Consider the following 41,188-nt stretch of genomic DNA (forward strand, 5'->3'; position numbering starts at 1 on the left):
GGATATTAATAATTGGGATGTGAGTACCATAACTACTATGAGAAGAATGTTCTCTAACACCAGTTCTTTTAACAAAGATCTCGATCAATGGGATGTTAGTAATGTAACAGACATGAGAGGAATGTTTTCTAATGCCACTTTATTTGATGGCAATATAAGTACATGGAATGTTGGTAAGGTAGAGAAAATGAGCTCTATGTTCTTTAAAGCTACTTCTTTTAATGGAAACATAAGTGCATGGAATGTGGGTAAGGTAACTAATATGAGTAGTATGTTTAATGGTGCTACTGCTTTTAATGGTGATATAAACCAGTGGAACGTTGGTAGTGTAACCGATATGGGATCAATGTTTAGCGAAGCTACTTCTTTTAATAAAGATCTTAGTAATTGGAACGTAGCTAATGTAACAAGTATGAGATACATGTTTGCTATAGCTTCATCTTTTAATCAAGATCTTAGTAAATGGGATGTGAGCAATGTAACCACTATGGAACAGATGTTTTCTGGAGCCGTTGCTTTTAATGGAGAAATAAATATTTGGGATGTGAGTAATGTAACATTAATGGCTGGGATGTTTTCTAATGCTACCTCTTTTAATGGAGATATTGGTAAATGGAATGTGAGTAAGGTTACTAATATGATGTTTATGTTTTCTAATGCTACCTCTTTTAATGCATATCTCGGTAATTGGAATGTGAGCAATGTAGCCTTTATGAGAGGGTTGTTTTATAAAGCGACTTCCTATAATCAAGATCTTAGAAAGTGGGATGTAAGCAAGGTAACGGTTATGGATAGAATGCTAGACGATACTAATCTTTCTAATGATAATTATGATAATTTATTAATCGAATGGTCCAAATTACCAAACATACAATCTAATGTAACTTTAGGAGCAAAAGGTCTAGAGTATTGTAATGGTAATGTAGAAAGGAACACTTTAATAGTCGTAAAAGGTTGGACTATTATAGGGGATGTGGCTAAGGTTTGTCTAGAGGAATAATATATGTAATTTCATTAAAAGAGGTTGTTAGAAGTAACAGCCTCTTTTTGTGTTATAAATTGATAAAAGTGTTTTTCTTCAGTTTATAAAAAAATATCATGTTACCACTAATCTCGTATTTTGTACTTTTAAGCTTTAAAATTAAAACGATCAAAAAACAATAATGGGAGTAGTTGTTAATCAAACCATACGAAATATTGTTATTACTTGTATGGGGTTTGGTATTGGAGCCATAAATACATTGTTCTTATTTACCAATTTTATGGACGAAGAACATTATGGATTGATCTCTTACCTGATTACAGCTTCAAATCTAATATGGCCTCTAATGGCATTTGGTGTACATAACACCCTGGTAAAATTTTTTTCATCATACTCTGATCGAGAACAACAAGATAGCTTCCTAACCATGATGTTGATCTTGCCATTATTGATAGCTCTAATTCTTGGAGTAATAGGTTTGTTTTTCTATACTACAATTCTGGACTTATTTAGTAATAAAAATACGATAGTACAACCTTATGTGTGGACTATTTTTATTCTGGCATTTGCAATGTCTTATTTTGAAGTGTTTTTTGCATGGTCTAAAGTAAAGCTGAAGAGTGTGTTCGGAAACATCATGAAAGAGTTATTTTTAAGACTATGTATAAGTATTCTTTTGTTTTTGGTATATTTTGAAGTTCTAACGGTTGAGCAATTCGTATATGCACTCATGAGTGTATATGTATTACGTACTGGGATTATGCAAGCATATGCAATGAAGCTTCACCGTTTTAAACCACAGTTCTCATTACCCGATAATTATATTTCTGTACTTAAATACTCTGGATTGATATTGATTGCCGGCTCTGTGGCTACCTTATTAATTGATTTGGATAAGACGATGATAGAACGCTATCTTCTTATAGAAAATGTAGCTAAATATGGTATATGTGCTTATATCGCTAGTGTGATTATTATTCCTTCTAGAGCCATGCATCAGATTACGTACCCATTAACCGCTAAATTAATTAACGAAAAGGCAAAAGATCAATTGCGAGATTTGTATAAAAAAAGCTCTTTAAACCTTTTGGTGACCAGCGGGTTACTTTTTGTATTGATTACTTGTAATGTACATCAGCTTTTCGAAATTATTCCTGATGAGTATGAACTGTTTATCTGGGTTGTGATTTTGATCGGAAGTGCTAAGCTATTCGACAATCTTTTAGGAAATAATAATGCGATCCTATATAGTTCTGATTATTACAGAATGGTATTATATATAGGAGTAGGGATGGCAATTCTTACAGTGATACTCAATATGCTTTGGATTCCTGCTTTTGGAGTTACGGGTGCAGCTATTGCTACAGGCATTGCAGTGTTTTGTTATAACTTTGCTAAGTTATGGATTGTCTATGCTAAATTTGGGATGCATCCATTTTCGAAAAAAACAGCTTTGGCATTAATGCTAATTATAGCTTTTGTTTTTGGATTTTATTTTTGGGAATTACCGTTTCATCCGATTCTTAATATCATTTTTAAAAGCATTATAATTGGCCTGGCATATGCTATTGTTTTTTATTTCCTGAAAGTATCTGTAGATATTAACAATTTAATACAGAAAATCCCTCGAGATGCTTAAAGCATACTACTCTGAGGGATTTTCCAACTAACCAACCAAAAAATTTAATGTCTTATATGTCTTCTTAGCTTCTACTTCTGCTGCTACGAGAACGAGAATTGTTTGATCTCGATGCTCTGCTAGATGTATTGCTTCTTTGTCTATTTGTTGTTGTTCTAGATCTATTTGTTCTCTTACTACTATATTGACTGTTATTAGAACGTTTTGTTACATTACCAGAATAATTTCTACCAGAACTTCTTTGTCTTTGAACCTGATTTGTCTTTGCAACAGCACTACGGGATCTACTACTTCTGTCGTACTTAGGTCTGTTGGTTACAGCACTTCGGGTTCTTTGCTGAGTTGACTGAACTCTTTGTCTAGAAGGTGTACTTCTATTGTTTGATTGTACTCTCTGTCTGGTCTGTGTATTTCTACTCGTTGTACGTGTTCTTGTATTTGGCGTTACAGAACGTGTTCTGTTTATGTTTCCAACCTTATTGTTATTCGATCTACTTCTGGTAGTAGTTCTGGTACCATAATTATTTGATCTACTTCTAGCACTACTTCTGGTACTATAATTGTTTGATCTGCTACGAGTCACATTACTTTTATTGTAATTAGATCTGCTGCGAGCTACTCTACTATAGTTACGATCATTTCTTTTATACATTGCTGTTCTATGATCTCTTGTTCTATAATTGGTGCTTCTGGCACGAGAACCTCTATACCCTCTATTATAACTTGATACTCTACTATTAGGTCTGTAATAATTACGACTTCTATAGGGTCTGCTGTAATATCCATTATAATAATTAGTTCTGTAAACGGTATATGAACATCTATATGGAGTATAATATCTTCTGTATGGTCTCTGATATACAATACATCTACTTACTACCGGTACTGTAAAATAAGCGTGAAACGGTCTGTATTCGTAAATTCTATTATAGCGGTTAATATAGCCTGTACAGTTTAAGAAATTTCCGTAGCTGTTATAATGAACATATAATCCACCAACTCTAGAAATACGACCATAATTGTTATAATTAATGTAAATATCTCCCGCTTGTACAATTCTACCATAATAATCATAAAAGATAGGTACATCTTCTATTTGCACTACAGCTCCATAATCATCATATTGTACGTAAGCGTCATAATCATACCCAGAATTAAAACTTATATTTACTCCCGGCGCATTAACTCCAATACTTACACCACTTCTTTGACCATTGATATAAAAATCAAATTGGCCATCTGCATATACCGAAAAATCAATTCCTCCTTCTGAGAAAATAAATGATTTTCCATAATTATAATATCTGGCAGATGATTCTGTATTCGTTTCTGAAGCGCTAGCAGTAAATGAAGCTAACAATAAGCCTGTAAAAAGTAAAACAAAATTTTTCATAATCTGTGGTTTTAAAATGAGAATAGAAATTAATTTTTCATTCTCAATTTTATAGTATCAAGCAGTGTGCCAAAAAGTTAAATACCTAGAAAACAGCGGTTTGTGTTTTTTAGAATATTTAAAGTTGTTATCGAAATTGTAGACTATCCAGGAAAAAAATATAAAATATATTGATAATAGGGGTAACAATATTCTTTCTGTATTGATATGAAGACGTAAACTTTAAAAATTAAGATGATGAATACGTTAAAGAATATATTCGGAATGATAATGGTATTATTAACTGCTTTTTTGATAAGTAGTTGTTCAAAAAATGATGATGAACTGATACCACAACAAGAAATTCTTGGTTATCAAGATATCCTGGGGTTTTATGAGGCACATGGTGTACAAAAACAAGATTTTACGGTTGATGCAACTACAGGAGGTACTATTACCGGAGAGGATGGGACTAAAGTGATTTTTCCTCCAAATTCATTGGTTGATAGTGATGGAAATTTAATTAATGGTACAGTAGATGTTTCTATTAGAGAGATATTTACGGCTAGTCAAATGATTTTATCAAATAAACCTACTAATGCAGTTAATTTTTCTGATGAAAATACCTTTCTTCTTTCTGAAGGAGAGACCGAGGTTGTGGTTACTCAAAACGGAAATTCTCTGGATATGGCACCAGGTACATTTTACCAGGTTCAGGTTCCATCTACGGGAGGTGTTGATAATGATATGCTTCCTTTTGCTGGTACTGTAACAAATGATGGTGGTATTGTTTGGAATGCTACAGGAGATGTTGGAATTGGTAATGGTACAAGTGGTATTGCATATAATGCAGCTCCGTCTTCTTATATCTATGATGTATTTGATATTGGATGGTCAAATTGCGATAAGTTTTATGCATATCCAGGGGCAAAAACCACAAATTATATCAATTTAACTAATAGCCCCAATGCTGCAGAAACTGCTGTGTATTTGGTCTTTAAAGAAAATAACTTGCCTGCTGTTGTTAAAATCTTTAATGCTGGGACTCCAATCATACAAAGCTATACAGATTCTTTACCAGTCGGGTTAGCAGTTACTTATGTAGTAATTACTATCGAGAATAATCAACAATATTTGGGGATTAAAAATGTAATTATTTCTGAAGAAGAAGAGCTTTCATTTACCTTTGAGCCTAAAACAACACAAGAAATTTTGGATGTCCTGGCATTATTAGATTAGTAGTATAATTGGTTTATGGTTTAGATTGATATACCAAATATTGTATATACGATATTTGGTATATCAATTGTTTCATAATATGGAAATCTAACAAATAGCTTATTTCTTATTTTGGAAACAAACTCTTATCAATATTTGGTATAACCTTTAATGCATTTTTATAATACAGCTTTTTTAATACTTCATCATCAAGATCTAATCCATACATTTTCCAGAACGCATGATATCTTTTGTAGTAAGGAAAATACTCATCGTCTGATTCTAAAACCCTGAAGTAGGTATAATACTCTTCGGGATTCCAAGAGTCTTTTCCAAACATTACTCTATCCTGGTATTTGGTAAGAAAAGCTTTTGCGTTACGAGGCTGCCTACCTAATTCTGCTATAACTGCTCCAATTTCGCTATACATATTAGGTATTTCATCCATAAGTTTTGCAAGTTTTGCCAAGTTGTTTCCGTACCAACCTAAATGTGCATTGATAAATTTGGTGTTTTTATGTTTTTTAAAAATATTGTGTTGTTCTTGTATAATGGTTTCCCAGGAACCGGTTACTTTGGAATCTCTTTTTCTTCTTGATCGCAGTTTAAGTTCTAGCCAACGCTCATTTTTATTATCATGTGCATCCCAAAATGATTTTGGATCTGCAGAATGTATCAAAACCGGGATACCTAGCTCACCACATTTTTCCCATACAGCTCCTATTCTAGGGTCGTCTATCTTAATGCGATTACCTTTACTATCCTTATTATCCATCCCCTGACTTTTATAGATTTTTAATCCGTTGACTCCCATGGCTACATCTTTTTCTATTTGAGCAACTGTTTTTTCTGTCCAACCAGGTTCATCTATTCCTTTAAGGTCAATATTTGTAAATACGATAAATCTATTTGGGAAATTAGTTTTAACATTTTCTAGTGATTTGATAAGATGTTCATCAGACCCTCGACCTCTTCCTGATAGATTTACCATAACCCTCATGTTTAGTTTATCCATTTCGGTAACAACATCCTGCAGATTTTGGGTTGGCATTCTAAATTGATGGTTATGAACATCGATAAAAGGGAATTTTGCTTTTTTAATTTCTGTCTCGGGAACGACTAGAGTAGAGGGCGGGTCGTAGTCTTCGAATTGCATTTTTTGAGCATTTATTGATGCACTAATCATTATAAAAAAGAATAGAAAAGTTTTATAGAAATTCATGTTTTTTGATTTGATATTTTAGTAAAGTGATTACTCTAGATGAGTATATGGTATAAATATATAATATTCGTGCTGTCTTGAAAAAAGGTTAACAACACTTTAAACCCGGATTCTACATTAGAAAATTTATTACACCTTGAAATTACTGCAAAATATACCGTTGTACTACATTTTTCAGTGTAACCATAGCCCTTCGATAAACTCAGGGTAAACTGCTATGCTAAAACTAAGAAAATGTCATGTTTTATGATACTTTTAAGCCTTATAACGAAGTTCTAATGTAGAATACGGGTTAAATTTAAGTCAGAAATAAGATTAATCAATTGTATGTGTTTTGCGTTAGGGATAGTAGTGTAAATCCCACAGTGCGCAATAGCGTGCGAGGAATTGCAACGGATAGCCCGCCCGAACGCCATAAATAAAAAACCCCGCTACCAAATACTCCTGGCAACGGGGTTTAAACAACTAACCAATCTTTATACGTTCTATTTTCTAATCATCATCGTTATCACTATATCTTTTTTTTCTTTTTCTATTTTTATAATAATGGTCATCATCATCATCATTATGTTTATAATGTTTAGATTTCCAATTTCGGTTATAGTATGGGGAATGCGTGATCGAACATCCGTCTATTCCACAATACCCACAACCATCATAATGAACATTACCTTCTACATACTTTATTCGTCCATATTTTTTATAGTAGATATGTAGTCCTCCTATTTGATATACTAATCCTCTTCTGTTATATCGTATAGATACCGAACCTATTCTACGTACTCTATTGTATCGGTCATACGTAATATAATTACGTCCTACCTTTTTTAGTCTACCGTAATAATCATATCTAATGAAGTTATTATAGTTTCTGCGATGTGCATATGAACCTGGTGTATTATATACATTACGATTCCAGTTTCTATGATGGGATCTACCTCTTCTTTTAATGATTCTGTAATCGATGTCTCCTTCTGGATAGACAAAAAACTTTACTCCGCCCTCTACAAATACAATGGGTTGTGCATGGTGATAGCGTTTTGTAACCCTATCCTGGTGATCCGAGTGTTTTTGGTCGGTCGCTTGTGCAGTTGTTCCTACTAGTAATAATACTGCAATAAAAAGTATCATTTTTTTCATAACTTACATGTTTTGGGTTCATGCCTACTCATTAGCTTTTCGGCTTCCGCTATTTGATAAGTAGTGTTTCAAATGGCGTGCCAAAAATTGGAAAGAAATTGAGGATTGATTGTAATTAATTGGTTTTTAGAATGTTATTTTTTGAAAAAGTATTTTCGCTCTCTATGATCTTGAGTAAAGAAATGGTAGTTGATAATTCTATCTTGATTGGTTGTAGAGATTGGAGTTATAAAAAATTATATAAATTCTGGTTGGATTTTTAAGTGAACACTATTTTATAAAATAGTATTCAAAATACTTTGAATTTGCATGTTCTAGTAGGTTGTATTGATTTCGGATTAGTGAAATGTGTAACAAATTGCCCTATTGTATACTACATAATTACGAACTAAGAAGTATTAGAACGTACAACGGGTTAGAGTGGCATTACTTTTGATAAGAAAATATCGCTAAAATTATAACTTCTCCTTCAAATATTCTCCTGTATACGATCCTTTGATTTTTACAATTTCTTCGGGCGTGCCTTCTGCAACGATATTGCCTCCATTTTTACCACCTTCTAGTCCAAGATCAATTATATAATCGGCACATTTTACAAGGTCTAGATTGTGCTCTATTACTAAGATAGAATGTCCTTTTGCAATCAATTCATTAAAAGATTTGAGTAATTTTTTGATATCATGAAAATGAAGTCCTGTAGTAGGTTCATCAAAGATAAATAATGCTTTGTCTTTGGTATTTCCTTTTACCAAAAAGGAAGCAAGTTTAATTCGTTGAGCTTCACCACCAGAAAGAGTAGAAGAACTCTGTCCTAATTGTACATATCCCAGGCCTACATCTTGTAGAGGTTGGAGTTTCCTCTGTATTTTGGTTTGATTATGATCAGAAAAGAAATCAATAGCATTATCTATGGTCATCGAGAGTACATCATGAATGTTTTTATCATGAAATGTTACTTCGAGAACATCTTTTTTAAAGCGTTTTCCGGCACAGGTTTCACATTCAAGGTGTACATCGGCCATAAACTGCATCTCTATGGTAACTTCTCCTTCTCCTTTACAGGTTTCGCATCGACCACCATCTACATTAAAAGAAAAGTGTTTTGCTTTATAGTTACGAATGCCGGATAATTTTTGGGAAGCAAATAAATTACGGATATCATCATAGGCTTTAATGTAAGTAACAGGATTAGAGCGCGAGGATCTACCAATTGGGTTTTGATCTACAAACTCTACATGTTTTATATTACTATAATTGCCTTTAAGTTCTGTAAACTGTCCGGCTTTTTCTCCGTATCCACCTAATTGTTTGAGCAAAGAAGGGTAAATGATTTTTTTGACAAGTGTACTCTTACCACTACCAGATACTCCTGTAATAGCTGTAAAGACTCCAAGAGGAACTTTTACGTTTATATTTTTTAGGTTATTCTCACGTGCACCTATGATTTCGACATAGTATTTTGAAGCTCTTCGGGTTTTAGGAACTTCGATTTCTAGAGCTCCATTAAGGTATTTTGCGGTAAGAGAATCTGCTTTCAGGATTTGGTCAAAAGCACCTGTTGCAACTACATGACCACCATAAGTACCTGCTTCGGGGCCTATATCGATGATTTCATCGGCAGCTTTCATAATATCCTCATCGTGCTCTACGACAATTACAGTATTTCCTAAATCACGAAGGGATTGTAGTACTTTAATAAGCTTTTCGGTATCTTTTGGATGTAGTCCTATACTAGGTTCATCAAGGATATACATAGAACCAACGAGACTACTTCCTAGTGAGGTTGCCAGGTTAATACGTTGTGACTCTCCTCCGGATAGTGTATTCGATTTACGATTAAGCGTTAAGTATTCTAGTCCTACATTTTGTAAAAATTCTAATCGACTATTAATTTCTTTAAGAAGACGCTTAGCAATTTTGGCATCATATTCATTAAGAGTGATGTTTTTAAAGAAATCTGCTAATTCGTTTAAAGGTTTCTCTACCAAATCTGTTACTGTAGCTCCATCAATTTTCACATAGTTTGCTTCTGTACGCAAGCGCTTTCCTTTGCAGGTGTTACATTTCGTTTTTCCGCGATAGCGAGAAAGCATTACCCGATTCTGAATTTTATAAGCTTTGGCTTCTAGTTCTTTAAAGAAACTGGTGATACCTTCAAAATATTCATTTCCTTTCCATAGTAGTTCTCTATCCTGATCTGATAATTCGAAATACGGTTTATGAATAGGGAAATCAAATTTATAGGCACTATTTACCAATTGCTCTTTATACCACCCCATGCTATCACCTTTCCAGGGAAAAACTGCTCCTTCAAATACACTTAATGCAGTATTTGGGATAACAAGATCTTCATCGATACCAATTACATCACCATAACCTTCGCATTCTGGACAGGCACCATACGGATTATTAAAACTAAATAAATGTATATTTGGTTCTAAGAAAGAGAGTCCGTCTAACTCAAATTTATTACTAAATTGTCTTAGGTTACCTTCCTTTAATGTTTCGATAAAACAAGTGCCTTTACCTTCAAAAAATGCAGAACCAATAGCATCTGCCAAGCGATTATAAAAATCTTCTTCATCTCTTTTTACAATACGATCGACAACCAGATAAAAATCATCTTTTTCTTGTATAGATGCATCTTCTATCCTGGTTACAGTACCATTGTTTTTTATACGTGCATATCCTTGTTGTTGTAATACTTTTAATTTTCCTTCTAGTGTACGACCTTCTTCGATATGAATAGGAGAGAGGAGTAATAGTTTTTCGCCGTCTTCAAAAGATTTTACGTATTCGATAACATCGGTTACTCTATCTTTTTTTACCTGGTTACCCGAGATAGGGGAATAGGTTTTACCTATTCTGGCAAAAAGTAATTTTAAATAATCATATATTTCTGTAGTAGTACCAACAGTAGATCTTGGATTGGTAGAGTTTACTTTTTGCTCTATTGCAATTGCTGGAGCTATACCTTTTATATAATCTACTTTTGGCTTATTAAGACGACCTAAAAACTGTCTGGCATAGGACGAAAGGCTTTCTACATATCTGCGTTGTCCTTCGGCATACAAAGTATCAAAAGCTAAACTAGATTTACCAGAACCGGATAATCCTGTAATGACTACTAATTTGTTTCTAGGAATAACGGCGTCTAAATCTTTCAGGTTGTGAAGTTTAGCTCCTTTAATAATTATATTCTCTTTTGGATCTAAGGTTGTAATGTCTTGAATCATAGTAAATATGCGGTAAGAGCGCAAAGATAAGGATTACTAAACAAGTATTATAACCAATATAGATTGAAAGTTTAGTTAAAAAAATTAACAAGAAATTGTTTGAAATTCAATGAATGTTATTATATTAGCCCCTAATTAAGGAACCAAAATTTAAACGAAACTGCCTATAGCATACCTTTACTTTAAAAGTTTAACATAGCACGAGCCCCACGCTTGTTTGTACTAAATAATAGTCAAGGTATGAAAAATTACACCCTAACAGACGCAGTTCTGGTTAATAACTACATCAAAGGAGACGAATGTGCTCTTTCTGTCCTTATCGAACGTCATAAGCAACGTATTTACAGTTTTATTTATTCAAAAGTTTTTGATAGAGATGTCTCTGAAGATATTTTTCAGGATACCTTCATTAAAGTAATCCGAACATTAAAAAACGGAAAATATAACGAAGAAGGGAAGTTTCTTCCTTGGGTAATGCGTATTGCCCATAATTTGGTAATTGATCACTTTAGAAAAGGAAATCGTATGCCAAAATTCGAAGATAATGGAGAGTTTAGTATTTTTTCTGTAATTAGTGATGGAAATCTAAATGCCGAAAAGAGATTAATAAAAGATCAGGTAGAAGAAGATTTGCGTAATTTGATTCAGGAATTACCAGATGACCAGAAAGAAGTTTTAATAATGCGTATGTATAGAGACATGAGTTTTAAAGAAATATCTGATAAAACTGGTGTAAGTATAAACACTGCTCTTGGTAGAATGCGATATGCTTTAATTAATTTAAGAAAAGTAATAGAAAAAAATAATATTGTTTTAACAAATTAATAACTTTTTTATACAATAAAGCAGAATTAGTGCCGTTATCCTTATATAACCCTTTAATTTAAGATTATATAATATGGCAAAATTTTACTTTAAGTCTTCTAAAAAAGAAGAAAAACATTTAGTACCAAGCAGAAGAACAATAGATTTTCTTCTAAACTATTCAAAATCGTTACAGGTTGTAGAGTATAACAATCTTAAGTTTGAAACGATTTTAAATTAAACTTATAAAGGCCTATTTTTTAATAGGCCTTTTTGCTTTTTGATACTCGTCTAAAACAGTTTTCCTGCCTATAGTTTTGGTAATAATATCTTTATCAAGATCCCAGCCTCTAGCAGGAGAATATTCTCTACCATACCATATGATTTGAAGATGCAGGTCGTTCCATAATTCTTTTGGGAATAACCTCTTGGCATCTTTTTCGGTTTGCGTAACATTTTTACCATTAGTAAACCCCCATCTGTACATTAATCTATGAATATGTGTATCTACAGGAAATGCAGGTACACCAAATGCTTGTGACATCACTACACTAGCAGTTTTATGACCAACAGCAGGCAAAGCTTCCAGGGCCTCAAAACTTTGAGGAACCTCTCCGTTATGCTTTTCTATCAATATATGTGATAGTCCATAAATACCTTTGGCTTTCATAGGACTTAACCCAACTGGTTTTATAATGTCTCGAATCTCTTCTACAGATAATCGAATCATTGCATGTGGATTATCTGCTCTGTCAAATAGGAGCGGAGTGATTTTGTTCACTCTTACATCTGTACTTTGTGCACTCATTAATACTGCAATGAGTAAAGTATAAGGATCTTTATGATCTAATGGGATTGGTATTTTGGGATATAATTCCTGAAGTGTCTTAATAGTAAAATCTACCTTTTCCTGTTTGGTCATATTACAAAATTAATTTGCAATAAAGTTAAAAATAAAATTACTAGCTAAGGTTTAATATTTCGAAAATACAGGATATCTCAATTAAAGAATTCAAAAGAATTGATCAGAAATCATAATTATAAGGTTCAAAAAGATCCTATGCTGCGCTTATACATTTGCTCTGGTCGTTTATGTCATAATCTCATTCACTTATAAAACAACAAATTTTGAAGATTAAAATGTCTGTACATTTATCTTATGTCTAACTAAAAATATAAGATTTAATGAAAAGTAAATTTGTGAAATTTCTAGAGTTTGAGATTAAAAATGAACAAGCAAAAGGTGTTAAAGGAGGATCGATTAGTACAGGTCAAAACCAGAATACCCCAATAATTATTAATAATACTTCTACTAGTTTTAGAAAACTAATGGTTAGATAATTTGTTCAGGAAAGACTCATCTTTACCTTTGATAAAAGGAAAAGGTGAGTTTTTTTATGACTGAAGTGTTTTTTGCACTTCATAGCAGCGCTACGAAGTAATAAAAAGACGAAAATAGAGTGAAAAAGAGCAGTTTTATAGCGAATTGAAAAAAGTTTAAATCACTTCACTAGTAAATCATTAGTTAAGATCGTTTATTAGCTTTAGCAATATTTCTTTTTTTCTGGTAGCCAGCGGAATTTTACTTTTATCTTTTAATACCAGATAATCTCCTTCTCGTTTATCATATCTTAACAAATAATCCAGATTTACCAAATGAGATTGATGGCATCTAAAAAACTGTTGCGAAGAAAGCATATTTTCATATTCTTTAAGTCCTTTAGATACAAGCAAGCTATCCTGTTTATGGATAAAAAACTTTGTGTAACTACCGCTTGCCTCCAGGTGCATAATGTCTTTAACAAATACAATCTGGATACCATATTTATCTTTTAGAACCAAACGAGTAGGTTCTTTTGATTGCTCACTTATATTATCTATAAGTGTTTGTACTCTTTGTGGTGTTTTATGATGATCAAACTCAGATTTGGCCTTTTTGATGGCTTCTACTAATTCTTCGGGATCAATAGGTTTTAGAAGGTAATCCAGGGCGCTAAATTTTATTGCTCTAAGCGCATATTTTTCATGAGAAGAAGCAAATATTATCTGGAAATTGATTTCTGGTAATTTTCGTAATACATCAAACCCAGTACCATCTGGCATCTCGATATCCAGAAATACAAGATCTGGCTTACTAGCTGTAATTAGTGCAACTCCTTCTGCTACATTTGTCGCTTCTCCTATAAAATCTACATTAGGACAATACTCATTAAGTAACTCTAAAAAATTTCTTCTTGCTGCCGGATTATCTTCAATAAGGACTACTTTCATTTATATGTATTGAAATGGTAAATTAAACGTTACTTGTGTTCCTTGAGAAAGGTCTTGGATATCAAATGCAATTTTTTTCTTTCGCATCTTACGATAAAGATCGATACGTTCTTCAGTTATTTTTATAGCGTGAGATACATGATCTTTGCGTTTTACCTTTATAGCTTCTTCTATTCCAGATCCATTATCTAATATTTTTAAGACTAAATGATCTCCTTCCATCGAAAAATAAATATGAATAGTTGCACCTTCTTTTATAGCAGTGACACCATGCTCTATTGCATTTTCTACAAAAGGTTGTGCAAACATAGGAGGGATGGCGATTTCTTCACTAATTAAACCGTCTTCCACTTCAATTTTAAAAGTAAAAGGATGATCGCGTTTTAAGTTTTGAATACTCAAGTAATTATCGAGCATATTAATTTCCTGATCCAGGCTAATAAATTCACTTCTTGAATTATCTAACACTTGTCGAATGAGCTTCGAGAATTTTACGAGATACATACTGGCTTGTTTAGCATCTCCCTGATTCATATAATCCTGTATAGAAGTCATGGCATTAAAAATAAAATGCGGATTCATCTGTACACGCAATAGGTTTTGTTCTATATCCTGTGCTCTTTGTTGTAATGCTAATCTTTTTTGTCGGTTTACCAAATAGAATACTAACCCCAGAAGTAATAAAACTACACTTACAATACCGAAAATGGTTTTATTAAAATTGGCTTGTTTTAATTCTAAAGACTGGATCGAGGCTTGTTGTGCTAAGCTCTTTATTTCCTGTTCTTTTTTCTCGGTTTCGTATTGTACTTGTAATTGCGATAATTGTTTTGATTTTTCTTCACCGAGCAGAGAGTCATAAGTAGTGTGATACAATTCATAGGATGCTAATGCAGCTTTATGATTACCTAATGCTTTTTGAATTTCAGACAATACTTTCGAACCATCTTTAATGGCAGTGGGAAAGTTAATTTTCTGAGCAATAGTAACACCTTGAGTAAGGTATTTCTTTGCTTTTTGTAAATTACCCAATCTCCACTGAACCTCACCAATTGTATTTAAAAGTACAGCATGAGAAGATTGATCTTCAATTTGTTGCTGAAATAATAATCCTTTTTGTAGATATTCTAATGCTTTTTCATATTCTTTTTTGAGAAGATATACCTGCCCAATATTGACATAATTTGCATTAATAATTTGTTTTTCTCCTACTTCTTTTTGAATTTCTAAAGATTTGAAATTATATTCTAAAGCTTTATCAAGATTTTCTTGTTCTATATATATAGCTGCAATAGTATTGTATAGATTTCCTACATGACCTTTCCAGCCTAGTTTTTTTGCAATTTTTAAAGACTTAAAAGAATATTCTAGTGCTTGTGTATTTTTTTTTTGTCTGTGATATAGCATAGCAACATTGTGAAAAGTATAAGTAAGTAATTTTTCATTCTTTATTCTTTCTTGAATTTTTAATGCTATTAATTGATGTTCCATTGCTTTGGTATAATTACCTTTTTGGGTATATACAAAACCAATATCACTGTGATCTATAGATATTCGACTACTGTCTCCAAGATTTTTATCAATTTCTAAACCCTTTAAATGGTATTCTAAGGATTTATCATGATCGCTTTGATTTCTGTAGGTGAGGGCAATATTATAATAAGATTTAGATATATTCAATTTTTCGTTTAATCTTTCATATATTTTCAATGCCTTAAAATAGTATTCTAAAGCTTTTGTATTATTTCCTAAATAGTTATTTACTGTACCTAATCCATTATACGCTCCTGCTTCTTCTTTTAGGTATTTCATCTTTTTTGCAATAGCAATACTTTTTTGATATAAATCGATTGCTTTTTCAGAATTTCCTAATAACATAGATATCCAGGCAATCTCATCATATGATGTTATGATTCCTTTATTGTAATTTATCTTTTTTGCAATTTTTATAGCCTGATTAGCATAAAATGAAGTTTGAACAGAATCATTGTCAGAATATTGCCGAGCCAAAAGATTATATGTGTCCACTTTTTCTTTCTCAGAAATATTGGTTTCAAGTGCTTGTAAAAGCGAATCAACTTTAATCTGGTTTTGTGCAAAAACATTGATAATATTGAAAACAATTAAAAAAGAAAAGATGGTTAGGGTATTTTTTTTCATAATATAGATTCATATCTATTTCGAAATACAGGATTTAATTATTTTTTAATTAATTCTCTGTCTTTTTTACAAGAGTATTGAAATGATAATTAGTAGAAGCAAATTTAAAAAACTTCTTGTCGTATAAATGTTTTGAAAAAGAATTATTTTTTATACGTATTGAAAAGGTAAAGTAAACGTTACTTGTGTTCCTTGAGAAAGGTTTTGTATATCAAATGCAATTTTTTTCTTTCGCATCTTACGGTAAAGATCGATACGTTCTTCCGTTATTTTTATAGCATGCGATACATGATCTTTGCGTTTTACTTTTATGGCTTCTTCTATTCCAGATCCATTATCTAATATTTTTAAGACTAAATGCTCTCCTTCTATCGAAAAATGTATATGAATAGTTGCACCTTCTTTTAAAGAAGTAACACCATGTTCTATGGCATTTTCTACAAAAGGTTGTGCAAACATAGGGGGGATGGCGATTTCTTCAGGAATTAAACCGTCTTCTACTTCAATTTTAAAAGTAAAAGGATGATCACGTTTTAAATTTTGAATGCTTAAGTAATTATCGAGCATATTAATTTCCTGGTCCAGGCTAATAAACTCACTTCTTGAGTTATCTAACACTTGTCTGATCAATTTTGAGAACTTTACCAGATATAAACTTGCTTGTTTAGCATTTCCTTGGTTCATATAATCTTGTATAGAAGTCATGGCATTAAAAATAAAATGCGGATTCATCTGTACACGCAATAGATTTTGTTCTATATCCTGTGCTCTTTGTTGTAATGCTAATCTTTTTTGTCGATTTACCAAATACAATACTAATCCCAGAAGTAATAAAACTAGACTTACAATACCAAAAATGGTTTTATTAAAATTGGCTTGTTTTAATTCTAAGGACTGTATCGAGGCTTGCTGTGCTAAACTTTTGATTTCCTGTTCCTTTTTCTCGGTTTCGTACTGTACTTGTAATTGTGATAATTGTTTTGATTTTTCTTCACCAAGCAGAGAGTCATAAGTGGTGTGGTATAATTCATAGGATGCTAATGCAGCTTTATGATTACCTAATGCTTTTTCTGCTTTTGATAAAATAAGGGAACCGTCTCTTATTTCTGTAGGAAAGTCAATTTTTTGAGCAAGCTTAATACCTTTAGTGAGATACTCTTTGGCTTGTATGTAATTATTTAATTGGTAATAAACTCTGCCTAAAGCATTATATAATTCAATAGAAAGTGAATGATTTCCAATTTCATTACTCAATGGTAAACCTTTTTGCAAATATTCTAATGCTTCAATACTGTTTTTTTGTTGTGTGTATGAATTGCCTATACTAATATAAGCTCGAATCATTCCCATTCTATTATTTAATTCTTTTTTGATTTTCAAAGATTTAAAATAATAATCCAAAGCCATGGCGATATCATTTTGCTTACCATATATATCTCCGATGTTGTTATAACTGACTGCAATACCAGCTTTATCATTTATTTCTTTATTGATATTTAAGGATTTTAAATGATATTCTAGAGATTTTGTATAATCGCCTTGGTCATAAATAACAGCTGCAATCAAATTATAACTAGTAGCAACACCTTTTTTATCACCTAATTCTTCTAGGATATTCATAGCTTTAAAATAATAAGTTATAGCTTTAGGATATTTGCTTTTTTTATAGAAAACTAAGCCTATATTATTATATAGATTTGCGATTGATACTTTATCATTTATTTTTTCAAAATATTTTAGACTTATATTATAATATTTCAAAGATTGGGTATAATTGCTTAATGAAAAGTTGGCAATCGCAATATTCCCGTTCGCATAAGCAATATTCTGTTGATCTTTTAGTTCTTCATAAGATTCCAAACATTTTTGATAATATACTAGGGCTTTAGAATAATCATTTTGTTGAGAGTGTAAGAATCCCATGTTATTATAAAAACTAGCGACTCCTCTTTTGTCTCCCATTTTTTTCTTGACCTCTAAAGATTTGTGAAAATAAACCATAGTCTCATAGAAATTACCTTGTTTATGATAATTTGTTGCACCTAGACCATTATATCCATTTGACTCACCTTTGAGGTATTGGATTTCTTGAGATATATCTACAACTTTTTGAAATATTTTGGCAGACTTTTCATATTTTTTTGAAAGCATAGTTGCCCAGGCTATTTGATAATATGCATCTGCTACTCCTTCTGTATATTTAATTTGTTGTGCTAGATTAATAGCTTGATTTGCATAGTTAAAGGTTTTGGTAGAATCTGTAGAAGTATATTGATCAGCTAATAGATTATATACATCCACTTTTTCTTTATCCGAGACCTTGGTTTTTAACTCTTGTAAAAGCGAATCAATTTTTACTTGATTTTGTCCAAAAACATTAAAAACAATTAGAAAAAAAAAGATGGTTAGGGTAGTTTTTTTCATATTTAAAATTATAAATCCATGTTGCTTTTCAAATACAAGATACAATTATTGCCTTTATACATGCTGAAATGGTAAATTAAACGTTACTTGTGTTCCTTGAGAAAGATTTTGTATATCAAATGCAATTTTTTTCTTTCGCATCTTACGATAAAGATCGATACGTTCTTCTGTTATTTTTATAGCGTGAGATACATGATCTTTGCGTTTTACCTTTATAGCTTCTTCTATCCCAGATCCATTATCTAATATTTTTAATGCCAAATGATCTCCTTCTATCGAAAAATGAATATGAATAGTTGCTCCTTCTTTTAAAGAAGTAACCCCATGTTCTATAGCATTTTCTACAAAAGGTTGTGCAAACATAGGAGGGATGGCGATTTCTTCAGGAATTAAACCGTCTTCTACTTCAATTTTAAAAGTAAAGGGATGATCGCGTTTTAGGTTTTGAATGCTTAAATAATTATCGAGCATATTAATTTCCTGATCCAGGCTAATAAATTCACTTCTTGAATTATCTAACACTTGTCGAATGAGCTTCGAGAATTTTATGAGATACATACTGGCTTGTTTGGCATCTCCCTGATTCATATAATCCTGTATAGAAGTCATGGCATTAAAAATAAAATGCGGATTCATCTGTACACGCAATAGATTTTGTTCTATATCCTGTGCTCTTTGTTGTAACGCTAACCTTTTTTGTCGATTTACCAAATACAATACTAACCCCAGAAGTAATAAAACTACACTTGCAATACCGAAAATAGTTTTATTAAAATTGGCTTGTTTTAATTCTAAAGATTGGATAGAGGCTTGTTGAGCTAAACTCTTTATTTCCTGTTCTTTTTTCTCGGTTTCGTATTGTACTTGTAATTGCGATAATTGTTTTGATTTTTCTTCACCTAAGATTGAGTCATAAATAGCATGATATCGTTCATAAGATTCTAAAGCAGCTTTATGATTACCTAATGCTTTCTCTATTTTTACTAAGCCATACGAAGCACTTTTTACAGCAGAAGGAAAACCAATCTCCTGACCAATAGTAATGCTCTTGATGAGATATTCTTTGGCCTGCAGATAATTCTTTAATTCAAATTCAATTTCACCTAAAGTATTCATTACGGTAGTAGATGAAGACAGCTCTCCAATTTCCCGGCTTAATGCTAATCCATTTTTTAGGTATTTCAGGGCTTCTTTATAATTTTTTTCATTAAGGTATATTTCACCAATTAGACAGTAGTTAGATATCATGATACCTTTAATGTTGAGCTCTTTGGCAATTTTTAGAGACTTAAAAGAATACGTTAAAGCTTTGGTGTCATCCTCTTGTTCAAAATAAATATTTCCAATGTTTAAATAATCCTCAGATATACTTGCTTGATTTTTAGTGCTTTTGCTAATCGTTAAGCATTTAAAATAATATTCTAATGCTAAGTCATAATCCCCTAAAGTTTCATAAATAAATCCAATATTGCTAAGCGAAACAATAGCTTTTTTTTTACTGCCTATTTCATCATTAATTTTAGAAGCTTTTATAAAATATTCTAATGCAGAGGAATAATTACTTTGATACACATTGATCATTCCTATATTGTTGTATCCAGAAAAGATACCGTTCTTATTATTCAATTCTTTAAACAACTCCAAAGCTTTAGAATTATAATCTAATGCTTCGGTGTAATTTCCCAATCTAACATGTACTTGTCCAATATTACTATAACAGAAAGCTACATCTTTTTTGTTTCCTAAAGAATCTCTTATTTTTAAAACTTTTGTGAAGTGCTTTAGTGCCATAGCATACTCACCCTTTTTTTTGTAGGTAAGTGCTAAATCATTAGATGCTATGGCTTTGCCTTTTGCATATTTTATTTTTTGAAATAAATCAGATGCTTTATCCGAATGCGCTAATTTTACCGTAGCTTGACTTATACTATTGTGAGCATTAGAAATACCTTCAATATAATTTAATTGCTTAGAAAGATGAATCGCTCGATTTGCATAGTCAATGGTTTTAGTAGAATCTGTAGAAGAATATTGCAAAGCTATATTGTTATAAATATCTACTTTTTCTTTATCGGTGATTTTAGTAGTAAGTAGTTGTAATAGAGAATCTATTTTAACCGGATTTTGTGCAAGAGCGCTACATACACTTATGTAAACAAAAACAGCAGATAAGAGTATTTTTTTATTAGTATTTAGCAACACAGACAACGACATATTATCTAAAATAACCTTAATTTATTTATATGCAAGAATACATAAATATCTGAACGCAACAAAAGGGTTATGGTAGGTAATAAAAGTGAAGATCTAAATATTAAATTTAATCCTGAAGTATTACGAAAAATTTGGTTCTGTTTTTTTGAAATTTTATAACTTGCCTTACTTTACAAAAGTAAGTAATAGAGAGGTTGAACTTTATTATTTGTTAAGTATTAACTAGGATATTTACTTACATAGATGTTATAAACTAGATTCAATTTATATACAATGACAACATTAAAAGCAGGGGATAAGGCTCCTAATTTTTCGGCATTAGATCAGGATGGAAATACAGTTACCTTGGGGGATTATCAAGGGAAAAAACTAGTTGTTTTTTTCTATCCTAAAGCGAGTACTCCTGGTTGTACAGCAGAAGCCTGTAATCTAAGAGATCATTATCAAACTTTTCTGGCCCAGGGGTATGAAATTATTGGAGTAAGTGCTGATAGCGCCAAACGGCAACAAAATTTCAAAAATAAATTTGAATTACCTTACCCATTATTGGCAGATGAAGATAAAACAGTAATTGAAGCTTTTGGAGTATGGGGACCAAAGAAATTTATGGGTAGAGAGTATGATGGTATTCATCGTACTACTTTTGTTATCGATGAAAAAGGAATAATTTCTGAAGTTATTGCAAAGGTGAAAACTAAAGATCACGCTGCTCAAATTTTATAAGTGCGTGGTTATTACAGAACTAAAGATGAGTTCACAATTAAAAAAGCAGTATAGTAAATAACTATACTGCTTTTTTAATATGTTTTGGTACAGGTAACTTATTTTACCGCTTCTATGGATTTGTATCCAAAAAAGTTATTAGCTTTTATCATTTCTGGTATAAGATCTGGTAACTGATCTTCCCATCCAGATTCTCCTTCTTGAATTTTTTGTAGGACTTCTCTTGAGAAAATATTCATAATAGAGGGATCATAATCTGTAATATCCTGTAATTTACCATTGTATTTAAAGAACTTATACAGTTCTTTCATCCTTGGGTGTACTTTAAGAGTATCGCTAGTGGTTATCTCTCCTGTTTTATGATTCTTTAATGGGTATAGATATACTTTTAAATCTTTAAAGAATAATTTACCAAAAGCTTCCAGAATACCTCCACTAAGGTGTCTATAGTATTTTTCATCAAAAATATCTACCAAATTGTTAACTCCCATAGAAAGCGCCATACGTTCTTTGGTATAATTAGAGAAATATTCAACTACTTTATAGTACTCTTTAAAATTAGAGATCATTACGGTTTGTCCTAAAGAACAAAGTAATCTGGCTCTAGCCATAAAATCTTCTTCATCAATTTCACCTTCGGCCCTTAAGTTCGACAGTGTTACTTCAAAAATCACTACGGTCTTATCTTCGTTTACTTTATTTTCACTCAAGAACATATTGAGTGACTTTTTGTATATATCCATATTAACCTTAGTTACGGGTCTAAAACTCCCGCGCAGTGCTAATATATTTTTCTTATATAATATGGCAGCAGGTAAAATATTATGCCCATCAGGACCAAACATTACCGCTTCGGTCATTCCATTTTTAACCAATTGTAGACTCATTAGTCGATTATCTACTTTGGTAAATCGTGGTCCAGAAAAGTTAATCGTGTCAATTTCTATTTGATCCTTATCTAGGTGATCATATAGATATCTGAGTAATTTTTTGGGATTATCGTATTTATAATATGCTCCGTAAATAAGGTTAACACCTAATATTCCTAAAGTCATTTGCTGCAATCGGGCATCATTTTCATGAAACCGAATATGAAGCAAAATTTCATTATAATCTTCATTTGGTGTTGTCTGATATCGAATGCCTACCCAACCATGACCTTTATATTTTTTAGCAAAATCAATTGTTGCAACAGTATTTGCATAACTAAAAAATAACTTATTAGGGTGTTTTTCTCTAGTAATTCTTTCTTCAATAAGACCAACCTCATGTCTAAGCATTTTTTTTAATCTTGCTTCGGTAACATAACGTTTGTCATTTTCAATACCATAAATAGCATCACTAAAATCTTTATCATATGCACTCATTGCTTTTGCAATGGTACCAGAGGCTCCACCTGCTCTAAAAAAGTTTCGAACAGTCTCCTGACCAGCACCTATCTCGGCAAAAGTACCATAGATGTTTTGGTTCAGGTTAATACGCAAAGCTTTGCTCTTTATTGAAGGGACAGATTCAAATTCTTTATCTCCCATTATCTTAATAGGCATAGTAAAAAGGGCTTTTTTTGTTTACCGTAAAGGTAATAATACAATGAGTATTAAAAAAGGTTTGAATGCAAATTTCTATATTCCCTAAGATTTTAAGTATTATTTAAGGGAAATATGTGATTTTTGACCAAAAAAATATAAGTACATTTGCCTTAGTTTATTAAAATATGGAAGTAATTTTTCTTGGTACAGGCACATCACAGGGGATTCCGATTATAGGAAGTACCCATCCTGTTTGTTTAAGTGACGACTCCAGAGATAAGCGACTTCGTGTTTCTATACTTGTATCTTGGGATGATTACCAATACGTTGTGGATTGCGGACCAGATTTTAGACAGCAAATGCTCTCGAATAAGATATCCAGAATAGATGGGGTAGTCTTTACTCATGAACATGCAGATCATACTATGGGATTAGATGATATAAGGCCATTTTTTTTCAGGCAAGGTGATATCCCTATCTATGCGCATAAGAGAGTTTTGCAAGCACTAAGAACTAGGTTTGAGTATATTTTTTCTTCGGAAAACAAATATCCCGGTGCCCCAAGTGTTATTGAAAATGAACTTACGAATCAACCTTTTGAATTGGGCAATCTGGATGTGATTCCTATAAATACGTTTCATAATCGTTTACAGGTGTTTGGATTTCGATTTAGAGATTTTGCATATCTAACCGATGTAAAAACAGTTGAAGAAGAGGAAAGATTAAAGTTAAAAGGAGTTAAGGTTTTGGTGGTTAATGCATTAAGAATAGAACCCCATCATTCGCATTTTAATTTAGAAGAAGCCCTTGATTTTATAAAAGAAATACAACCCGAAAAGGCATATCTCACTCATATCAGTCATATGTTAGGTTTTCACGCCGAAGTTGAGAAGTTATTACCAAAAAATGTATATATAGCTTACGATAATTTAAAAATAACCATCTAGAATATGAAAAATAAGATCTTTTTATATCTATTCATTTTTGCAGCATTATTTATTCTTTTTCAATTCATGAATGCCAAAAAAGCAAAAGAATCCTATGATACAAAAATAGAGAGCTTAAAGACCAAAATAACAACAAAAGAAGCAACCATTGATTCACTGATTAGTGCCAATATGGATATTACCTATTTTACTTTAGAAAGTAATGAGGATGCAGTAAATTATTTTGAAGAGATGGGCTATAATGCTAATAAGCTTGCGCTAACGATAAGTGATCAGATTATCGGGCAAAATAAAGCGGGAGAAGATAACCCAATAATTCCGTTTGTTGGGATGGAGGGTAATATGAGTATTAATAAAGTAAGATTACTAAATCATAAATGGATTATAGCTGATTTTACAGATGGTGTTTATTGGGGAGAGCTTTTTATACTATATGAAGTAAGAGAAGATGGTGTTATAGATTTTGAAGTAGAAAAATCATTTTTGTACCCAAAAGACTAGAAGAATACCTAATTTAATAAAGGCCAGATAATATATATCTGGCCTTTATTAAATTTATCATTAATTAAAAGTATACGTTCTTCGTGATACTTGTGTTAATCTAAAATAGCCGTGAGCATAATTATCGGCATTATCCAGATTAATACAATTTCCTTTTAAAGCTACCGGAGTTGCACTAAAAAGGCCGACACCTTCAGATTGCTCGATAAGTATCCTTATGTAGTTGTAATATCCTTCAGAAATACCATATAAGTCAATATTTACAATATCTCCAGAAGTAAATTCTTGAGTATTTGTATTGGTATCTTCTTCTTTTTCATAATACCAGTTAATTTCATTTCCGTTTACAAATTCATCATCAAGATCCTCAAATTCTGATAAAAGATCTCCTTCTTCTTTAAATCTGAAAAGATAATAGTTGTCTTCATCTACGGGATCATCGAATATAAGATTTACTTCTAAAACTTCATCATCAAAACCATTTTCGGTAGATTGGTTAACTTCTTTAATATCAACAACAGGCATTAGGGTTTCTGTAGCTGAATAGTTTTCACCATTATAAATAACCTCTAGTGTATAGGATTGATTAAGTACTGGTACAAATTCTGTAGTTGTATATTCTCCATTATTTTGATCTGTAAAAATAAACTCGACTCCGCTAGAATTATTAGTAACTTTAACTGAAGCACCAGTAACACTTGTATTAGAAGTTGTATCAAAGTATGCAGTAGATGTACTTAGTTTTATGGTTTGATTATTTCCTGTTGTACCTTTTTCCCAATCTAATGAGGCTTCAATAGTTAGTCGGGCAGGAGCGGTTTGCACATCCACGTCTATTACATCTTCACAAGAAGTAAAGATTATAGTAAAAAGGAATATTATTATTTTAAAATAAGCTTTCATATGTTTATATTTTTTTAAAATTTGAAGTTATAGATTACCGATGGTACTATACCAAAAATTGCTGTTCTTGTAGCTTCGTTTGCCCCTGTCTCTACATTCTGACCAAAGGATATTGAAGCTGCATTTTTCTGATTATATACATTGTATATTCCAAAAATCCATTCTCCTTTCCATCTCCTGTTTGGTTTTCTATTAGGTCTGTATGTTGCAGAGATATCAAGTCTGTGATACGATGGTAGTCTATCAGAATTTCTAGCAGAATAACTAGCTACAGACAACCCTTCATATTCATATTGACCATTAGGATACGTTACAGGTCTTCCGGTCTGAAAAACCAGATTTGCTCCAAAACTCCACTTATCATTTAGTTTATAGGCTCCCGTTACCGAAATATCATGTGTTCTGTCATATGCAGTGTTATACCAATCTCCATTATTGATTCCTGGCCCTCCTGCATTACTACCAAGGCTTCTTTGTTCTGATTTTGATAAGGTATAAGAAATCCACCCTGTTAATTTCCCTTCATTTTTACGTGCCAAAAATTCTAATCCATATGCTCTGGATTCTCCATTTAATATTTCGGTTTCAATAGTATTGTTTCCTATTAAATCAGATCCATCGATATAATCTATTCGGTTATCAGTGGTTTTATAATAGGCTTCTACTTCTAAGGAGTACATTTTATCTTTAAAGTTTCTAAAATATCCTAGTGCATATTGATCTGATAATTGCGGTTTTATATATTTTCCACTTGGTGCCCATACATCTAATGGCGTTATAGAGGTAGTATTGGACAATAAATGAATATATTGTGCTGCTCTCGAATACCCCATTTTAATAGAGGAAACATCATTTAGCTGATATGCCAGGGACGCTCTGGGTTCGAAATTACCATAACTCTTAATCGTTTCACTTTTTTTATAATCGGTTTCACCAATTTCGATACCTCTTTCATAAAAACCTAATGTACTATTATATACTACCGGTTGATCATTAGCATAATTTTTTAATGCCTGCCCGCCTAATCGACTAAAAGCACTATATCTAACACCATATTGTACAGTTAGCTTATCGGTAAGTTTATGTTCTGCATTTACATAAATACCACTTTCAAAAGCTTTTTTTCGATCCAGAGATAAAGGATTTACTGCAGAACTTGCTGATGTGGGTTGTACTTGTCCAGGATCAAAATCATAGTAGATACCGCTAACTCCAAAATCTAATTTAAACTTATTGCTGGCATAATATTTAAGATCATATTTTAGGTTATAGTTGTTAATAGACGAAATCCATTCGAATTCCTCCATCGTAATATCTATGTCGTAATCATATTTACTATATATGAAGGATGCGTTGGAGAATAATTTATCGTTAAAAATATGATTCCATCTTAGATTCCCTGATAAGTTTCCATAACCTACGCCAAAATTCTCACCAAATTTGAATGTGTCTCTACCAAAATACCCAGAGAGATAGAGTTTATTCTTTTTACTAAGCGTATAATTAGTTTTAAGGTTTAGATCATAAAAACCGGCAGTGTTTTTTTCACCAGCCGCTTTTAATATAAGATTTACATAAGAGCCTCTACCTGCAACCAAAAAAGAACCTTTATCGCTAAATAGAGGACCCTCGGCGGCTAGTCGGCTAGAAATTACACCAATACCTCCGGTAAGGCTAAACTTCTTATTATTTCCATCCTTTTGACGAACATCTAGTACAGAAGAAGTTCTACCACCAAAACGAGCAGGAATCCCACCTTTGTATAACTTAATATCTTTAATAGCATCTGCATTGAAAACAGAAAAGAAGCCTAATAAATGAGAAGTATTATAAATTATTGCTTCATCAAGTAAGACCAAATTTTGATCTGCTGCACCACCTCTTACATGAAACCCACTAGAGCCCTCACCGTTTTTAGTCACTCCTGGTAGCATCTGAATAGATTTTATGATATCTACTTCTCCTAATACTACTGGCATTTGTTTTACAGTTTTGATGTTTAGCTTAGATACACTCATTTCGGGTTTTCTAAGACTTACACGCTCTGTTTCCTCGCTTTTAATGATTACCTCATCTAATTGTGTAGAAGATTCAATAACATCAAAATCTATTTTTTGATTTTTGTCGAGTATTACTTCTTTATTAATATCTGCATATCCTACATAGGAGGCAACAAGGGTATAGTTTCCTTTTGGGGCGGTAATAGAATAAAAACCATACTCATTGGTGATCACACCAATAGAAGTGCCTTTCAAAAAAACAGAAGCACCAAAAAGTGTCTCCCCATTATTGTTATCCTTAATCGTACCACTTATCGTATAGCTCTCTTGTGCTATTGCATTGGTACTGACAAAAAATATAGTTAGGCAGCATAGTATTAATTGCTGCGTCCTTTTTTTTAGATTTCTAAATTTAAAATGTCGATGCATATTGGTTTTGTTTATAACTTTTGATTTGACTGATTTTTTTAAAAATAATTGTAGTTGTAATGATTTTGTATCTCATAGACAATTGAGAAAATAAAGGGTTGCATGAACAATTAAATATTTAATTTTTACTTTACATATAAACCGTTAAAGCCTTGTTTTTACCGAAATTATTGAGCAGAAAAAACCCTCATTACAGTAGTGCAAGAGGGAATTGTATTCAATTATTTTATTACCATTTTTATGGAGTACAATCACTAGAATAACTGGCAGCTGCATCTTTTTGCCAATTCGTTAGGTATGAAGCGCTGGGATCATCTACTTCAATACAGGTAAGAGAGGGGTTGTTTTGTAAAGTTACTTCTGTTAGAGCATTGTTATTTCCATTCTTTAGGTTTATTGAAGTAAATTTATTGACATGAACTTCCAGCCTGGTGAGGTTGGTATTTTTACTAATATCTAATGTTGTTAGGGAATTACCACTACACATTAAAGTAGTCAAGGCAGTGTTTTTACTTAAATCTAAGGAGGTTAGTACATTACCACTACAATCTAGATATTCTAGAGCAGTATTTTTACTTACATTAAGATGTCTAAATCTACCATTACTAAGGTTTAGGAGCGAGCATTCTAAACGGGTTAGGGAAGTAAAGTATTCTATTTCAGAAAGATCTGAAATATTTTTAAGATTTACATTTATTTTTTCAACTATTTGAGCTTCTTCTATAGAAATTTCTCCATTACCATTAGTATCTATTACAGGGTCAGTATGTTCTAATAATGCTTGTTTAAAGTTAGGATCTGTAAATGTAATAATTTCATTTTCTATAACGTTGTTTAATGTTACTGTTATCACAGCTTCTTTATTATTTACTACTGCAATTGCAGTGAGTGTTTTTCTAGTTTCATAATTAAATAAAGTAGCTTCTTTAACGGTGAGTTTTCCTGTTTTTGGATCTATATTAAAAGCACCTTCCGGAGTTTCATTTTTTAAACTATAGGTTAATTCTCCTTGATCTGTTGTAGCTTCGATTGTACCAAGTTCTTGTCCAGCAGTTGGATTTTCGTCTATAGTAGTTTGAAAATCTTTTACGATAATAGTAGCATCTTCTATATCATTTAAGTTGATGAGAACCTTAGCTTCTTTACCAATTTCTTTGTTATTTACCACTACTGTTGTAGCGAGCGTTGTTCTGGTTTCATAATCAAACAAGGTAGCATCTTTTACAGTAAGTTTTCCTGTTTTGGTATCTATGGCAAAAGCACCTTCAGGAGTTTCGTTTTTTAAACTATAGGTTAATTCTCCCTGATCTGTTGTGGCTTCAATAGTTCCTAGTTCTTGTCCTGCGGTTGGGTTTTCGTCTATAGTAGTTTCAAAATCTTTTATAGTAATGTTCGAATCCTCTATATCGTTTAGATGTATGGTTACCTTCGCTTCTTTAGTTAGATCTCCATTTTTTACCAACACTATTGCTGTAAGTATTACTCTGGTTTCATAATCAAACAGAAAGTTCTCTTTTACAGTGAGTTTTCCGGTTTTTGAATCTATTGCAAAAGCATTGGCAGGCTCTTCACTTTTAAAAGCATAGGTTAATGTACCTTTGTTGGTGGTTACATCAATAGTTCCTAATTCTTGTGCGGTGGTTGGGTTCTCGTCTATGGTAGTTTCAAAATCCTTTACAGTAATAATAGTTTCTATGACAGGAGTATCGCCATCACTAGTACATGCAATACTAATGATAGCTAAAATTAGGGTAGCAAATACTTTTACATTTTTCATGAGCTTACTTTTTTAATAGGGGTATGGTTCGAATTCCAAATAGTATTACAATTTGAGTGCAAATATTTATAATTGTAATCATATATACTACCCAGTTTTCAGTGATAATAAAGGGTGTTCTAACTACTATGTTTTGTACATAACTGTATATCTAAAGGTGTTCATTATGTAGATAAGAGAATAAATTACAGCTATTATTCTATAAAAAAACCACCTGTATAGGTGGTTTTTCTGTTTAGTTGGTTTATTAAGTGAAGTGAAGTTAGTTATGCGATATTATTTTTTTAAGAGTTTCTTTTTGATAAACTCACCATTAACCTCGATTACTGCAATATAGAGCCCTTTAGAAACCTCATACCCATTTTTTGATGTACCATTCCAGGTATATGTAAAACCTTTATCATTTTGTTGTTGATCGACTAGTTTTCTAACAAGGTTACCATGTACATCATAAATATCAATAGATACAGTATTTTCTTTTTTTAGCATATTAAAAAAAGTAACCTCGTTTCTAAATGTATTTGGATATACTTTTATGGTATTGGTAGCTATATTTTTTTTGTCGGGTTTTATCTCATCCCATTGTTTTCCTAATGGTTGATCTAACCATAAAAGGATAAACTCGTTATCATCGGGGAGTCCCATGCCTATATGGCGACCTACACTAAAAGGGTAGTTGTTATCATTGAGGACCCCGATTAAAAAAGGATTAAATACTACTACACTTTCTATGGTCACAAATGGAAATGCAAAATCTTTTCCTATTCCTATATCGCCCTCTAGTCCAGGCTCAGATATTCTACGAATATCATTGATTTTAAGAAGATCAACATTTAGTCGTTTTTCTATCAATGTTTCGTTTTTATCTAATTCAACCTCATAGATTGCCTTATAACCATGTATATCTCCCTGAGAATTATCTCGCTCTATGATTAATCCTCTTTTTGAGCTAAACATAATAAAATCACCTATTGCTCGGGCTTTTTTATCAAGAGGATATTCAAATTTTTTACCAGTATATGATTTACTTTCTAAATCAAATTCGTGAATCAACAAATTATTGTTTTCAGAGCCTTCAAGAGGTTTTTCTAATAAAGGTAATAGCGTCTTTTTATTAGTACTTAGTGCCATCCCTTCAAAACCACCACTACTTTTTACCCGAAAAGGAGTGTCTAATTTTGTATTTCTATATGGCCAATATAGCCCTGCTAACCATGGTGTATTTTGCCCGTTTTGATCTTGTAAATTAGTTCCATCTCCCACATTACCAACTTTGGGAAAGTCACCAAATAAACATACAGTTCTTATCTCTGGATATTGTTTATGAGCAATAAGAAGTGTTCTGAAATCAAAACTTTGAATATCTGCCCGATCGGTAAGATTATTTGCAACAATTACATCGGCTATTGCTGTTGTAAAAGTTTTTGGATCTACTGTTCTGTTAGCAAAGATATCTCCACGATCATCGACATCTGTTCTTGGATTAATTTTGGTTTCAATATTAAAACGAACCTTGGATGCATTCTTCCAACGTTTCTTTGCCTCGGGATCTGAAGCCCCAGGTCCGTTTTGGTAATATGAAACATAAAAATTTACAAAATCGAATACCTGTTGTAAAGAAGGCATAATATATGGATCTATAAACTTGTTTTGGCTTGCAAAAGCGACAGCAACAGGTGATAAAGACAGATCATTGGTTTGAGAAGGCCTTCCTTTTAAGATTTTATCGGCAATGAATGTATTTTGAATTTGATGTAAAGAAAGATCTTTAACCAGAACTTCATCTTTATACTCATAAGGAGTACCATCTGCTTTACGTGTTTTTGCAGCTTCGATATGTGGATCATGATCTAACACAGGAATACCATCGAGAGTAATACCGCAATCAGTTTCTATGGTTGGCATCAGGAAATCTAATGCAGCTTCTATAGCGGGTAATGTATTCTCTGGGCGTAAGTTTCGCGCACCTCTATGACCTTGCGCATCAAATAAATTGATATCGATCAATCCTTCAGAAGTCATAAAATCGGGTTGACCATCTTTATTATTATCAAAGTTTTGAAGAGCTTGTAATAATACATCAGGACGATCAGAGATAATTCCCTGTACACCAAGATCCAAAAGTAGGTTTATGTTTTCAAGATCATTTACTGTATATACAACGACTTGATGACCTGCACGATTTAAAGAAGAGACATTAAATAATTCGCTCGATGCATTGGCAAGGGTAGAAGGAGGAGTTTTTCTACTTCCTACCACTGTATTGGTGTTTTGATCATCAAGCATCACATACCATGGAGACATTACAGGAGGTTTGCTTCCATACGCCTTTGCATGTGATCGCATAGCGTTCATTATTCGCAAGGCACTATATTCTTCACTATATGGATTTTGTGGTGCGCGAAGTTCTTTTCCCGGAGTATCAAAATCAGGTAATGAGATTGGAGGATCTAATAAAACACCATTTTTATCAAAATGTAATAGAAAAGGTCCGAATTCATCACCAATCCAATACTCTCCATTAGAAGTTCTTTGTATAGATTCTATATCAAAATCTGCTCCGGTAAGAATTCTCGAATCACTAAAATGATTTGTAATGGCAAAAGGAATCAAACCATTAGGGTCTCGCAATTCGATATAACTTAGTATATCAATAGATCCATTACCCCAACCAATAATACTCTTAAAATTTGGTCTAATCCTATAAAGACGAAGGTTATAATCTGATGAGTTCTCGATACTTCCAAAACCATTATCAGATAATACTGTGAAAGTTCTATCGTAATTATTTAAAATTGCAGAAAATCCTTGTATAGGCTGTTTATTATAAAAAGGAACTGGCTGTTGATTGATTAATCCCTGGTTGATGTACTGTCCTGAGGTGGGCCCATTGGAGAAACTAGCAGCTGGTAAAACTGCTCTGGATATCAAAATATCTCCAAAGTTAATGAAGGACTTGCCAGTTCCTTTTAGGTATGTTTTTCTATTAAAATGGTTATCGGTAGGAAGATCGAATTTAGATTTCTCTAAAGATTCATCTTTTGAAGTCAATTTTTGGGCTTGTAATGTAAATAGTCCCATACATAATATACCCAAAAGTATATGATGTTTCATTTTAGAAATGATTTGGTAATGACGTTTCATAGTGTATTGTACATTTAAGATTAGCTTGGTTAATGACACCTTAAAATTACACCGTGTATATTACCTGATTGTTTATGATTCTTAAATAAATGATTATATCTATTCATTAATTTTGTGTGCCCTTTATCCATAAAGCACTGTATAAAAACATGCTAGTTTTATTAATAAGTTAAGAGCTTTATAGAAGTAAACAAGGCCACCTACGCTAGTAAATGGCCTGTTCTATATGTTGATACTTATTGTCTAATAACATCTGGTAGCCCAGTCAAACTACATATTTTCTTACGATATGTAACTCTAATTCTAATTTCGTAGGGCCCAAAAGGTGAATTATGCATAATTCCACCAGGTAATCGCTCATAATTAGTGACCAGATATGAAGAGTTTGGCTTGTTGGCTATAGCCAAATCTCTCCAACCGTCTAATCTGTTATTAAAAATAGTGGCAGAATAACAGCAATTGTTTAAAAATAATTTTATGATACGGGTTTGTGTTATATTTCCTTTCCACCAGTTACAGTTAGAAGGAAGCTCTTCGGTACGGCAATTATTGAGTAGATCTTCAATGATATATTGATGAGGCATATCTCTTCCTGATCCTGAAATAAAATTACATTCATTTACATCCAGAACCAGGTCATCATCACAAGATCTGTCAAAAGATGCACATGTAGAAACCCCGATAGTTTCTCGTTTCAGATTTTTGCTATCTAAATTTTTAAGGATTGTATTTTCTTTTTCTGAAGATACAATCTCTTCTTTCTCACACGATGCGAGAATGAACGCTACAATAAACAAGATTAGAATTGAGTAATTTACATTTTTAAAGGTTTTAATTTTCATAATAATGCGTATTTGATTTTCCTACTCTTTTTTTAGGATTTTCGGTTTCTCCTTTTTACATTTCTATCCTTATATCAACTTTAAATAAATTTTGTTACCCCACGTGTAGCACTCTATGATGGACACATTTAGAGGTCTGGTTTGTACCAGAAATTCTTACGAAAACGTTGTAGTGATTTTTTGTGATTCTTATTGTGTAAATCGAGTTTTACTAAAAAATCAATAATTCTTCTGGTATAGGTGCTGTTATACCTTTATTCTATAGGGATTCCGTTATATTTGAGTACTATCTATTGATAAAAATACATATTGAATATGAATTCTAAGTTTACCTTTTTTCTAGTATTTGGAGCCCTTATACTCACGACAATTTCTTGTAAAAAGAAATATGAAGGACCATATCAAGGCTTTAAAAATAAAGATACCCATATCGAGGTTTTTAAGGATAACGGAAAATATATAATTAAACCCTATTCTGATAAAATTATAGAAACCTCATTTATACCAACAGGAGAGACATTTGATTCACAGTCTCATGCCGTAATCTTAGACCCTATTACTACAAAAGTGCAAATAAGGGACGATGATAATGTATTGACTATAGATACCAGGGGTATTGATGTACATATTACCAAAGAGCCTTTTCATATTTCATATACGTATAAAGGAAAAAAGTTGATTTCTGAAAAGAAGGGATATATAAAGACAGACTCTACAGAAATTTTAGATTTTAACCTCGATAAAAGCGAAGTGATTTACGGAGCTGGTTCTCGAGTGGTGGGAATGAATCGCAGAGGTAAAAAGCTTCAGTTATACAATAGAGCACATTATGGATATGAAAATTATTCTGAATTAATGAACTTTACAATGCCCTTGGTGCTTTCTTCTAAGATATATGCCGTTCATTTTGATAATGCTCCGATTGGATTTTTGGATATCGATAGTAAAAAAGATAATACGTTACAATATGAAACCATTAGTGGAAGAAAAACATACCAGGTGGTTGCAGGAGATGATTGGGAAGACTTGATAGATCAATATACCAACCTCACAGGAAAACAACCGCTGCCTCCTCGTTGGGCATTTGGAAATTTTGCCAGCCGTTTTGGATATCATTCTGAAAAAGAAACCAAAGAAACCGTAGCCAGGTTTAAAGCAGATAGTATCCCATTAGATGCAGTAATTTTGGATATTTATTGGTTTGGAAAAGAGATCAAAGGACATATGGGAAATTTTGAGTTTTTGAAAGACTCGTTTCCAAATCCAAAACAGATGATCAATGATTTTAAAGATCAGGGAATCAAAACAATATTGATTACAGAACCTTTTGTACTAACGACTTCAAAAAAGTGGGAAGAAGCTGTAAAGAGAGGAGTCTTAGGAAAAGATATGCAAGGAAATCCATTTAAGTACGATTTTTATTTTGGAAATACCGGAATTATAGATATTTACAATCCTAGAGGAAAAGAATGGTTTTGGGATATTTATGCCAAATATACCCGAGAGTATGAAGTAGCAGGTTGGTGGGGTGATTTGGGTGAGCCCGAAGTACACCCGTCTGATTTGCAACATGCTACAGGAAGTGCAGATGAAGTTCATAATATTTATGGTCATGATTGGGCACGATTGGTACAAGAAGGATATCAAAAAGACTTCCCAGAGCAACGCCCATTTATATTGATGCGAGCGGGATATTCTGGATCGCAACGATTTGGAATGATCCCATGGTCGGGTGATGTAAGCAGAAGTTGGGGTGGTTTGCAATCCCAAACCGAAATAGCATTACAGATGGGGATGCAGGGATTAGGCTATATGCATTCTGATTTGGGAGGATTTGCTGGCGGAGAGACATTTGATCCAGAGTTATATACCCGCTGGTTACAATATGGAGTTTTTCAACCTATATTTAGGCCCCACGCTCAGGAGCATATTGCTCCAGAACCCGTTTTTCATGATACAAAAACAAAAACTTTAGCTAAGAAAAGTATCGAACTTAGGTATAGTCTACTACCTTATAATTATACCATTGCTTTTGATAATAATCAAACTGGTATACCATTGATGCGCCCTTTATTTTTTGAAAATACAGATGATAAAGAATTATCCGAAATAAGTTTTACCTACATGTGGGGTGATGATTTTCTGGTATCACCCGTAATACAACCAGGTATTGCATCTATGGATATTCCGTTTCCAAAAGGAACTAATTGGTTTGATTTCTTTACGGGACAGAAATTTGAGGGAGGAACGTTTAAAACGGTTGAAATAGTAGAAGATCACATTCCTGTATTTGTAAAAGCAGGAGCATTTATTCCTATGGTGCAGCCAGTACAAACAACCAAAATGTATTCGACCAAAAATATAATGCTACATTACTATCATGATACTACTATAAAAAATAGTTCTGGTAAGTTGTATGATGACGATGGTAAAACACCAAATGCTTTTGAAAAAGGAAAATACGAAATATTAAGATTTGATAGCACACTAAGCGATAAAGAGCTATCAATAGCATTAACATCAGAAAAAGGAGCTAATTACACATCAATCGACAGAAAAGTGACTTTGATTATTCATAATATTCATGCTTCTCCAAAATCCGTAACAATAAGTGGTGCTTCTCCTTTGTTTGATTGGGATGAAGAACATGGAACATTAAATATTGATTTCGATTGGAATTCTGCTAAAGCTAAAAGTATTGATGTAATTTTTTAAAAGATAGAAAAAATCAAAAACTGACAAATGACTAAAACAAAAACCATATTATTATTTATAACTCTTGTTCTCATAATATCTTGTAAACAAGAACAGTTAATTGTTACAAGTTTGTCTTCTCCAAAAAAATCAAATACTATAGAGTTTTATTTATCTCAAGATGGGACTCCCCAGTATTTGGTAAAACATAAAAATCAAATTGTAATTGACAGCTCTTCTATGGGATTTGATTTTAAAAACCAACCATCTTTAAAAAACGGTTTACAGATTATTGATACAAGATCCAATAGTGTAGATGAAACTTGGGAAATGCAATGGGGAGAACAAAGGAAGGTTAGAAATCATTACAACGAATTAATCATAGAATTAGAAGAAATAGCAGCTCCAAATCGAAAATTTAATATACATTTTAAAGCATATGATGATGGTATTGGGTTTCGTTATGAATTTTTACCACAACAAGGTGTTGATAGTCTAATTGTAATGGATGAAAATACAGAATTTCAATTAACTGGAGATCATACTACATGGTGGATTCCGGGAGATTGGGATACTTATGAGCATTTATATAACACCACTAAAGTTTCTGAAATCAATGCATTAGCCTTAAAAGATCATAATAACTTAGCCCAGACCGCTATTCCTGAAAATGCAGTAAATACCCCTGTGACTATGCGTACATCTGATGGAATATATTTAAGTTTCCATGAAGCTAATCTTACAGATTATGCCGGGATGACACTAAAGATTGATAATGATACTTTTAAATTAACGAGCGAACTTGTCGGTTCTGATAGATTAGGTTATAAAGTGAAAAGAAACTTGTCTAAAAAAATGGTTAAAACACCATGGCGAACTATTCAAATAGCAGATAAAGCAACCGAATTGATAGATTCTAAATTGATTGTCAATTTAAATGAACCCAATAAAATTGGTGATGTTAGTTGGTTTGAACCCAAGAAATATGTCGGTATTTGGTGGGAAATGCATATTGATAAATCCTCTTGGGATTATGGAATGACTTTGAGTGAGGATGGAAAATGGATTGACAATGGGAAAGCACATGGGCGTCATGGCGCGACCACAAAGAATGCTAAAAGATATATTGATTTTGCTGCAAAAAATGGAATAAAAGGTGTTTTGGTTGAAGGATGGAATACAGGATGGGAGCGTTGGATTGGTTTTGAGGATAGAGAAGGGGTCTTTGATTTCATAACACCCTATCCCGATTATGATCTTAAAGCATTAGCTCAATATGGAAAAGAAAAAGGGGTAGAGATTATTATGCATCATGAAACCTCTGGAGCGCCTCGGACATATGAAAAACAATTGGATACAGCATTTCATATGATGAGTCAATTAGGAATTCATTCTGTGAAAACGGGCTATGTTGGGAAAATAATTCCAAAAGGCGAATATCATCATGGACAATGGATGGTAAATCATTATCGAAAGGTTTTGGAGACAGGAGCAAAATATAAAGTAGCAATAAACGCTCACGAACCGATTAAAGCTACTGGTATTCGACGTACATACCCTAATGCGATCGCCAGAGAAGGACTAAGAGGACAAGAATTTAATGCCTGGGCTGCCGATGGAGGAAACCCACCAGAGCACCTGCCGATAGTTGCTTTTACAAGAATGTTGGCAGGCCCAATTGATTTTACTCCCGGAGTGTTTGATATCTCATTGCCAACCAAAGAAAATAACCAAATTAATACTACACTTGCTCAACAACTAGCCTTATATGTTGTCGTCTATAGCCCAATCCAAATGGCTTGTGATTTACCCGAAAATTATGAAAATCAACCTGCATTTCAATTTATAAAAGATGTAGGTGTAAACTGGGAACAAACTATTGTTTTGAATGGAGAAATTGGAGATTATGTTACCATTGCACGAGAAGAAAGAAATACAGGAAATTGGTTTGTGGGAAGTATAACAGACGAAAATAAAAGAGAGATAACTATCAATTTTGATTTTCTAGAAGAAGGAAAAACATATCACGGCATACTTTATAAAGATGCAGATGATGCACATTATAAAAACAATCCTAAGGCAATAGATATTGAACATATTGAAATAGAAAAAGGAATGACAAAAAAGATTAACCTCGTTGAGGGCGGAGGGGTTGCTATTAGCATCATGTTAAAGCAATAACATAGTATAGAAAATAATTATTTATGATAGAAATGAGGAGAATAATATATCAAACGAAAATAAGTATAAGTTGTTTATTCTATGTGTGTTATATTTTGGTCTGTGCTGTAAATGGTAATCTGTCTCTCTGTGATTGAAACGCTACAGAAACTAAAAACGCAAATATTTCTTTGCAAAAGAATCTAAAAATATAGATCTTGTATGTCTTAAAACCTTTAGTCGATTAAGAATTAAAAGAAAACAAATACGGGTAATTTAGTGTTATAAATTGCGATTGGTATTTCTTTGGATTTGCATCAAAACTCTAAGGTTTTTAATGCAAAAAAATATGAAAATCAAGAGTATACTGTTCTTTTTTATTACCTTAATTTTAGTTGGATGTAAAACCGATGATATAGTATGGCTTGATGGCCAGTGGGAAGGCGTAGGGTGTCAATTGGATTTAGAAGAAAATAATACCTGGTCTATAAGTTTAGAAATTGATGTCTACCAACAATCATTCGAGATACAATATCCAAGTTTAGAATGTTCTGGGCAATGGGAATTGGTAGAGTATTCATATAATCGTGCTGTTTTTAATGAATTAATTTTAGAAAACACTAATACCTGTATAAAAGAAGGAACCGTCATCATAACCAAAGTGGATGAAAACCATATTAGTTTTAGTTATTATATTATAGATGGAGAGGATGTTTTAGCTTTTTCTACCTTGAAAAGAAAATAAGAATATTGGTATATTATATACTAAATGAAGAAACCAAAAATAATCGGTGTAAGCAAAAGTCAATCTCACACTTTTAGTAAATTTAGTTGCGAGCGTATAATGCTTATTAAAGGACTCGGGGTTGAAGGAGATGCCCATATGGGGAAAACGGTAAAACATAGGTCCAGAGTATTAAAAGATCCAACTCAACCCAATTTAAGGCAGGTGCATTTAATTCATTCTGAGCTATTCGAAGAATTAAAGGAGAAAGGATTTCATATTAAGAATGGAGAAATCGGAGAGAATATTACTACTGTTGGGATAGACCTGTTAAGTCTTCCGAGGTATACTATTTTGAAACTTGGTCAAAAAGTGAAAATTAAAATAACCGGTTTAAGAAATCCTTGTAATCAATTAAATTCGATAAAAGAGGGATTAATGAAAGCTGTTTTGGACCATGATGAGAATGGAAATTTAATAAGAAAAGCCGGTGTTATGGGAGTAGTGGTAGAGGGCGGAGAAATATCTGTTGGTGAAGAAATAGAAATTGTATTACCAGAGAAACCATATCTTGCACTAGAAAGAGTATAAGAAAAAGGATACTATATCTACTTGTTGTGCATTTAGATATTTTTTGTAATAATCTTCCTAAATGCACAACAAGTTATAGCTATGATTTGGTAGTGTTCTGAAACGTATAAATTTAATATCTCGAGCTATGCAAAAAAATAAATCAGTCGAAGAATTTATTTCAAAGAATGAGGAGTGGAAAGAAGCTCTGGAAATCTTAAGGTCAATAATGCTCACCACCGAAATGAAAGAAACGATAAAATGGGGAGTACCCGTTTATACAGTTAATGATAAAAATGTAATAGGAATAGGAGCATTTAAATCCTATGTAGGGATTTGGTTTTATCAAGGTGTATTTTTAGAAGATAAGGCAAAGAAGTTATTGAATGCTCAAGAAGGAAAAACTAAAGGTTTACGACAATGGAGATTTAATTCTACAGATGATATAGACAAAAAATTGATACTTCAGTATGTAACAGAGGCGATTAGAAACCAAAAAGATGGTAAGGAAATCAAACCAGAAAGGTCAAAAACAATCGAGATTCCTTCTGAATTATTAACTGCACTGAACGCTAATGATAATTTAAAAAAATCTTTTGAACAACTAACTCCTTTCAAACAAAGAGAATATTCAGAATATATTGCTACAGCAAAACGAGAAGCTACTCGTATATCAAGATTAGAGAAAATAAACCCAATGATACTCGATGGTATAGGGCTAAATGATAAGTACCGATAAAATTAATACTATTCTTTTGCAAAACCATTGCAGCTTATAAAAATGTAAGACAACTACCTCTTTTCAGTATGTGTACCAACGATAATCTATCTTAAAAATAGTTATCTGCATAAATACAGCTATTTTAATACGTATTTATGATTTACATTTAATTTTTAATATGATATTTTTAACAAAAATGTTAATTTCTTGGCATTTTGTCAATATGCTGTATTGTTTTACTGCTATTTTGGTACCTGTATTATGTTGTTGCTAATCAATGTTCTATGTGTTTTTTTGATGCATTTATAGTATAATTCCTTGTTTTTGGAATGAAACTTGACCTATTACTGGTCATATGAATCTTTAAATATGATAGAATATGTCAGTACATTTTAAATCGATAGCCAGAAAGGATCCAAGGGATGCTACGGCTATCCCAAAGCACTATGCTTTGGTCGTAAGTAGGGGAGTAACCGATATTGATCAGTTATCACAATTGGTAAGTGACGGATCAACAGTTACCCGGGCAGATGTATATGCAGTCATCGTTAGATTAGTGACAACCATTCAGAACGAACTTAGCCAGGGGTGTACCGTACGTTTGGGTAAGTTGGGTAGTTTTAGTTTGGGTGTTAATAGTGAAGGGGTGGATACCCCAGAAGAGGTAACCCCATCATTAATCAAACGAACAAAAATTCGGTATCGCCCAAGTATAGAATTAAGCAACATGCTTAAGACACTTCGATTTAAAAAGAAGAGTGAGTAAGCATGTAGTTTAAGGCTACACATTAAAAGTACTCTCTAGCGCTTATGGTGCCGGGGAGTATTTTTTTGCCCAAAAA

General features: G+C 32.5%; 29 protein-coding genes. 14 read left to right on the plus strand and 15 right to left on the minus strand.

What is annotated here, in order from left to right:
* A partial coding sequence (locus Z053_RS28475; protein ID WP_025665479.1) for a BspA family leucine-rich repeat surface protein occupies nucleotides 1–1,000 on the plus strand: 1,000 nt, incomplete at its 5' end.
* Between the two features lie 163 nt (nucleotides 1,001–1,163).
* A complete protein-coding gene (locus tag Z053_RS0113170; protein ID WP_025665480.1) occupies nucleotides 1,164–2,621 on the plus strand; it encodes an oligosaccharide flippase family protein in 1,458 nt (485 codons plus the stop codon).
* A 64-nt stretch (nucleotides 2,622–2,685) separates the two neighbouring features.
* Here the strand turns inward: Z053_RS0113170 and Z053_RS0113175 are convergent, their stop codons facing one another.
* The gene (locus Z053_RS0113175) at nucleotides 2,686–4,014 is read right to left on the minus strand and encodes a hypothetical protein (RefSeq protein ID WP_025665481.1); all 1,329 of its coding nucleotides are present in this window, start codon (nucleotides 4,012–4,014) and stop codon (nucleotides 2,686–2,688) included.
* 237 nt (nucleotides 4,015–4,251) lie between these two features.
* Between Z053_RS0113175 and Z053_RS0113180 the strand changes: the two genes are divergently transcribed.
* On the plus strand, nucleotides 4,252–5,232 hold the full coding sequence (locus Z053_RS0113180; RefSeq protein WP_035096105.1) for a hypothetical protein: 981 nt from the start codon (nucleotides 4,252–4,254) through the stop codon (nucleotides 5,230–5,232).
* A gap of 106 nt (nucleotides 5,233–5,338) precedes the next feature.
* Here Z053_RS0113180 and Z053_RS0113185 read toward each other — a convergent pair whose 3' ends face one another.
* The 3 genes from Z053_RS0113185 to uvrA form a co-directional block, all read right to left on the minus strand.
* The gene (locus Z053_RS0113185; protein ID WP_035096106.1) at nucleotides 5,339–6,433 is read right to left on the minus strand and encodes an amidohydrolase family protein; all 1,095 of its coding nucleotides are present in this window, start codon (nucleotides 6,431–6,433) and stop codon (nucleotides 5,339–5,341) included.
* A gap of 492 nt (nucleotides 6,434–6,925) precedes the next feature.
* The gene (locus tag Z053_RS0113190; RefSeq protein ID WP_025665484.1) at nucleotides 6,926–7,573 is read right to left on the minus strand and encodes a hypothetical protein; all 648 of its coding nucleotides are present in this window, start codon (nucleotides 7,571–7,573) and stop codon (nucleotides 6,926–6,928) included.
* A 455-nt stretch (nucleotides 7,574–8,028) separates the two neighbouring features.
* Nucleotides 8,029–10,809, minus strand: coding sequence for an excinuclease ABC subunit UvrA (uvrA, locus tag Z053_RS0113200; protein WP_025665485.1), 2,781 nt, complete (start codon nucleotides 10,807–10,809; stop codon nucleotides 8,029–8,031).
* 240 nt (nucleotides 10,810–11,049) lie between these two features.
* On the opposite strand from uvrA, the gene Z053_RS0113205 reads away from it, so the two are divergent.
* The gene (locus tag Z053_RS0113205) at nucleotides 11,050–11,634 is read left to right on the plus strand and encodes an RNA polymerase sigma factor (RefSeq protein ID WP_024769545.1); all 585 of its coding nucleotides are present in this window, start codon (nucleotides 11,050–11,052) and stop codon (nucleotides 11,632–11,634) included.
* A 232-nt stretch (nucleotides 11,635–11,866) separates the two neighbouring features.
* On the opposite strand, the gene Z053_RS0113215 is transcribed toward Z053_RS0113205, so the two are convergent.
* Complete coding sequence (locus Z053_RS0113215) at nucleotides 11,867–12,535, minus strand: endonuclease III domain-containing protein (RefSeq protein ID WP_025665486.1); 669 nt, start codon at nucleotides 12,533–12,535, stop codon at nucleotides 11,867–11,869.
* Between the two features lie 263 nt (nucleotides 12,536–12,798).
* Between Z053_RS0113215 and Z053_RS31515 the strand changes: the two genes are divergently transcribed.
* Entirely contained in the window at nucleotides 12,799–12,954 is a 156-nt protein-coding gene (locus tag Z053_RS31515) for a hypothetical protein (RefSeq protein ID WP_160170090.1), read from the plus strand.
* A 180-nt stretch (nucleotides 12,955–13,134) separates the two neighbouring features.
* Here the strand turns inward: Z053_RS31515 and Z053_RS0113225 are convergent, their stop codons facing one another.
* The 4 genes from Z053_RS0113225 to Z053_RS0113240 form a co-directional block, all read right to left on the minus strand.
* Nucleotides 13,135–13,884: a LytR/AlgR family response regulator transcription factor gene (locus Z053_RS0113225; protein ID WP_025665487.1), complete on the minus strand. Its 750-nt coding sequence runs from the start codon at nucleotides 13,882–13,884 to the stop codon at nucleotides 13,135–13,137.
* Nucleotides 13,885–16,044: a tetratricopeptide repeat-containing sensor histidine kinase gene (locus tag Z053_RS0113230; protein WP_025665488.1), complete on the minus strand. Its 2,160-nt coding sequence runs from the start codon at nucleotides 16,042–16,044 to the stop codon at nucleotides 13,885–13,887.
* Between the two features lie 150 nt (nucleotides 16,045–16,194).
* Nucleotides 16,195–18,468, minus strand: coding sequence for a tetratricopeptide repeat protein (locus Z053_RS0113235; RefSeq protein ID WP_025665489.1), 2,274 nt, complete (start codon nucleotides 18,466–18,468; stop codon nucleotides 16,195–16,197).
* 54 nt (nucleotides 18,469–18,522) lie between these two features.
* Nucleotides 18,523–20,682: a tetratricopeptide repeat protein gene (locus Z053_RS0113240; protein ID WP_025665490.1), complete on the minus strand. Its 2,160-nt coding sequence runs from the start codon at nucleotides 20,680–20,682 to the stop codon at nucleotides 18,523–18,525.
* Between the two features lie 273 nt (nucleotides 20,683–20,955).
* On the opposite strand from Z053_RS0113240, the gene bcp reads away from it, so the two are divergent.
* Entirely contained in the window at nucleotides 20,956–21,405 is a 450-nt protein-coding gene (bcp, locus tag Z053_RS0113245; protein ID WP_025665491.1) for a thioredoxin-dependent thiol peroxidase, read from the plus strand.
* A 98-nt stretch (nucleotides 21,406–21,503) separates the two neighbouring features.
* Here bcp and Z053_RS0113250 read toward each other — a convergent pair whose 3' ends face one another.
* A complete protein-coding gene (locus Z053_RS0113250) occupies nucleotides 21,504–22,952 on the minus strand; it encodes a TonB-dependent receptor (RefSeq protein WP_025665492.1) in 1,449 nt (482 codons plus the stop codon).
* A gap of 167 nt (nucleotides 22,953–23,119) precedes the next feature.
* Here Z053_RS0113250 and Z053_RS0113255 point away from each other — a divergent pair, with 167 nt between their 5' ends.
* Together Z053_RS0113255 and Z053_RS0113260 are read left to right on the plus strand one after the other, a co-directional pair.
* A complete protein-coding gene (locus Z053_RS0113255) occupies nucleotides 23,120–23,881 on the plus strand; it encodes an MBL fold metallo-hydrolase (RefSeq protein ID WP_025665493.1) in 762 nt (253 codons plus the stop codon).
* A 3-nt stretch (nucleotides 23,882–23,884) separates the two neighbouring features.
* Nucleotides 23,885–24,382, plus strand: a complete 498-nt coding sequence (locus Z053_RS0113260; RefSeq protein WP_025665494.1) for a hypothetical protein — start codon at nucleotides 23,885–23,887, stop codon at nucleotides 24,380–24,382.
* Between the two features lie 60 nt (nucleotides 24,383–24,442).
* On the opposite strand, the gene Z053_RS0113265 is transcribed toward Z053_RS0113260, so the two are convergent.
* The 5 genes from Z053_RS0113265 to Z053_RS0113285 form a co-directional block, all read right to left on the minus strand.
* Nucleotides 24,443–25,285 carry a DUF4249 domain-containing protein gene (locus Z053_RS0113265; protein WP_025665495.1) on the minus strand — a complete coding sequence of 281 codons (843 nt, stop codon included), beginning with the start codon at nucleotides 25,283–25,285 and terminating at the stop codon, nucleotides 24,443–24,445.
* Nucleotides 25,286–25,299: 14 nt separating this feature from the next.
* Nucleotides 25,300–27,714, minus strand: coding sequence for a TonB-dependent receptor (locus Z053_RS0113270; RefSeq protein ID WP_025665496.1), 2,415 nt, complete (start codon nucleotides 27,712–27,714; stop codon nucleotides 25,300–25,302).
* Between the two features lie 238 nt (nucleotides 27,715–27,952).
* Nucleotides 27,953–29,491, minus strand: a complete 1,539-nt coding sequence (locus tag Z053_RS0113275) for a cadherin domain-containing protein (protein WP_025665497.1) — start codon at nucleotides 29,489–29,491, stop codon at nucleotides 27,953–27,955.
* A gap of 276 nt (nucleotides 29,492–29,767) precedes the next feature.
* The gene (locus tag Z053_RS28480) at nucleotides 29,768–32,605 is read right to left on the minus strand and encodes an esterase-like activity of phytase family protein (RefSeq protein WP_160170091.1); all 2,838 of its coding nucleotides are present in this window, start codon (nucleotides 32,603–32,605) and stop codon (nucleotides 29,768–29,770) included.
* Between the two features lie 266 nt (nucleotides 32,606–32,871).
* Nucleotides 32,872–33,477 (minus strand): hypothetical protein, encoded by a 606-nt coding sequence (locus tag Z053_RS0113285; RefSeq protein ID WP_025665499.1) that lies wholly within the window; start codon nucleotides 33,475–33,477, stop codon nucleotides 32,872–32,874.
* Nucleotides 33,478–33,792: 315 nt separating this feature from the next.
* Here Z053_RS0113285 and Z053_RS0113290 point away from each other — a divergent pair, with 315 nt between their 5' ends.
* The 6 genes from Z053_RS0113290 to Z053_RS0113315 all read left to right on the plus strand — a co-directional run bounded on the left by Z053_RS0113290 (nucleotide 33,793) and on the right by Z053_RS0113315 (nucleotide 41,112).
* Nucleotides 33,793–36,192, plus strand: coding sequence for a glycoside hydrolase family 31 protein (locus Z053_RS0113290; RefSeq protein ID WP_025665500.1), 2,400 nt, complete (start codon nucleotides 33,793–33,795; stop codon nucleotides 36,190–36,192).
* A gap of 27 nt (nucleotides 36,193–36,219) precedes the next feature.
* Nucleotides 36,220–38,352: a glycoside hydrolase family 97 protein gene (locus Z053_RS0113295; RefSeq protein ID WP_025665501.1), complete on the plus strand. Its 2,133-nt coding sequence runs from the start codon at nucleotides 36,220–36,222 to the stop codon at nucleotides 38,350–38,352.
* 328 nt (nucleotides 38,353–38,680) lie between these two features.
* A complete protein-coding gene (locus Z053_RS0113300) occupies nucleotides 38,681–39,076 on the plus strand; it encodes a hypothetical protein (protein WP_152538305.1) in 396 nt (131 codons plus the stop codon).
* Between the two features lie 24 nt (nucleotides 39,077–39,100).
* The gene (locus Z053_RS0113305; protein ID WP_025665503.1) at nucleotides 39,101–39,646 is read left to right on the plus strand and encodes an MOSC domain-containing protein; all 546 of its coding nucleotides are present in this window, start codon (nucleotides 39,101–39,103) and stop codon (nucleotides 39,644–39,646) included.
* A gap of 127 nt (nucleotides 39,647–39,773) precedes the next feature.
* Complete coding sequence (locus Z053_RS0113310; RefSeq protein WP_025665504.1) at nucleotides 39,774–40,364, plus strand: YdeI/OmpD-associated family protein; 591 nt, start codon at nucleotides 39,774–39,776, stop codon at nucleotides 40,362–40,364.
* A 361-nt stretch (nucleotides 40,365–40,725) separates the two neighbouring features.
* Entirely contained in the window at nucleotides 40,726–41,112 is a 387-nt protein-coding gene (locus Z053_RS0113315) for an HU family DNA-binding protein (RefSeq protein WP_025665505.1), read from the plus strand.
* The last annotated feature ends 76 nt before the right edge of the window (nucleotides 41,113–41,188 follow it).

The organism is Aquimarina megaterium XH134 (genome assembly GCF_000520975.1).
GTDB classification, from domain to species: domain Bacteria; phylum Bacteroidota; class Bacteroidia; order Flavobacteriales; family Flavobacteriaceae; genus Aquimarina; species Aquimarina megaterium.

Bases quoted from the DNA above. Each gene is read 5' to 3' on its own strand.
- uvrA (WP_025665485.1), bottom strand. From the start codon at position 10,809: ATGATTCAAGACATTACAACCTTAGATCCAAAAGAGAATATAATTATT.
- Z053_RS31515 (WP_160170090.1), top strand. From the start codon at position 12,799: ATGAAAAGTAAATTTGTGAAATTTCTAGAGTTTGAGATTAAAAATGAA.
- Z053_RS0113215 (WP_025665486.1), bottom strand. From the start codon at position 12,535: ATGACCAAACAGGAAAAGGTAGATTTTACTATTAAGACACTTCAGGAA.
- Z053_RS0113260 (WP_025665494.1), top strand. From the start codon at position 23,885: ATGAAAAATAAGATCTTTTTATATCTATTCATTTTTGCAGCATTATTT.
- Z053_RS0113190 (WP_025665484.1), bottom strand. From the start codon at position 7,573: ATGAAAAAAATGATACTTTTTATTGCAGTATTATTACTAGTAGGAACA.
- Z053_RS0113305 (WP_025665503.1), top strand. From the start codon at position 39,101: ATGAAGAAACCAAAAATAATCGGTGTAAGCAAAAGTCAATCTCACACT.
- Z053_RS0113185 (WP_035096106.1), bottom strand. From the start codon at position 6,433: ATGAATTTCTATAAAACTTTTCTATTCTTTTTTATAATGATTAGTGCA.
- Z053_RS0113240 (WP_025665490.1), bottom strand. From the start codon at position 20,682: ATGTCGTTGTCTGTGTTGCTAAATACTAATAAAAAAATACTCTTATCT.
- Z053_RS0113230 (WP_025665488.1), bottom strand. From the start codon at position 16,044: ATGAAAAAAAATACCCTAACCATCTTTTCTTTTTTAATTGTTTTCAAT.
- Z053_RS0113175 (WP_025665481.1), bottom strand. From the start codon at position 4,014: ATGAAAAATTTTGTTTTACTTTTTACAGGCTTATTGTTAGCTTCATTT.
- Z053_RS0113275 (WP_025665497.1), bottom strand. From the start codon at position 29,491: ATGAAAAATGTAAAAGTATTTGCTACCCTAATTTTAGCTATCATTAGT.
- Z053_RS0113180 (WP_035096105.1), top strand. From the start codon at position 4,252: ATGAATACGTTAAAGAATATATTCGGAATGATAATGGTATTATTAACT.
- bcp (WP_025665491.1), top strand. From the start codon at position 20,956: ATGACAACATTAAAAGCAGGGGATAAGGCTCCTAATTTTTCGGCATTA.
- Z053_RS0113290 (WP_025665500.1), top strand. From the start codon at position 33,793: ATGAATTCTAAGTTTACCTTTTTTCTAGTATTTGGAGCCCTTATACTC.
- Z053_RS28480 (WP_160170091.1), bottom strand. From the start codon at position 32,605: ATGAAACATCATATACTTTTGGGTATATTATGTATGGGACTATTTACA.
- Z053_RS0113265 (WP_025665495.1), bottom strand. From the start codon at position 25,285: ATGAAAGCTTATTTTAAAATAATAATATTCCTTTTTACTATAATCTTT.
- Z053_RS0113205 (WP_024769545.1), top strand. From the start codon at position 11,050: ATGAAAAATTACACCCTAACAGACGCAGTTCTGGTTAATAACTACATC.
- Z053_RS0113315 (WP_025665505.1), top strand. From the start codon at position 40,726: ATGTCAGTACATTTTAAATCGATAGCCAGAAAGGATCCAAGGGATGCT.
- Z053_RS0113170 (WP_025665480.1), top strand. From the start codon at position 1,164: ATGGGAGTAGTTGTTAATCAAACCATACGAAATATTGTTATTACTTGT.
- Z053_RS0113235 (WP_025665489.1), bottom strand. From the start codon at position 18,468: ATGAAAAAAACTACCCTAACCATCTTTTTTTTTCTAATTGTTTTTAAT.
- Z053_RS0113310 (WP_025665504.1), top strand. From the start codon at position 39,774: ATGCAAAAAAATAAATCAGTCGAAGAATTTATTTCAAAGAATGAGGAG.
- Z053_RS0113225 (WP_025665487.1), bottom strand. From the start codon at position 13,884: ATGAAAGTAGTCCTTATTGAAGATAATCCGGCAGCAAGAAGAAATTTT.
- Z053_RS0113255 (WP_025665493.1), top strand. From the start codon at position 23,120: ATGGAAGTAATTTTTCTTGGTACAGGCACATCACAGGGGATTCCGATT.
- Z053_RS0113300 (WP_152538305.1), top strand. From the start codon at position 38,681: ATGAAAATCAAGAGTATACTGTTCTTTTTTATTACCTTAATTTTAGTT.
- Z053_RS0113250 (WP_025665492.1), bottom strand. From the start codon at position 22,952: ATGCCTATTAAGATAATGGGAGATAAAGAATTTGAATCTGTCCCTTCA.
- Z053_RS0113295 (WP_025665501.1), top strand. From the start codon at position 36,220: ATGACTAAAACAAAAACCATATTATTATTTATAACTCTTGTTCTCATA.
- Z053_RS0113270 (WP_025665496.1), bottom strand. From the start codon at position 27,714: ATGCATCGACATTTTAAATTTAGAAATCTAAAAAAAAGGACGCAGCAA.
- Z053_RS0113285 (WP_025665499.1), bottom strand. From the start codon at position 33,477: ATGAAAATTAAAACCTTTAAAAATGTAAATTACTCAATTCTAATCTTG.